Raw genomic sequence first — 57,215 nt, forward strand, 5'->3', positions numbered from 1 at the left:
AAACCAATCAAGCCAAAAAAAATCTCATCACAGATTGCCGACCAGATTCGCTCCTCGATCCTGGCCGGCGAATTCGCCCCAGGCCAAAAGCTTCCCCCCGAGCGAGAGCTGGCCGAACTGTTCGGCGTGTCACGTCCGTCGGTGCGGGAAGCACTCAACATGCTGGCGGCAGCCGGCTTCGTAGAGTCGTATCAGGGGGGAGGGACCATCGTCAAGTCGCTCGTCGAGTCCTCGTCGGGCACGCCTCTTTCTGAGCTTATCCGGGTGGAGCGCGAACGAGCTCTCGACGTTATCGAGGTCAGGAAAGGAATGGAGGCATGGACTGCCTTCTATGCCGCGCAACGGGCACTCCCCGAGGATATCCGTAAGCTTGCGGCGATTGTCGACGGGATGGCCCAAAACCTCACGGGTCTGAAATCTTCTGAAGACCTGGATGCCAACTTCCACATCGTCGTCGCCCGCGCCACCCACAACGTTGTCTGGTTCCATCTGATGCAAACGATCTTCGATGCAATGAAGGAGTTTCAAAGGGGGGTATGGCGAGCTGTCTACCTGACCGACGAGGACCATCGCACGCTCTATGGTCACCACAAGGCTATCTTCGAAGCGATTCGGGATCGTGACCCCGCTGCCTCCCGTGAAGCGATGCTGACCCACCTCACGTTTGCCGAAGCCAAAAGCAATACGTACGTCAACCAAGCCCGGCAAAGCGCCTAGCTGCTCAATCAAGCAACTCCGGCAAGACAGCCGACCATCCCAAGACTGACACATACATACTTACCTATTTATACGCCACTCATTGTTTTCCTCACCAACAAAGCAAAAAAGCCCTTTCCGGAAGGAAAGGGCTTTTTAAATTATTTGGTGCCGAAGGCGAGACTCGAACTCGCACGAGCTATTGCCCGCCACCCCCTCAAGATGGTGTGTCTACCAATTCCACCACTTCGGCAAGGAAGAACTTTCTATCATTTTGCCCCGCCAATGTCAATACTTTTATTTGGCAGGAGCGGCAGGAGCGGGTGCTCCCTGTACAGGGGTCGACTGAACGGGCGGGGCCATCGGACGGGGCTGGGTCGGTTGAGCCGGCGCAGCCGGTTTGGCGGGTACTTTCGAGGACATGATCGAGGAGGTCCCCGGTTGTCCGGAGAGATAAGCCAGGACAAGAGAGGTCAGCATAAAGATAGTTGCCGCCCCCGTCGTTAGCTTACTGAGAAACGTGGTCCCACCAGTGGCACCAAATACCGACTGGCTGCCGCCAGCACCGAAGGACGCTCCCATTTCCGCCCCCTTGCCCGACTGCAGCAGCACGATGGCAATCAAGGCAACGGAAACGATGATATGAAGGATGGTAAGCAAGATAGTCATAATCGGTTAACTCCACACTATTAATAACTTGTGAAAGCTATCACATCACCCCTAAAAAGCCAAGGGCAAAATTAGATGTCATAATTGGCAATGGCAGCAAAAGAATCCGCCTGCAGACTGGCACCACCGACCAAAGCCCCGTCGATGTCTTTCTGAGCCATCAGTCCTTTGATGTTTTCCGGCTTGACACTCCCGCCATAAAGGATACGCACCATATCGGCTGGACCGTTGCCGAAAAGCCCGGCAATTTCCGAGCGAATGAATGCATGGGCCTCCTGGGCCTGCTCGTTGCTGGCCGTCTTGCCGGTCCCGATCGCCCAGACCGGTTCATACGCAATGATGATTTTCTCAAGCTCGGTCGTCGTCAAGCCGGCAGTCCCACCGCTAAGCTGGGTCCGCAAAACCTCGAAGGTCCGGCCGGCTTCACGTTCGGCGAGCGTCTCCCCGATACAGAAGAGAACCACCAGACCAGCGGCAACGGCTGCCTTGATTTTGCAGTTTACCGCCTGGTCCGTTTCGCCGAAATACTGCCGACGTTCGGAATGTCCCACGATCACGTGACTGCAGCCGACATCGACCAGCATGCCGGGCGAAACTTCACCGGTAAAGGCGCCTTCTTCCTGCCAGTAACAATCCTGCGCCGCAAGATGGATAGCCGATCCCGAGAGTGCCTGCTTTGCCGCACTGAGTACAGTGAAAACGGGCGCGATAATGATATCGACTTGCCGATTATTCTTCACAAGCGGGACCAGCTTGTTGACGAGGTCCGCTGTCTCTGCGGTCTTCTTGAAGAGCTTCCAATTCCCAGCAATAACAGGCTTTCTCATGAATCCTCCCGATAAAAGGATAAATCGGTCGGACGGTCGGCCCCCTTCGCGGAGCCGACCGCCTTATCAATGGCCGTTTTCCTCAAGAACCTTGATGCCCGGCAACTTCTTCCCTTCAAGAAGCTCCAGGAATGCGCCACCGCCGGTGGAGATATAGCTGATTTTCGCATACTCCCCGGCACGGTGGACTGCGACATCCGTATCACCACCGCCGACAATGGTCAGGGCATAGGAGTTTGCCACAGCCGCCACCATGGCGAACGTGCCGCGGGAAAAGGCGTCCATTTCGAAAACCCCCATCGGGCCGTTCCAGATGATGGTCTTGGCATTCTGCAGCGCTTCAGTAAAGAGAGTTACCGTAGCCGGACCGATATCCAACGCCATCCACTCATCAGGGATTTCCTGAATTGTCGTGACTTTGGTTTCCGCCTCCGGGTTGAAGCGGTCGGCAGCAACACAATCGATCGGCAGGTAAAACTTGATCCCTTTTTCCCGGGCTTTGTTGTATGTTGACAAAGCCGTATCGAGGAGGTGTTCCTCAACAAGGGATTTCCCCACGTTATAGCCGAGCGCCTTGAGAAAGGTAAACGCCATCCCACCACCGATAATGATCTTGTCGACCTTATTGACGAGACTTTCCAAGACTTCCAGCTTTCCGGAAACCTTAGCCCCGCCGAGAATCGCCACCAGCGGACGAATCGGCTTCTCCATTGCCTTTTCGAAATAATTCATTTCGTTTTTCATCAGAAAACCGGCGGCAACAATCGGCAGATACTGGGCGATAGCCTCTACCGAGGCATGAGCCCGGTGGGACACGGCAAAGGCGTCATTGACATAAATATCGCAGCCATTGGCAAGTGCTTTCGCAAAATCAGCGTCGTTCTTTTCTTCCCCTTCATAGAACCGGACGTTTTCAAGCATGATGATATCGCCAGGTTTCATGGCATTGATCATCTGCTGGACTTCGTCGCCGATGCAATCGGGGGCCAGGAGAACCTCCTTGCCGAGGAGACGGGACAGGCGCTTGGCCGCCGGAGCCATCGAGTATTTCGGCTTCCGTTCACCCTTCGGGCGCCCGAGATGGGACGCAAGTATCACTTTCGCATTGGCATCGAGGGCATAGTTGATAGTCGGCAGTACCGCCCGAATGCGGGTATCCTCAGTAATATTCTGGTGTTCGTCGAGGGGAACGTTGAAATCCACTCGCAAGAAAATCTTTTTCCCCGCAAGATCGCTTATTTCATCAATATAGCGAATAGCCATGATGACCTCCCTGGAATGACAATGTACCGATACGGAAAAACGGACAAAAAAAAGGGGGGGGGAAGAGATTCCCCCCCGGCGTGATTGGGTTTATTTGCCGACCAGCTTGATCAGATCGACAACGCGGTGCGAGAAGCCGGTTTCGTTATCATACCAAGACAGCACTTTGACCATATTGCCGTCGATCACCTTGGTGCTCAGTGCATCAACGATCGAAGAGAGGGGATTGCCGTTGAAGTCGATCGAAACCAGCGGCTCTTCGGAGAAGCCGAGAACACCTTTAAGAGCGCCCTTGGCGGCTTTCTTGAGCGCAGCATTCACCTTCTCGGCATCGGTTTTTTTGGCCACGGTAGCGACGAGATCGACAACCGAGACATTCGGGGTCGGCACGCGAATCGCCATACCGTCGAGTTTCCCCTTCAGAGCCGGCAGAACCAGCGAAACGGCCTTGGCAGCCCCAGTGGTGGTGGGAATCATCGACAGGGCGGCAGCCCTGGCCCGGCGGAGGTCCTTATGGGGAAGATCGAGAATCTGCTGGTCGTTGGTATAGGAATGAACGGTCGTGACAAGGCCCTTTTCAATCCCAAAGGCTTCATGCAGCACCTTGGCTACCGGGGCCAGACAGTTGGTGGTGCAGGAGGCGTTCGAAATGATATTGTGCTTCTTGGGATCATATTCGCCATGGTTGACCCCCATGACAATAGTAATATCCTCGTTGGTAGCTGGCGCGGAAATAATTACCTTTTTCGCCCCGGCCTTGAGGTGAAGCTCAGCCTTTTCCCGGGCGGTAAACAAACCGGTCGACTCGAGCACGATGTCGATCTTCTCTTTCTTCCAGGGGAGTTGCTCAGGGTTTCTCTCGGCAAGGATCTTGATTGCCTTGCCATTAACGATGATCTCGCCATTGCCGGCCTCAACCTTGCCAGGAAAAGCACCGTGTATCGAATCGTACTTCAGCAAGTGCGCCAAGGTCTTCGCGTCGGTGAGATCGTTAATGGCAACAAACTCAATCCCCTTTTCCTTCACCGCAGCACGCAGCACGGAACGGCCGATCCTGCCGAAACCATTGATTGCAACCCTTAGAGCCATTGAACCCCTCCTGTAAAGTGAGTATTAAGCTTCTCGAGCTTTTGTAAACCGCACAATAATATAAACTCATGATTCCATCGTCAACCTTTTTATCAGCGACGAGGCCACGGCACATAGCTCCGGCAGCGGTGTCTCCCCCCTGCGGATGAAATATATGGTGAGTATGCGCTTTGAGTTATGCTACTATGAGGAAAATCGCTTGCCCGTCTCGCCACTATCACATGAAAAATACTCTGGAAAACAGAATAATCTTCTTCGCCTTCATCATCCTCTTTCTGACGATCGCTGCCAACTCGGGGATGGATATCGCAGGTTTCAGAAGGGATTACATTCAGGCTCTCATACTGAGGTCGCAAAGCCTCGGCACTTCACTCCGCGGCAACATTGAAAAAGTTGTCGGCCTCGGCCTTGACATCCGCGATATCGAAGGGCTCACCGAACGGTGCCGGGAACTGGTTGAGTCGAGTCCGGAAATCGCCTATTGCGTTATCACTGACAGTGAAGGGAACATCCTCTTCCTCAACGACCCAAGTTTTCGAAGCCTGCGATTCGACATCATCAAAAAGGCTTATACGACCCGCCTCGACCAGAGTATCCACCTGATCGGCGAAAATGGCTCCTTCTATGACACCGTGACGCCTGTTCGCTCCTCCGACGGCAAACAAGTCGCCCTCGTTCATATCGGTTTTTCCGAAAGCGTAGTCTCGGAAAAGGTCAACCGGATTATTATCCGCTCGTTCTTCGTCTTGATCGTCTTCTTCCTGATCTCATTTTCACTGGTAGTGATCTTTATCAAAAAATTTATCGTCCAGCCGATCTTCGCACTGCTGGACGGCGTCAAGAAAATTTCGGAAGGCAATCTGGACTACCGGATCAAAGAACTCCCCGTTTATGAATTCAACGAATTGTCCAGAAACGTCAATGTCATGTCCGAGGCCCTGCGTAACCGTGAAGAGGAGATCCGGAGAAATTATCAGGAGCTGGAAAATATCCACAACGACCTGCACGCCTCCTATCTCAAGCTGGAGAACCTGAGTCTTGAGCTGGAAAAGTCGGAGGAGCTTTATAAATCGCTACTTGAAGACGCCAGCGATGCCATCGTTGTCATCGACGAAAATGAAATCGTCAAGATGATCAACAAGATGGCTGAAACGTTTTTCGGCCTCGACTCCGACGAAATTGTCGGAATATCGCTGGGGCGCATGCTGCAGGAAGTGAATGCCAAGAATGCCCCGATTGTCTACAACTTCTTCCAGGAAGCGGGAAAGGGAAAGCGAACCGCGGAAGAAATCAGGTTCAGCAGGGGAGAAGAGGAGCAGGTCGTCGGCCTGATCCATGCTAACATCGTTACCATCGGCACTGAAAAATTGATTCAGGCCATCATCCGCGACGTTACCCGCGAACGCGAAATCCTGTTCAATCTTGAGAAGAGTGCGACCGACCTGGCCCGGCTCAACAAAATGAAGGACTCGTTTCTTGGTATCGCTTCCCACGAATTGAAGACCCCCTTGACCGTAATCATGGGATATTCCGAACTGATCCTTTCCGACATGCAGGAGAAGATCGACAGCAACTTCCTCGACATGGTCCAGAATATCGCCAACGCCGCAGCCCGGCTCGACAACATCGTCAAAGACATGGTGGACATCTCGATGATCGACGAGAAGCGGCTCCAGCTCAAACTTGACGAAATCAGTGTCAACCGGCTGATCGAGGAGTCAATCAGCGAGCTCCGTTTCTTTATTTCCATGCGGAAACAACAGCTGATTCTGGAGTTCGACGAATCGATCCCGAGCATCAAAGGTGACAATCTCCGCCTGATGCAGCTGTTATCAAACGTGATCGGCAACGCGATTAAATTCACCCCGGATGGTGGCCGGATCATCATTTCGACCCGGGCCAAATACCTCCTCCGCTCGAAACAGACCTCCACGCCGGACATCTCGCTGCCGGTAGTCAATATCGGCAAGGAACAGCATCTCTATGTCGAAGTCACCATTGCCGACACCGGGATCGGTATCGACATCGACGATCAGCTCCGGATCTTCGACAAATTCTATGAGGTCGGCAACATCGAGGAACACAGCAGCGGCAAGGTTGCATTCAAATCCCGGGGGGCCGGGCTCGGCCTGTCGATAGCCAAAGGGATCGTGGAAATGCACGGCGGTGAAATCTGGGTGGAATCGCCCGGCTATAATCCCGACCAGTTCCCCGGCTCCACCTTCCACATTGTCCTGCCTCTCAATCCCATAACCGGCGATGGGACCATCGATTACCTGAATTTGCTCAAGTAGCCGCCCCATTCATTAACCAATCCTCCCATGATTAACCTTGAATCTCACCGGGCTTTCCTGTATAAAAACAAGGTTAATCTCTTGCCCATGCACCCCTGTGCCGAATGTGTTTTTTCCCCGGAGGAACTGTGAGGGTCTGCCAGCTCGCCAGCGGCAGCAAAGGTAATTCTTTGTTCGTTGAAACCGGCGAAAGCACGGTCCTCATCGACGCCGGGCTCTCCGCACGGGAAATTGAGCGACGGCTGGCTTTTCTCGGGAAAAGGCCACAGGACCTCGACGCACTGTTTGTCAGCCATGAACATACTGATCATATCCGTGGGGTGAGGGTTCTCAGCTGCCGGCACCGGATTCCGGTATTCGTCAGCTATCCAACGTGCCGTGAAGCTGGAACGGCCCTGCAGGGGGTACCGGTAACCGAATTCGAGTCGGGTTATTCGTTTGCCTTCAGGGATCTGCTCGTCGACCCGTTTCCTATCACCCACGATGCATGCGATCCCGTCGGATTCACGATCGAGAGCAGGGAAGGGAAGGTGGGGATAGCCACCGACCTCGGTACGGCGACGCGTCTGGTTGCCGATAAACTCAAGAGCTGCCGGATTCTGGTACTGGAATCGAATCACGACGAAGAAATGCTCCTGAATGGCCCCTATCCGTGGCACCTCAAGCAACGCATCAAATCCCGCCATGGGCATCTGTCCAACACGGACGCGGCAGCACTGCTGGCAGAACTGCTTCATTCAGGACTGGAAGGGCTGTTTCTGGCCCACCTTTCCGAAGTTAACAATGATCCGAGGCTTGCCAAGGCAGTTGCAGAAGACCTCCTGAACGGGCAGAATGTCTGTTCACCCTCCCTGGTCATCGGCGACCAGTACAGGGCAAGCGAAGTGATCGAATTGGTTCCGTAAGCAGTGGCGCCGAAACGTCGATATCGCCACCGCGCGACATATAACAATTACTCCAACAGAACGAGTTGCGGAAGGGAGAACAGTCAGTGATTGAGCGTTACAGCCGTCCCGAAATGACCCGGATATGGGAACCCGAAAACCGTTATCAGAAATGGCTCGACATCGAGATTTATGCCTGCGAGGCCCATGCCGAACTGGGCGCCGTCCCTCCCGAGGCGGTAGAGCGAATCAAGGCCAAAGCCCGGTTCGACGTCGCCCGGATCGACGAGATCGAGAAGACAGTCAAGCACGACGTCATAGCCTTTCTCACCTCCGTTGCCGACTACATTGGCGATGATTCCCGCTTCGTCCATCTTGGCCTCACTTCGTCCGACGTGCTCGACACATCCTTTGCCATGCTACTGGCCGAGGCGAGCGATATCCTGATTGACGATATCAAGCGGCTGATGGAAGTTATCAAGCGCCGCGCCTACGAACACAAAGACACCCCGATGATGGGACGCTCCCATGGAATCCACGCCGAACCGGTTACCTTCGGCATCAAAATGGCACTCTGGTACGACGAGATGCGCCGCAACCTTCGCCGGATGGAGGCTGCGCGGGAGACCATCGCCTACGGCAAGATTTCCGGTGCCGTCGGCACGTTTGCCAATATCGATCCGCGCGTCGAAGAGTATGTCTGCCGGCAGGCCGGGCTCAAGCCCGCACCCTGTTCGACACAGGTTATCCAGCGCGACCGGCACGCCGAATTTTTCGCCACACTGGCGATTATCGCCTCCTCTATCGAAAAATTCGCCGTGGAAATCCGCCACCTGCAACGGACCGAAGTTCTTGAAGCCGAGGAGTTCTTCAGCAAAGGGCAGAAGGGATCGTCGGCAATGCCGCACAAGCGGAACCCGGTGCTTTCGGAGAATCTCTCCGGGCTGGCCCGACTGATCCGCGGCTATGCGGTTTCCGCCATGGAAAACGTCCCCCTCTGGCACGAGCGGGACATTTCGCACTCGTCGGTGGAGCGGGTCATTGGTCCGGATGGCACCATTGTGCTCGACTTCATGCTTAACCGGGCCATCGGCCTGATCGACAATTTGGTCGTCTATCCGGAAAATATGATGCGAAACCTCAACCTGATGCGCGGCCTGATCTTCTCCCAGCGAGTCCTGCTGAAACTGGCCAATGCCGGTGCTTCGCGGGAAAAAGCCTACGCACTGGTGCAACGGAACGCCATGAAGGTCTGGGAAGAGGGGAAGGATTTTCAAACCGAGTTGCTCAATGACGCCGAAGTCTGCAGTTTCCTCCCCCAGGACGAAATTCGGGAAGCATTCGACCTCAACTACCACCTGAAACACGTCGACACGATCTTCACGAGGGTTTTCGGTGGCTAACATCATCAACTTCCTGAGCCTTGAGGCGTCGGACAATTTCCTGCTTTTCTGGCTCAAGGAAATCCTGATCGCGGTCGCTATTTTTGCGCTTTTCTGGGTCAGCTCGTTATTGATCAGGCTCTTCCTGACCAAGTGGGCGCCCCGTCTGACCTCTTTTACCAGCACCGATCTGGACGATCGCATCCTGCAGCGGATCACCCCGCCAGTCTGTCTGCTGGTGGTCCTGGCTGGGCTCTACTACGCGGTCAAATCGCTCCCCTTCCCGGAAAAGACCCACGTTGCCGCCGCCGGCACGGTTTTCATCCTCAATATCATCGTTCTGACCAATATTTCCTGGCGGGTCATCGACGAAGTCTTGTCATGGTATGGCAACCGGTTGGCCGAACGGCACGGCGTTGGTGTCGACCGACAGGTCATCCCGCCGCTGGAAAAACTGATCACCATATTCCTCATCGGCATTGCGCTGATGATCACCCTCAAGCACTTTAATTACGACATTCTCTCGGTGGTTACCGCCCTCGGCATCGGTTCTCTCGCCATTGGTATGGCGGCCAAGGATACCCTGGCAAACATGATCTCCGGGTTCACCCTGATGGTTGATCGGCCGTTCCGGATCGGAGACCGCATCAAACTTGCCTCGGGACAGTGGGGCGACGTCTCGGATATCGGCCTGCGCACCACCAAGATCAAGACCGTCGACAACACGGTGCTGATCATCCCGAACTCGGAACTGTGCAACACCACCCTGATCAATCTGGCATTCCCCGACCCGCGTGGCAAAGGGAGGGTCAACGTCGGCGTTGGCTATGAGAGCAACGTCGAGCAGGTAAAGAACATCCTTATTGAAGTAGCCCTTGCCGTTCCGGAAGTTTTGCCGGAACCGGCTCCCGATGCCTATTTCATCTCCTTCGGCGACAGCGCGCTGGATATGTCGCTCTTTTTCTGGGTCGAAGACTATACCCGGATTTTTGCCGTCACCGACATGATCAACGAGCAGATTATCAAGCGGTTCCGACAAGAAGGGATCAATATCCCCTATCCGATGCGGACAGTACTACTGGAAAAGGAACAGTAATGGCGAGACGAATTGAAGTAGCCCTCAAAGACGGCGTGCGGGATGCTCGCGGCGAACGGATCAAGGGAGAAGTCGAGCATTTTCTCCATCTTGCCGTGGCCGGGGTGAAAACTATCGACGTTTACACGGTGGACGCCCTGTTGGACGACAACGAACTGCGCAAGGCGGCGGCCGAGCCTTTTTGCGATCCGGTCATCCAGAACTGGAGCATCGACCGGCCCCAGGCCGCCGGATTCGATTTTCTCGTCGAAGTGGGCTTTCGCCCCGGAGTGACCGACAATATCGGCCGGACTGCCCGGGAGGCAATCGAATATATTACCGGCCGGCCGTTCCGGGATGGTGAAGGGGTCTATACATCTGTCCAGTATCTGCTGACCGGAAAGCTGACCCGTGAGGATGTTGAGCGGATTGCCCGCGATCTGCTCTGCAACACGCTCATTCAACGGTACCAGATCCTCGATGCCGGAGAATTCGCCGCCAAAGGCGGCGTACCTGTCACCGTTCCCAAGGTTACCGGCGAGACCCGGGGTCGGGTGCGGGAGATCAACCTGGAGATTTCCGACGAGGAACTGCTGCAAATCAGCAAAGAGGGGGTGCTGGCCCTCACTTTGGAAGAGATGAAAGTGATCCAGGCCCATTTCCGCGACCCGGCGGTCGTCGCCGCCCGGCAGCAGATCGGCCTGTCAAGCAAACCGACCGATGCCGAACTCGAAGCCATCGCCCAAACCTGGTCGGAACACTGCAAACACAAGATATTTTCCGGCAACGTCGAATATGTCGATGAGCAGGGTAATCGTGAACAGATCAAATCCCTCTTCAAGTCCTATATCCAGCGAACGACAGCGACGGTCCGCGAGCAGTTGGGGGGGCGGGACTTCTGCCTGTCGGTCTTCAAGGACAACGCCGGGGTGATTAAATTCAACGACGACTGGTCACTGGTCTTCAAGGTTGAAACCCACAACTCACCATCGGCCCTCGACCCGTACGGCGGAGCGCTCACCGGCATCGTCGGCGTCAACCGCGATCCGTTCGGTACCGGCAAGGGAGCCCAGCTCATCTTCAATACCGACGTGTTCTGCTTTGCCGATCCCTTCTACGCCAAGCCGCTCCCGACCAGGCTTCTCCATCCGCGCCGCATCTTCGAAGGAGTAGTGGAAGGGGTCGAGCACGGCGGCAATAAGAGCGGCATTCCGACGGTTAACGGCTCGATCGTTTTCGATGACCGCTTTGCCGGCAAGCCGCTGGTCTTCTGCGGTACTGCCGGGATCATGCCGGCGACGATCAACGGCGCCCCCTCCCACGAGAAGCATATCAACCCGGGGGACCTGATCGTCATGACCGGCGGTCGGATCGGCAAGGACGGCATCCATGGGGCCACCTTCTCTTCGGAAGAACTGAACGAGAATTCCCCAGTTACCGCCGTCCAGATCGGCGACCCGATCACCCAGAAGCGGATGACCGACTTCCTTCTCCGTGCTCGGGACCGCGGACTCTATAACTTCATCACTGATAACGGGGCAGGGGGACTCTCCTCGTCAGTGGGCGAAATGGCCACTGAGTGCGGCGGCTGCCGGATGGACCTGGCCCGGGCGCCGCTGAAATACCCCGGCCTCGATCCCTGGGAGATCCTCATTTCCGAGGCCCAGGAGCGGATGAGCCTGGCCGTGCCGCCGCAACACATCGATGAATTCCTGATCATGGCGAAGCGTTTCGGCGTCGAGGCAACGGTGCTCGGCGAATTCACCGACAGTGGCATTTTCCATATCGTCTACGACGAGCGGACCATTGCCTACCTGCCGATTGACTTCCTCCATGAAGGGCTACCGCCAATGGAACTGCGCGGGGTCTGGGAAGTTCGCCGGCACGCGGAACCGCAACCGGAGGTCAAGGCGGATTACACCGGCGAATTGAAATCGCTCCTCGGTTCGCTCAATATCTGCTCTAAAGAGTCGGTGGTCCGCCGTTACGACCACGAGGTGCAGGGGGGAAGCGTGGTCAAGCCGTTTACCGGCATCGCCAACGACGGCCCCTCCGACGCCGCCGTGGTCCGGCCGGTGCTCGACTCTTTCGAAGCAGTGGTGGTTGCCCATGGGATCTGTCCCCGCTACAGTGACATCGACACCTACCACATGACTGCCAACGCCATCGACGAAGGGTTGCGCAACTATGTCGCGGTCGGCGGCTCGCTGGAGCTGGTGGCCGGACTGGACAACTTCTGCTGGTGCGATCCGGTCAAATCGGACAAGACCCCCGATGGCGAATACAAGATGGCCCAGCTGGTCCGCTCCAACAAGGCGCTTTACGATTACTGCACCGCCTTCGGCATCCCGCTCATCTCCGGCAAGGATTCGATGAAAAATGATTTCTATGACGGCGCCGTGAAGATTTCCATTCCGCCGAGCCTGCTCTTCTCGGTGATCGGCAAGATCGAGGATGCGCGCAAGGCGGTCACCATGGATGCGAAACGCCCCGGGGACATCGTCTATCTGCTCGGCAAGACCGCCAACGAACTCGGCGGTTCCGAATACTACGCCCTGAAGGGCTTCATCGGTAACAAGGTCCCGCAGGTGCATGCCGCCAAGGCGCTCCAGCGCTATCGGGCTCTCCACCAAGCGATTACGGCCGGGGTGGTCGCCTCCTGCCATGATCTCTCCGACGGCGGTCTGGCGGTGGCTGCGGCAGAAAAGGCCTTTGCGGGAGGGTACGGGATTTCCCTCGACCTTACCAGGGTTCTCAAGGCGGGCAACCCGGCGGAGATGACCGACGAGGTCCTGCTGTTCGCCGAATCTGCTTCCCGCCATCTGGTGACGGTACATCCGGAGCAGCGCGAAGCATTCGAGGCGATCATGAGCGGCAACTGCTTCGCATCGGTCGGAGTGGTGACCGCCGAGCCGGCGCTCAGCGTTACCGGTCTCGGCGGCGAAGTCGTTCTCAAAGGGAGCATCGACGAATTCAAGGAAGCGTGGCAGAGCCCGCTGAGGGAGTTGTAGCATATGAAACAGGCTCGAGCGATTGTCATTACCGGCAACGGCACCAACTGCGAGCGGGAGGCGGCGCACGCCTGCCGGCTCGGCGGTTTCGACGAAGCCGTCATCGCCCATATCTCCGACCTGTTGACCGGGAATATCCGGCTCGACGATTTTCACTTTCTCAACTTGACGGGCGGCTTCCTCGACGGTGACGACCTGGGAAGCGCCAAGGCCCAGGCCAACCGGCTGAAGTACGCGAGAATCGAGGGGGCGACCGAACATCTCATCGACCAGCTCAGCCGGTTCATCGCCGACGGCAAGCTGATTCTCGGCGTCTGCAACGGTTTCCAGCTGATGGTCAAGATGGGGCTGTTGCCGGCGCTCGATGAATCGTACCTCGAACAGTCGGTTACGCTGACGTTCAACGATTGCGGTCGATTTCAGGATCGCTGGGTCTATCTCAAGGTCGATCCGGCCTCGCCATCGCTGTTCACCAAAGGGGTAGAGAAAGGTCTTTATCTGCCGATCCGCCACGGCGAAGGAAAGCTACTCGCCGATTCACCGGCAACGCTGGCAGCCATCGAAGAACGGCACCTGGCGGTATTCAAATACGCCACCGCCGACTACGCCGCCGCGAGCATGGAATTTCCCCTTAATCCCAACGGCTCGGTTCACGCCATCGCCGCCCTCTGCAACGATAACGGCCGGTTGATGGGAATGATGCCCCATCCCGAAGCGTTCGTTCACCGCACCAACCATCCGCGTTGGACCCGTGAAGAGTTGCCCGAAGAAGGGGATGGCCTGATCCTGTTCAAGAATGCCGCTACATACGTGAAAGAGAAGCTGCTGTAACCCCTCGATCGGCCGTTACCGCGGTCGCCAAACGCATGATCGGAGAGATGATGAAGTTTTACAGACCTACGGAAGAGTGCGGTATTTTCGGCATATTCGGCCACCCGGAAGCAGCCAATCTGACCTATCTCGGGCTCTATGCCCTCCAGCACCGCGGGCAGGAGAGCTGCGGCATCGTCTCCTCGGACGGGCGAAGCCTCTCCGCCCACAAGAGCATGGGGCTGGTGGCCGACGTCTTCGGTAACCAGGAGATCTTTCGCTCCCTGCCGGGGCCGGCGGCCATCGGCCATGTCCGGTACTCGACCACCGGTGATTCGGTCTACAAGAACGTTCAGCCGATCATGGTCGACTATTCACGCGGCTCCATTGCTGTCGCTCACAACGGCAACCTGGTCAATGCCCAGATCATCAAGGACGAATTGGAAGCCTGGGGATCGATCTTCCAGACCACCATGGATACGGAGATCATCATCCATCTGCTGGCCACCTCGAAACAGAATTCGCTGGAGGACCGGATTGTCGACGCATTGAGCCGGGTCAAGGGGGCCTACTGTCTGTTGTTCCTGACCGAAACCCGTATGGTGGCGGCCCGCGATCCCCATGGCTTCCGGCCGCTCTGCCTCGGCAAGCTCGGCGACAGCTGGGTCGTCGCCTCGGAAAGCTGTGCTCTCGATCTGATCGAAGCCGAATTCATCCGCGAGATCGAACCAGGCGAGATCGTCGTGATCGACAAGAATGGCCTGACATCCCTCTCGCCGCTGAAAAAAGTTGAACCCGCCCCCTGCATTTTCGAATTCGTTTACTTTGCCCGGCCCGACTCATACATTTTCGGCCAGAACGTCTATGAAGTCCGCAAGGAGTTCGGCCGGCAGCTGGCACGGGAACATCACGTCGAGGCCGACATCGTGATCCCGGTGCCCGATTCAGGGGTCCCCGCCGCCCTCGGCTATGCCCAGGAAGCCGGGCTCCCCTTCGAACTGGGGCTGATCCGCAACCATTACGTCGGCCGGACCTTCATTGAGCCGCAGCAGTCGATCCGTCACTTCGGGGTCAAGATCAAGCTCAATCCGGTACGGGACATCCTGAAAGACAAGCGGGTGGTCGTCATCGACGACTCGATCGTCCGTGGCACCACGTCGCGCAAGATCGTCAAGATGGTCCGCAACGCCGGAGCGAAGGAAGTGCACGTCCGCATCTCTTCGCCACCGACCAGTTATCCATGCTATTACGGCATCGACACCCCCACCCGCAAAGAGCTGATCTCATCCTCCCATACCATTGAGGAAATTCGCAAATACATCACCGCCGACTCCCTCGGTTATCTCTCGGAAGAGGGACTGCTGCAATCCGTCGGTACAGGGAGCACCCCTTACTGCAAGGCGTGCTTCTCCGGCAGTTACCCGATCAAATTTCCCAAGCTGGCGGCAGCGCCCCAGCTCGACCTTTTTTGACAAGGAGCACCACAAACAATGACCGACAAACAGCGCCTGAAACAGATCATTCTGGATCTCTCCTACGAAAAGCGGAAAGTAACCCTGGCCTCGGGCCGGGAGAGCGATTTCTACTTCGACGGCAAGCAGACCACCCTCCATCCCGAGGGGGGGTATCTGACCGGCAAGCTCTTTTTCGAAGCGATCAAGGATGTGGAAAACGTCGAAGGGGTAGGGGGGTTGACGCTCGGCGCCGACCCGATTGCCACGGCGACTTCCGTCGTCAGTTTCCTCGAAAAGCAGCCGATCCCCGCCTTCATCATCCGCAAGGAGCCGAAAGGGCACGGGACCGGGGCCTGGCTTGAGGGGCGGAAGAACCTGAAACCAGGTTCACGGGTGGTGATCGTCGAAGACGTGGTAACGACCGGCGGCTCATCGATCAAGGCGGTCCGGCGGGCCGAGGAAGAAGGGCTCAAAGTTCTCGGCATCGTCACTCTTGTCGACCGCGAAGAAGGGGGTCGGGAGAATATCGAGCAGGAAGGATACTGGCTGAAAGCAATCTTCACCAAAGCGGAAATCGTCGGCTGAACAACGGCTGTTCCCAGCCGATTATCCAGTCCAGACGGCAAACCATGGAAAGGCGATGAGCAACTCTTCGCCTTTCTTTTATTTCCCATGAACGAACTATTTCAACAATACCGGGCGCTGCTGGCCCGTGTGGACACCTGGTTCAGCCGTTCGGCAGCGACTGTCGGCAGCAGCGTCCACTGTACAGCCGGTTGTTCCGACTGCTGCCGGGGACTTTTCGACATCACCCTGCTCGACGCGGCCTATCTGAATTACGGTTTCCGAACTACCGTTGCCAAGCCGCTCCGGGAGAAGGTCCTAGCCCGCTGTCGCCGGCGGCTCCGGCAGCTCAGGTCGCGGTGGCCCGAATTCGGGCGACCTTTTGTCCTCAACTACCGGCCGGAAAATGACTGGGAGCAGCTGATGCCGGACGATGACGAATCCCCGTGCGTGCTGCTTGGCGACGATGGCAGATGCCTGGTTTACGATCACCGCCCGCTCACCTGCCGGCTCCATGGGCTACCGCTCATTGCCCTGACGGGAGAAGTACTGCATGACGAGTGGTGCACGCTCAACTTCGTCGGGCAGAACCCGCTGGCGATGCCGCAACTCAGGGAAGACTTTCCTGCATTCTTTTATGAAGAGGGCCGCCTTGGGCGTAGCTTTTCCGCCCAATTGACCGGCACCACATTCGACGAACTCGACACTTTCATCCCGACAGCCCTGCTCATCGATTTTGTGCGCTTCGACTGGCGCACGTGGCGGGAGACCTACCGAGCATATCATGAATGAAGCCACTGAACGGCATGACAACGAAATTCGGCACGGGGTCTTGCTGGGGATTCTCGCCTATACGGTATGGGGATTCTTTCCGGCCTATTTCAAGATGCTTACCGGCATTCCGCCGCTGGAGGTGGTCTGCCACCGGATCGTCTGGTCGCTGGTTTTCCTGGTGGTGATCGTCAGCGGTCGCCGGCGCTGGCACGAGGTCCGGCAGGCGTTTTCCTCCCGCAAAACTGTCCTGACCCTCACCGGCACGACTATTCTGATCGCCACCAACTGGCTGGTGTTCATCTTCGCCGTCGAACGCGGTGAAGTGCTCCAGTCGAGCCTCGGTTATTTCATCACACCGCTGGTGAGCGTCCTGCTCGGCTACCTGTTTCTGCATGAACGACTCCGCCCCCTACAGCTGGTGAGCCTCATGTTTGCCGCTATTGGCGTTCTCGCCGCGGCAATTCATTACGGCGGACTCCCCTGGATCGCCCTGATCCTGGCGTTTACCTTCGGGCTCTACGGTTTGTTGCGCAAAACCGCGGCCGTCACGGCGATCACCGGTCTGACGGTGGAAACGATTCTCGCCGGACTGCCGGCACTCCTTTATCTTCTGTCGACCAGTGCCGCCGGAACAGGGGCGTTTCTCACCGGCTCGACCACCCGCAACCTGCTGCTGCCGCTTTCCGGCGTTGTTACCGCCATCCCCCTCATCTGGTTCGCGGCCGCCGCCCGCCGGCTTCGACTTGCCACCATCGGTTTCCTGCAGTACATCACCCCCAGCCTGCATTTTCTTCTGGCGGTACTGGCCTATGGCGAGGAGTTTTCGTCGACTAACGTCCTCAGTTTTCTGGCCATCTGGTGCGGTCTTGCCCTCTTTTCCTACGACGCTGTTCGTAGAAGCCGCTGATTCGGCACCGCTTTCCGTAGTCGGCTGTTCACCTGGATACAAGGAAGATTCTGGTATAATGGTATCAAGGTCGGCAGCTTTCGTGAACGGAGGTGCCATAATGAAAAACATCTGGGAAGAGCGGGAAAAGGTGCTGGAAAACGAATTCATCCATCGGCGGGAGCGGGAACTGATCGAAAAGATGAAAAGCACCGACCGGCAACGGCTTGTGCGGGAAATATGCCGCGACCATTGTCCCAAGTGCGGCGAAATGATTCAGGCGATAACCTTCCGTGGCGTTCCTCTCGACAAATGCCCTCATTGCGGCGGGATCTGGCTAGGGCCGAACGATCTGAAAATCCTTGCCGCCAAGGATCATCGCAGCTGGTTCGAAAAATGGTTCAAGGCAGAGAATGAGTCGGATAACGTGGCATAGGATAGTGGAGAAGGCGAGGGGGCTTTGCGCTGCAGCGGAAAAGGCCCCGGCAAATCATGGCAAACGAAAACAGCCGGCGCGCTTTGAGCAACGCCGGCTGTTTTCGTTATTTCCGGTGGCAAAGGCCGCACCTGGTTGGCCCAGTGCCGCGAATCTCGTGACATCCCTTGCACGTCTTGTGGGCGTATTCCTTGCCGAAGTTGGCGATCTTGCCGGGCGCCTTGTTGTGGCAGTTTCGGCAATCGGTCAGCATCTCGGTATGCCTTTTGTGATTGAAGATGACGTTGCCGTTCTTGGCGGGAAAGACGATCATGTCGGCCGCTCCGGCAAAGGAGGCCCAGCTCACCACGGCGAGCAGAATGGAAAAGAATCGAATCATGGTGGCTCCCTTTTCCTTGTGTTCTGCGAAAGTGGTCCGCTGCCCGAAACGGGCAAACGGGATCAGCGGGAAGAATCAGGCGCGGGAAGGATCTCGACACGTCTTCCCGAGATGTTGAGCCGCCTTTCGGCAAAAAGCTTGACGGCTTCCGGATAGATGCGATGCTCCTCAACCTGGATCCGTTTTGACAGGGACTCCTCGGAATCCTCGGCAAATACCGGCACCGGCGCCTGGATAATGATTGGCCCGGTATCGGTTCCCTCATCAACGAAATGTACCGTACAGCCGGAAACTTTAACGCCGTAGTCGAGCGCCTGCCGCTGGGCGTAAAGGCCCGGGAAAGCAGGCAGCAGCGCGGGGTGGATATTCATGACGGCAGCGGAGAAGGCGGCCAGGAGAACGGGGGTGATAATCCGCATGAAACCGGCCAGGACCACGAGTTCGACGCCATAATCGCGGAGGATGCCGACCAGCGCCTCGTCATAGGCTTCGCGGCCGGCATAGGACTTATGATCGAGGACAACAGCGGGGATGCCGTGGCGCCGGGCGCGTTCCAGGGCAAAAGCATCCGCCTTGTTGCTGATGACACAGACGACCGCTCCCCGCAGATAGCCATCTTCGATCCGATCGATGATGGCCTGCAGATTCGAGCCATTGCCTGATACGAGTACGCCGATTTTCAGTAAGTCAGCCATGGCGATTCCAGTTTCGGTGCATTTCGCGACGTCAGACCAGCTCAACGGATTCGGAACCGACCTCACACTTGGCAATTTCGCCGATGATGAATGCCTCTTCGTGAAGGCCGGACAGCCTGATCAGGATTTCATCCGCCTCTTTTTCCGGAACGGCCAGGACCATGCCAATGCCGCAATTGAATGTCCGGTACATTTCGGTATCAGCGATGGCGCCCGCCTCCTGAAGGGTGCGGAAAACCGGGGGCACCGTCCAGCTGTCGCGCCTGATAACCGCCTTGCACCCTTTGGGCAGGATACGCGGGACGTTTTCCAACAGCCCGCCGCCGGTAATATGGGCAATGCCGTTGACCCGGAAATCCCGCAGCAGATTCAGGACGGTTCGCACATAAATCTTGGTGGGGACAAGCAGTTCCTCCGCCACGGTCCGGCCGGTGCCGGGGAGTTGGTCATCAATGCCCAGGCCCATCGCATCGAAAATGATCTTCCGCGCCAGCGAATAGCCGTTGCTGTGCAGCCCGCTGGAGGCGATACCGATCAGCGTGTTGCCGACCGTGATCGACGAACCGTCGATAATGGCATCCCGCTCGACGACGCCGACCGTGAAGCCGGCCAGATCGTATTTCCCCGGCTCGTAAAAACCCGGCATTTCGGCGGTTTCGCCGCCGATCAGGGCACAACCGGCCTGGATGCACCCTTCGGAGATCCCTTTGACGATGGCCGCCCCTTGCTCCGGCTCAAGTTTGCCGGTCGCAAAATAGTCGAGGAAGAACAGCGGCTCCGCCCCCTGAACGACGATATCGTTGACGCACATGGCGACCAGGTCGATCCCGATGGTATCGTGGCGATTCGCCAGCATCGCAACCTTCAGCTTGGTGCCCACACCATCGGTCCCGGAGACGAGGACCGGATTCTTGTATTTGTTGGTATTCAGGGAAAAAAGCCCGCCGAAGCCCCCGATATCGGAAATGACCTCGGGACGCGAAGTCGCCTTGACAAACGGCTTGATCATCCGGACAAACGTATTGCCGGCATCGATATCGACACCGGCATCTTTATAGGTAATTCCTTTTTCGCTCAAAGCCAGTCCTCCCGTGAATGAGGGAAAAAATTTAAACTATACGCCGGTAAAAGTCAAACCGAATCTGGGCGGCGCAATGGCCGAAAAAACAGTTTACAACGGGAATTCCATTGCATATCATGCGGCAGGAAATGGGTGCATATACTCGCGTCAGTATCTCCCCGATGAGCTACCAGGATCTCGACGAGGTCATTGCCATCGAAGCGGAGTCGTTCTCCCGTCCCTGGAACAGGGATCATTTCGCCGCCGAACTGCAATCCCCCCATTCGTTCCCTCTCGCTGCCCGTAACGCCGATGGCCGGATCGCCGGTTACATCTGTCCGATGCTGGTACATGACGAAGGGGAAATCCTCGATGTTGCCGTCGCCCCCGGCTATCGTGGTCAGGGGATTGGCCGGCAGTTGCTGCAGCGGGCGCTGGGCGACCTGCGACAGCGGGGTGCGGCGGTGGTAATGCTCGAAGTACGGATTTCCAATATGCCGGCCATCGAGTTGTATCGGCGAGCAGGTTTCAGTGAATCGGGCAGCCGCAAACGCTACTATGAAAATGGCGAAGATGCGCTCCTTATGACCTACCACTTCGAATAAAGCGAGGAACATGTCGATGCAGTTTAAAGCGATGATCATCTCCAATCGGGAGGTTTCACCGGGCTACTTCAGGATGCGAATGACCGCCCCCCCCGAAATGAAGGATGCCCGTCCCGGCCAGTTCGTCATGGTGCGGGTCCGGAATGCGATCGATCCGCTGTTGCGCCGGCCTTTCGGCATCTTCGACATCGGCATCAACGAAGCGGAGTATCCGGGGCAGGGGCCGCAGGTCTACCTGGAGATTCTTTACAAAGTGGTCGGGAAGGGGACGGAGACCCTTTCGACCTATCACCATGGCGACCATCTCGACATCCTCGCCCCGCTCGGTACCGGCTTTGCCGCGGACACCCCCGACGAAGAGAAAATTCTCGTCGGCGGCGGGATCGGCCTGGCACCCCTCTACTACCTGGCACGAAAGCTGGTCGACAAGCACCGCGTCCGGTTGTTCATCGGTGGGAGGAACCGTGATGATATCCTCTGCGTCACCGAGTTCGAACGGCTTGGCGTCGAGACCTACGTTGCCACCGACGACGGCACTCTCGGCGATCGGGGCTTCGTCACGGAAGTCATGGAGCGGCACCTGCTGGCCGAACAACGGGCCAAGACCATCTTCGCCTGTGGGCCGATGCCGATGCTCAAGGCGGTGGCGGAAATCTCCCGCCGCACCGGCACGCCATGCCAGGTCTCGCTGGAGGCGTACATGGCCTGCGGAATGGGCGCCTGCCTCGGTTGCGTCGTCAAAGGGAAGGAGCATGCCGAGGACTCGCCCGATTACCGCTGCGTCTGCAAGGATGGCCCAGTCTTCGATTTTTCCCAGCTGTTGTGGATATAGACCAGCCCCTGTTGAGCGACAGATTCATTCAAGGAGCACACATGCGGAAACCCGATCTCTCCGTTGAAATAGCCGGCATCACCCTGCGCAACCCGATCATGACCGCCTCGGGGACCTTTGGCTACGGCGAAGAGTTTGCCGAGTACGTCGATCTGGAAAAGATCGGCGCCATGATCACCAAAGGGCTGTCTCTCAAACCAAAGGCAGGGAATCCGACCCCGCGGATTGTTGAAACCACCGGCGGGATGCTCAATGCCATCGGCCTGCAAAACGTCGGCATCGACGCTTTTATCGAGAAGAAGCTACCGTTCCTCCGAACCGTCGCGACGCCGGTGATCGTCAATTTTTTCGGCAATACCCTGGAAGAGTACGCCGAGCTGGCAGAGCGGCTCGACAAGCTTCCCGAAGTGGCCGCCCTTGAAATCAACATCTCCTGTCCGAACGTCAAGCACGGCGGGATCGTCTTCGGGACCGAACCGAAGGCTGCCTATTCGGTGGTGAAAGCAGTGCGCGATGCCACCATCAAACCGGTGATCGTCAAGCTGTCGCCGAACGTCACCGATATCGTCGAAATGGCGTGGGCCTGCGCCGACGCCGAGGCGGACGCCCTGTCGCTGATCAACACCCTCACCGGAATGGCCATTGATCTGGCGAGCCGCCGGCCGGTGCTCGCCAATGTTACGGGGGGACTTTCGGGGCCGGCGGTCAAGCCGGTGGCCCTGCGGATGGTCTGGCAGGTGGCCAGGGCAGTGAAAATTCCAGTGATCGGCATCGGCGGCATCATGACCGGGACCGACGCCCTGGAATTCATGCTGGCAGGAGCAACGGCAGTCCAGGTGGGAACGGCCAATTTCCTCAATCCGTCGGCTGCCCAGCGGATCGCCGAGGAGATGGAACAGTACCTGATCAACCACGGGATTGACGACGTCAAGGAGTTGATCGGCGCACTCCAAGTCTGAGATCGACTGGAATAACTGGCGATAGGAAAGGCGGGAGAGCGATCCCCGCCTTTCTCAGTTTGCACACGAGGTAACGGTTCGATGGAATTATGGCAACGACAGCTTGGCGTCTGCATAACCTCTCCGGAGGAGATCGGGGCCCGTTTCGGTATTGACGCGGCACCGCTCATCCCCGTTGCCCGGCGGTATCCGCTCCAAATCACCACCCACTACCTGAGCCTGATCGAGCAGCCGGGCGACCCCCTCTGGCGGCAATGCATCCCCGATCCGCGTGAACTGATGGACGATCAGCAGCCGGATCCGCTCAACGAAGAGGAACTGAGCCCCGTGCCGGGACTGATCCACCGTTATCCGGACCGGGTAGTCTGGCTGGTTTCGAACCACTGTGCGATGTATTGCCGTTTCTGCATGCGGAAGCGCCAGGTTGGCTGCCCGACGCAGGGAGGTGGAGGCAGCGGCGCCATCGACGATGCTATCCATTACATCGCCCAAACCGGGGCAATTCGCGATGTGATCCTCTCCGGCGGCGATCCGCTGCTGCTGGACGACGACGTATTGGGCGAGATTCTCGGCCGGCTCAAGGCAATCCCCCATGTCGAAATGATCAGAATCGGCACCCGGGTGCCGGTGACGCTGCCGGAGCGGGTCACCACCCGACTCTGCCGGTTGCTAAAGCGTTTTCACCCCCTTTACGTCAACACCCATTTCAACCACCCGCGGGAGATCGCCCCGCTCTCCGTCCGGGCGTGTGCCCGGCTGGCCGACGCCGGCATCCCTCTCGGCAACCAGACGGTTCTCCTCCGCGGGATCAACGACGATCCGGCCGTCATGAAGCTGCTCATGCAGCGGCTGCTGGCGATCAGGGTCCGCCCTTACTATATCCACCAGATGGATCTGGTGCAGGGGACTGGGCATTTCCGGACGCCGGTCGGCAAAGGACTGGAAATCATGGCTGCCTTGCGCGGCCATACCTCGGGACTGGCAACCCCTTACTACGTGATCGACTCACCGGGTGGAAAAGGGAAGGTGCCGCTGCTTCCCGACTGCGCCGAACGGCACGGCAGAATGTGGCTGCTGAGGAATTTCCGTGGCGAAAGCATCGAATACGCGGAGTGTGATCTTTCCTGACCGGGTCCAGCCGGCCAATGCACACATAACAGGGGAGGCGGCCGTTCAGGTGCCTCCTCTTTCTGTTTTGAAAAGGATCGCACCGATTATGACTAACGGCCTGCTTTACCGCTAAGCCGTTCCAGAATGGCAACGATTTCCTCGGGCGAGTCAGCAACGGTGACGCCGTCAAGTTCGGCGGCACTAGGCAGCTCTGGGGTCGTGCAAATGATCGGCATGGCCGCGCCGGCGGCACCGAGGAGTCCGGAAAGCCAGACCGTATCCGTCCACGAGTGTCCCGGACCGATCACCAGGGCGGAGAAGCTTTCCGCCGTATCGAGTCGTTTGACTACCCAGTCGGCCGCTTCGAATAGTGTCTGGACCACCGTTACCCGATAACCGGCAAGTTCGAGCACGAACCCGAGGCTTTTCCCCCAGCTCGCATCACCTGCGACCAACAACAGTTGCCGCGAAGCGTCTCCCTGTTTGAAACTCTTCCTCATGGCTCGTTCCTCTGCTCAAACGACGGCACCCGGAACAGAATGCCCGTTCCGGGTGCCATACGCACAGCGGCTGACGCTGGAGATCTTCCCCTAAAACGCCAGGCGGGAAATCAGGTAAGCCATCACCGTCGAGACCCCGACGCCAATCAGTCCGGGGATCATGAAGCTATGATTAAGCAGATATTTACCGATCCGCGTCGTGCCGGTCCGGTCCATGTTGATGGCCGCAAGGTCGCTGGGATAGAAGCAGAAGAAGAAGTAGGCGTAGCTGGCCGGCATCAGTCCGAGAAGCAGTGGAATCGGCAACCCCAGGGCAAGACCAAATGGCAGCATGATGGTGAGCGTTGCCGCCTGACTCTTGACGAAGGCGGAAACGCAGAACATGGCAATGGCAAAGGTCCAGGGCGCCAGCTTGACCATCTCGCCGATCTTGGCGATCAGGAAGCTCTTATTGGCACTGACGAACGTATCGCTCATCCAGGCGATGCCGAAAATAGAAACCACCGCGATCATGCCGGCGATAAAGACGCTGGAATGGGCGATGTCTTTCGCCTTGATATTGCTGGCGAACATGATGAAGGCGCCAAATGCGAGCATGACGATCTGCACGACGGTGGTCATCGGCACCGGCTTGCCATTGACCATCGGCAGGAGAGACGGGACCATGGCCAGGAGAATGATCGTCAGTACGCCGGCAAAGAACAGCACTACTGAGAACTTGGCAGTCGTGGAAATCTTGGTGTCCAGCGTGGTCACGGTAGCATCAAGCGACTGGCGGAATTCGGGGTCTTTCAGCCGATCCTGATATTCGGGGTCTTTATCCAGGTCCTTGCCACGGTTGAAACTCCAGATAGCCGCCACCAGCAGGCCGATCACTCCGGACGGCAACGTTATCTTGATGATGTCGAACAGACCTACCGGATAGCCGCTCTTGGAGGCAACAGCCAGAAAGGTGGTAACTGCCGCTGCCACCGGACTGGCGGTGATCCCCATTTGCGACGCCACGCTCGAAATCGCCATCGGTCGCTCGGGACGGATATTGGTCCGCAACGCCACGTCGGCAATGACCGGCAACAGGGCATAGACCGCATGGCCGGTGCCGACGCAGACCGTCAGGAAAAACGTCGACAACGGCGCCAGGATCGTGACGTACTTGGGATGGGCGCGCAGCAGGCGTTCGGTGAGCTGGACCAGATAGTCGAGACCTCCTGCCACCTGGAGGGTCGCCGAAGCAGTGACCACTGCCAGGATGATCAACATGACGGCAATAGGCGGCTCGGAAGGGGCCGCCCGGAAGCCGAGCACCAGGATTGCCACACCCATGCCGCCGATGAGGCCGAGCGATACGCCTCCCCTGCGGACGCCGAGAAGGATTGCCCCGAGTACCAGGACAAACTGGATCCAAAACATTACCATACCTACCTCCAGGGTTCGCGGACCTGCTCCGGCCCACTTTCTTTACAGCAACTTACCCTGGTAAGAGCAAGGCGGATACCAAGATCGCCATCACTCTATAACTATCCGATAATACATGTTAATTTCCCTAAAACGGCTTGCCCGGGCTGTGTGAAGGGGTATAACCGGAGGTTATTGCTCAGGAGGGTATTAGACACTAAACATAGCAATATCAGAGCATTACAGAGTGATAACGGAAGTTATAACTATAACTCCGGTTATGGGGGTTATTTGCGGATCATCTTGAGACGCTTTGAAAGCGCCGGCTGGGAGATGCCGAGTAGGCGGGCAGCCAGCGTCTGATTGCCATTGGCCCTGGTGAGCGCCTCGCCGACGAGCAGTTCGGCGGCATCAGCGAAGGTGGGAAGTTTATCGAAACAGGCAAAGGGATTCCGGTCGGTGCCGGCAGCAGTCGCCCCCCCCGCCGGTGTGGTACCGATGGCGGCGATAAACGATTCCATGGAAAGCATCCGGCCTCGATGGAGACTCACGGCATCGAAAATCATCGCCTTCAGTTCACGAACATTGCCGGGAAAATGGTAGGTCGCGAGCAGTTGGGCCAGCTCACGGGGTGCCGTCGGCCGACTCTTGCCAAGACTGCGGGCCGCTTCGCCAAGGAAATGCTCAAGCAACAGTGGGATATCACATTTCCGGTCCCGCAACGGCGGCACGTGTACCCTGTGGGTGCGCAGCCGGTAATACAGATCCCGCCGGAAGGTGCCGGCAGCTTCAGCGGCGGCCAGATCGCGATGGGTGGCAACGATTATCCGTGCTTTGAGCCGTTTCGGTTGATCACTGCCGAGGGGAAAGTACTCGCCTTCCTGCAGGAGCCGGAGGAGCTTGACCTGAGAAGGGATACTGAGATCGCCGATTTCGTCGAGAAACAGGGTCCCACCGGCCGCTTCCTCCACCATGCCGCGCCGGCTTGAATCGGCGCCGGTAAACGCGCCGCGCAGGTGACCGAAGAGGGTGTCGGCAAAAACGGTATCGTCAAGGCCGGCCACGTTGACCGACACCAGTTCTCCCCGGCAGCCGCTCAAAAGGTGGGCGGCCCGGGCAAGCAGTTCCTTGCCGACGCCACTTTCTCCGGTGATCAGTAACGGCTGCGGGCTTTTTGCCACTGCCTCCACGTAGGCGAAAATGGCGAACATGGCCCGGTCGGCCGTGATGATCGGGCTGAACGCTTCGGGATGGGCCAATCCTCCGGAAACGAGTCGCGTCGACATCTCCCGGTTTTCTCGCTGCAACTCGAGCATCCGAATCGCCCGCAGGACCCCGCCGACAATTCGTTCCTCTTCATCGGTCTTGACAAAGTATTCGTAAGCCCCGAGTTTCATGCAGCTGACGGCGGTTTCGACCTGGTTCAGCCCACTGACGACGACGACGACCGTTTCGGGATGACGTTCGGCAATCTGTTTGAGCAGTTCCTCTCCCGAAAGATAGGGCATGGTCAGGTCGAGCAGCACCAGACCGATGCCTCCGTCGGCAAGAATCGCCATGACTTCGCGACTGTCCTGACAAAGCCGGAGGTTGGTAACGCCAAGCCGCGACTCAAGGGTCAGAGCCATTGAACGAAGCCAGGCCGGTTCATCATCCACCAGCAACAGACCGAAACCGGGATAGAGCGTGCTGATCATACGGCGTTTCCCTCCATTATCACCGGGAGAGTGAGGGTGACCACCGTGCCTTTGCCTGGCTGGGACTCGAACACAAGAGATCCGCCGTGCTCCTTGACGATGCCGGCAGAGACCGACAAGCCCAGGCCGGTGCCGCCACTGTCCCGTTTGGTGGTAAAGAACGGATCGGTCAGCCGGGACAGATGCTCCGGGGCAATGCCGACTCCTTCGTCCCTAACCCGGAAGATTGCCGTCCCGGAGTCCGGGGCGAAAGTAGTGCTGACAACAATCCTCCGCTCGCGATCCGGCAGCGCTTGACAGGCATTGATGATCAGGTTGACGATCACCTGTTCGATCCGTTGGGCATTACCGACTATTGACGGCAGGCTTTCCGCATATTCGGCAGTGAAATGAGCCGTAGCCTTGCGAATGGACGGCTCAACAAGCCGAATCGCTGTCCGGACGATGTCGTTCAATTCGAGCCGTTCCTTGCCGGTGGCATCATCGCGACGGGCGAAATCCTTCAGGTCGCTGACGATACGCTTGATCCTTTTCGCCCCTTCCTGCATTTCGTCGAGAATTTTCGGGATTTCGTCCCGCATGCGCGAATAGGAAATCCCGCCGAGCATGAAATCGCCTTCTTCTCGGAAACGCTCCTCAAGAATCGGCACGGCGTCGGCGTAGGCGCTTCTGAGAATTGGAATGTCGAGCAGAATGAGCCCGTTGGGATTGTTGATCTCGTGGGCAACGCCGGACACTAGGATACCGAGCGCCGCCATCTTGTCGGCCTGAAGCAGCTGCTGCTGGTTGAGCTGCAGTTCGTCGACCGCTTTGGCCAGCGATTCGGTGCGTTGTGCCACCTGTCGTTGGAGAGAGCGGGACCAGAAAACGGTGCTGCCGAGGACCAGCAACAGCGGCACGACCACGATCGCCCCATACTTCAGGAGCATTTTCCAGGGGAATTTTTGCGGTTCGAGCACCCCGAGCCATTTGTTGTGAATCGCGTCAAACTGGCCGGTTTTCTTGAGAATAGCCAGCCCTTCACTGAAACGGGCGAGAAGTTCGGCATTTCCCTTTCTGACGGCATATCCGTAACGTTGGATTGCCACGTTGTTCAACACCGGTACGAGGTTGGACAACCGGTTTTCTCGAATGATATAGGTGGCGGGGAGGATCGCCACCACCGCGTAATCATCCTGGCCGGAGGCAAGGAGTCGCAACGCATCGGCCGGCGTATCGGTAAGGACCAGATTCCGGGCAAAACCATGCGCCGCCAGATATTCGTTCATGATCCCGGAACGATGAACAATCACTTTTTTGCCACGCAATTGTTCGAGAGAGGAAATTGGCGGAGAATCACGGCGGCCGAACAGCGCATGGCTGACAATGGAATGGGGGGGAGAGAAATCGACCCACTTGGCACGGTCCGCCGAATATGACATCCCCTCAAGAATATCCACCTTGCCGGCCTTGAGTGCATCCAGCATTTCCGACCAGCCGCCGAGACGAAACTCCACCTTCATCCCCATTACTTCGGCAATGGCCTTGGTCAGGTCGACGTTGAAACCGGCCGGATGGCCGTATTTATCGATGAACTCGTAGGGAGGATAGTCGCGGTCTCCGCCGACAATGATCACCCCCGCACCGGGAGCGGCAAAGACCGGCCCGGGAGAGGCGCTCCACAACACCAACAGCGTGGCTATGGCTGCGACAACCGGCAGCGCAATGCCGAGGGAGATTCGCCGCCACCGGGAATCACCTCGCACCCTGTCAGCCCATCCCGCTGAGGACCGTTGCATTGTCCCACCCCTCGGAACCACAGTTCACGTTACCGGAATACATCATACCACAACCGGGGAGCTCCCCGGATGAAAACAGGCAGTGCTTACAACTCCTCCGGCGGGAAGGCGACCACGTCGTCGATCGACTCGGCGTCGCAAAACAGCATGACAAGCCGGTCAATGCCAAGGGCAATACCGGCGGCGGGCGGCATAGAGGCAAGTTCGGCAAGGAATGGTTCGGGCAGCGGCAACGGCAGCCGGCCTTGAGCGGCACGGTAGTCGCGTTCGGCGACAAAGCGCCGCCGCTGCTCAAGCGGATCGGTTAATTCGCTGAAGGCATTGGCTAGCTCGACGCCGCCAAGATAAAGCTCGAAGCGTTCGGCAGTATCCGGCTCATCAGCCTTGAGCCGGGACAATGCTCCACGGCAAGCCGGGTAATCGTAAATGAAGGTCGGCGTTCCCCAACCGAGCTGCGGTTCAATCTTTTCAACCATCAATTCATCAAACAGGTCCAACCGCAGTGCCTCATCGGCGCTCATACCGCAATACCGTTGGAATGCTGCGCGCACCGACAGCCGCTCCCAGGGGGGAGCGAGTTCGAAGATACGACCCCGGAACGCAACAGCCGTCGCCCCGGTCATGGCTCTCGCCAGTGTAACGAGCAGCCCCTCGCAGTCGATCATCAAGTCGCGGTAATCGCTCTGCGCCCGATACCACTCTAGCATGGTAAATTCGGGGAGATGCTGCCCCCCGCGCTCCCCATCGCGCCAACAATGGCAGATTTGAAACAGCCGCTCATAACCGGCAGCAAGCAACCGCTTCATGCAGAGCTCGGGCGAAGTCTGGAGAAACCAGGAGAGGGAGGGGATTGGTTCGATATGGGACTCAGGGGCGGGAGCGGGAATGCGAAGGGGGGTCTCGACTTCGAGATACCCCCCGGCAATGAAAAACTGTCTGATTTCCTGGACAAGACGCGCCCTGGCCCGGAGCATCGGCTGCTTCCGCGCCAGGCGCCAGTTGGCAAGCATTCTTTTACCCTTTGACCCGTGTGGAATATTCACCGCTTCTGGTATCGACGACAATCAGTTCGCCTTCCTCGATAAACGGGGGAACGCGAAGCGTGTACCCGGTTTCCAGCACCGCCGGCTTCGAATCGCTGCCTGATGTATCACCTTTGACCCAGGGATCGGTCTGTACGACGCGCAGGTTGACAAAATTGGGGAGCGTCACCCCGATAGCTTTCTCACCGTAAAGCAGAATGTCCACCGGCAGGTTGTCGATCATGAAGTTCTTGGCGTCGCCGACCGAGTCTTCGCTCATCTGCACCTGTTCGTAGGTCTGATTGTCCATAAAGGTGTAATGAGTGTCTTCCTTGTAAAGGTACTGCATCTGCCGCTCTTCCAGCTGGGCAGGCTCGAAGCTCTCGCCGGAGCGGTAGGTGCGATCAAGAGTCGTACCGTTGATCATGTTGCGCAGCTTGGTGCGATAAAGAGCCTGACCTTTGCCCGGCTTGGAAAACTCGAAGGCGATGACGATGTATGGATCGCCATCGAGAGTTACCTTGAGCCCCTTCTTCAGATCTGCAACAGTGTACATAGAATTTCCCTCTTCAAGTTGATGTTTTAGGTAGAAACAATGCTGTTCTACAAAGTATATCTGCCACCCCAGGGCAAGGGATGTCCGATCGATCACGGAAACTACATTACCGCAGGTAGAAGGTGGAGGTGGATAAAATGACAATTTCCCGTAGAATTAACGTAAGGAATTCAGGACAAGCACAAAGAACGACCCGCCTCCAATGCCTGGTGCACGGCGTAACCGGGTCCCCCATCGTTGCTCGGCCGCTCGCTTGCCAAAAAGCGTGGGACTTTTCGGCAGGGCAGGCTATTTGGCACGATAGGTAATCCGGCCGCGGGTCAGGTCGTAGGGAGAAAGCTCAACGGTCACTTTGTCACCCGGCAGGATCTTGATGAAATATTTCCGCATTTTCCCGGAGATATGGGCCAGAACGATATGATCGTTCTCCAGCTTGACCCGGAACATGGCATTTGGCAGGGGTTCCACAACCGTACCTTCGACTTCGATAGCCTCTTCTTTGCTCATTGTACTCCTCGTAGGGGCCGGATGCCCGAATGGTCGATATTCAAACTTTCCTACTGTAACTGTAATAGCGAGGAAATGCAAGATTTTTAGCTTATAGAGACAACCGGGATCTTTTGCCGCTCAAGGCGGGAGGACCGGTTTCCTGAATTTGGCGCGAATGAAAGGACCGACAGTGACCAGAGATCGCATTATCATCATGGGAGCGGCTGGCCGGGATTTTCACAACTTCAACATGGTATTTCGCGGGAATTCCACCTGCCAGGTTGTCGCCTTTACCGCCGACCAGATTCCCTATATCGCCAATCGTGTCTATCCACCCTCACTGGCAGGAGAGCCCTATGCCGAAGGAATTCCCATTTTCGATGAAGCAATGCTTGAGGAATTGATTCACAACCTACAGGCAAATAAAGTTGTTTTTGCTTATAGTGATATTTCGTATTCCGAACTGATGCATAAGGCATCGCGCGTACTGGCGACCGGAGCGGATTTCGTGCTCATCGGCCCGGAAGCAACCATGCTTCGGAGCATCAAACCGGTCATCTCCGTATGTGCAGTACGAACCGGCTGCGGCAAGAGCCAGGTAACCCGGTACCTCGGTTCTCTCCTGGCCCAGCAGGGGATCAGGGGCGTAGTGGTCCGCCACCCAATGCCGTATGGCGACCTTGCCGCTGCAGCGGTCGAACGGTTTGCCCGGAAGGAGGATCTGGCCATGCAGCACTGCACCATTGAGGAGCGGGAAGAATATGAACCGCTCATCGCTGCAGGGATGGTCGTCTATGCAGGAGTTGATTATGAAAGGATTCTCCGAGCGGCCGAAAGGGAGGGGGAGATCATCATCTGGGATGGTGGCAACAATGACTTTCCTTTTATCAGGCCCGATCTGGAAATCGTCCTGGTTGATCCGTTGCGCAGTGGTGACGAGACGGCCTACTATCCCGGAGAAGTGAATCTGCGGCGGGCTGAGATCGTTGTCATCAATAAGGTTGATGTCGCGCAAGAAGCCGAGATCGCCGCAGTGGAGAATGCAATCTTCCGGGTAAATCCCCAAGCAACCGTCATCAAGACCCTATCGCCGGTCACGCTGAGCGAACCGGCAGCTGTGCGAGGTAAAAAGGTTTTAGTCATCGAAGACGGCCCAACCGTAACCCATGGTGGTATGCCGTCAGGAGCAGGACTGGCTGCCGCCCGGGCGGCCGGTGCAGGAGAAATCGTCGACCCCAGGCCCTATGCCGTCGGCTCGATTGCCGGACTCTATACAACGTTCCCACACCTCGGCCCGGTCCTCCCTGCCATGGGCTACCGCCCAGAACAGATCGACGAACTGGCCCAGACCATTAGAGCCACCCCGTGCGATCTGGTTCTGACGGCAACCCCTATCGACTTGCCGCGCCTGATTTCCTTGCCAAAACCGGTAATGCACGTCACCTACAGAATCCAGGAAACGCCTGACGAACCCTTGCGGCGAGCAATCAGCAGTTTTCTCGCGAAGATCGGGAGCAACAGGCAATAATCGGCTTTACTTCACCGCTGAAGCATATTAATGTAGCGTGTTTTTCTAACTATTTGCTTGCAGGAATCAATGACTCAACTCATCCGGGAAATGACGCTAAAAAACGGTCTGACGGTGCGGTTCGCCAACGCGAGCAAACCGTATTTCGGGGATTACCATCACGTAAAGGTCGTAATATCCTGTGAGGTACCCTTGTCGGCCCACTATTTCGCGGACGAGAACGAATTTAGCGATGCCTGCCGATTGCTCGGCAAGTTGCCCGTTTACCAGCGAACAGTTGAAAAAATGGGGGTCCCGAGCACTGAAGTCGTAGCCGTCCTTGAGCGCCTGATCGCCGCATTTGCCGCCAACTCGTTCCCTTACTTGGCTTCTCCCGTCTTCCCGCATCGTTTTGTCCACGCCGAACTGGCACAGGCACGCAAAAAGTCCTCCTTCCATTACGGCGCTCGTCATTGACCCCCATGAATGATCCGCTCGTCAGAATTGAATCTCTCGCATACGGGGCAGCCGGATTCGGCCGACTGGACGGCAAGGCGTGCTTCGTCCCGTTCACTGCTCCCGGCGATCTTGTCCGCATCAAAGTTGAGCAGACAAAACCATCCTACCTGAACGGAACGATGCTGGAATTGCTCGAAGCATCCCCTCTGCGGATTCCGCCACCGTGTCCCATCTTCGGCCAGTGCGGCGGCTGTACATGGCAACATCTCGACTATGACGCCCAGCTAACCGCCAAGAGGGCAATCTGTACCGAAACACTCTGGCGATTCGGGCGGGTCGAGCCGGAACTGATCAGACCGGTGCTCGCCGGAGCCCCTTACGCTTACCGCTCCCGCGCACAGTTCAAGGTTCGCTGGAGTAACGGCAAACTCCATATCGGCTTCTATCGCCGCGGCAGCCACTTTGTCATCGACCTTCCTGGCACCTGCGCCATCTGCCGGCCGGCTGTCAACCAAACCATCACCGAACTTCGCACCCTCCTCAATAACGGTTTCCCGGAACCGGACAGGATTCCCCAGCTGGACGTGGCAGTTGGCGATAACGATCGGGCACTGGTCATCATCCACTATATCGGTAACGATCAGGAAAACGTCCGCCGTTTCTTTGCCGCACGACGGGGGGAGATTCCTTCGGTGGACGGTCTGCACCTGCAATGCGGCCGCAAGGAGTCCATCAGCACGGTCTGGGGTACAGAACTGGTCAGCTATCGGGTTCCGGCCGACCTCCTGCCCGGCAGTCCAGAGACGACACTCGTCGTTAGCAGGGGGGGGTTCTCGCAGGTCAACCATCACCAGAATCTTTGCCTCATCCAACAGGTCTACCAAATGGCCGAACTGGGACCTGCGCACCGCTTTCTGGACCTATTCTGCGGCAACGGCAACCTGACTCTGCCATTAGCACGCTACGGAGCGGGCGCTGTCGGCATCGAAGAATATGCTCCCTCACTCGATGATGCCCATCTAAGCGCCAGGGAAAACGGAATTGCCGGGGTCGAGTTCCGTGCCATCGACGCCGCTTCCGGCCTTCGTCGTCTGGTAGCGGACGGAGAGAACTTCCCGGTGGTTATCCTCGATCCACCGCGGACCGGAGCGCGGGAAACGATAGAGGCAATTGCGTCTCTTGCCCCGAAGCGAGTAGTTTACGTCTCATGCGATCCGACAACCCTCGGCCGTGATCTGGGGCTTTTTGCCAAGCACAATTACGCAGTTATCGCCTGCCAGCCGGTCGACATGTTTCCCCAGACATACCACATTGAAAACGTTACACTCCTTGAAAAATCCCCGTAACCCCGCTTGGTCCCATTGATACCGCAAATCCCATAAACGGAGGCCCACAATGTTTCTGAAAAAATTCTTCAGGAAAGACGCTGCTTCATGCGTGGAAAAAGGCGAAAAACTTCTTGCGGCGGGGCGCTATGCCGAAGCCCGCTCGATCTTCGAAGATGCACGGCAATGTATCGAAACCGATTCCCCGGGAAGTGTCGGCATGGCGACCCGCATTAAGGCCGGCATGGCAGAAGCAGGCAACCGGCTTGCCGAACTGAACCTTGATGAGGCAGATCACTGTCTGCGGATGGGAGAGACAATTAAGGCCGAAGAACACCTCAAATTGTCGCTTGAGCTGGCAGAAGACGTAACTATCCGGGAAAAGACGGAAAAAAAACTGTCCTTGGTGAGAACATCCTCAGATAAACCAGTCCACCACAAGACACTTTCCTCGTGCGGTAGTTGTGCCACATCGACGTGCCATTCCGACGAGACTACAGATAGTTACGCAGAAGCACTCCATGACGAAGACCGATTCGAATTACTAATCCAACCACTACCTGGTGATTTACCAGAACGATATTCAAATTTGGGAAAGGAATTTGCAAACGGTTATTTGGCTGCGAATGCGGGAAATGACGACCAAGCCCGTAAAATCTATGAAAGATTGCTGAAAGAAGGCGAGAACGACATCGTCCTTTATGAATTGGCAATCCTTCAGCATCGTCAAGGGGATGGAGCGGGATGCGAGTCTCTGCTTCGTCGCGCCATGGGGTGCAACGATGCCAACCCCCTTTGCCACTTGGGTCTGGTTCAGTTGCTGGTTGAGACGCGGCGTTTTACTGAAGCGATCGGGCTGCTCGAGCGGATGGTAGAACGGCAGATTCTTCCCGAGCAGGCACTCCTTTTTCAAGGCGACATTTATCAGGAACTCGGTGATTCAACCACCGCCCTGGATCGGTATGCGCAACTACTGCCAGGACCATATCAGCGGGATGCTGCAGAGCGGATAGTCCCGCTTCTCGAATCCGTGGGCCGCCCTGAAGAAGCAGCGTACATCGCCAAACAATATCTAAAAGGGTGCTGTTGACCTTTTTTGGCCGCACGCCGCCCCGATCAAGTTCAACCGGCAATCTGCGTGACATTTGCCGGATAATATCAAAGCGGAGGAAGTTGAATGAACAAGTCGGAACTGATCGAGAGACTGGCTGCGGAAAAAGGGCTGACCTACAAAAAGGCCGAGGAGATTGTCAATATCGTCTTTGATTCGATGACAGCGGCAATGGTCCGTGAAGAACGGATCGAAATCCGCGGCTTCGGCAGCTTTGTCGTCAAGGATTACAAGGCCTATACCGGCAGGAACCCCAAAACCGGCGAACCAATCAAGGTTAAACCGAAGAAACTCCCATTCTTCAAGGTTGGCAAGGAACTTAAGGAACGAGTCGACGGACAAGCCTGAATCATACGTATGGACATGCCATGCAGAATCCGGCTTGCAGAGGAGCCTGGGGTGGGAACACTTCCTGCATGAATTTGCTGTAATGAGCACTTTTTATTGATATGTGCGTCAATTTATTTTTGAAGCCCGGATGAATCCTGCATGGTGAGACTTCGTATCGTTCTCATAATCTATATACTTTCCTTTGCCGCTACGGTTCAGGCAAATCCAACAATGAGCGGCGAAACGGGTCTCATCACCATCCCATCGGCCGACACCCTTGATGCCGGGAATATCTGTGTTGGTGGCTGGGTGATGAATAGCGCCACCGGCCGTGACAATTCTCTGACCGTTCCAGTTGGCTTGACACTCGGCATTGGCACATTCTGGGAGTTATACGGCAACTACCCCAACCTGTTGTTCAATGGCGACGAAGAGAAGACCGGTAGAGGATATGCCGAACTGGGGACCAAACTCCGGATTGTCGGCAAGAGAAGCTCGGTTTTCAAGATAGCCGCCGACCTCTTTGTCCAGCGACAAATCTCCAATAACACGAACATTGACGGGACGACAAGCGGTGGCGGCAGAGTGATCGCCTCCTATGCCACAGAAACCGTCGGAGTCCATGCCTATTCGGGATACCGACTCAACGGCTCACCGCAGGGTATCAACTACGACAACGAAATATTGTATGGTCTGGGGATCGAATACGCACCGGCAATGCGAATGAGGCTCACCGCCGAGTTCACTGGCAACACCAGTCGTGACCCTGCCCAAGACGACCCACGTGAAGGGCTGGTCGGTTTCCAGTACTACCTTTCTCCCCATCTCACGTTGAACCTTGCCGGAGGCTTTGGCCTGTCGAACGGCAGCCCCGACTGGCGAGGCATCGTCGGCTTTACTGCTTGCCAGGGGGTAGGTAGCTATGTCAAGCCGGTGCAACGTCTCGGCAAAGGCCTCGACAATGAAAGCGAAGAGAAGAAAAACGAGCCGAAAAAAATCAGGAAGATCATTCCGATCTCCCCACTGATTTCCCTGTCCCTCGCACCGCAGCAACCGTCCAACAAACTGGAAGTTCCTCTCGGTACAGACAACAAGGAAGAAATCATCATCAAACCGTATGGCCAGGTGACTATTCCCGCACAACCCGCCGTGGCAACGGTGACCGCCCCAGTAACCCATGAAGAGGTGCCGTTGGCACAACAGGGCGAAGAGGTGAAGCTCGGCTCACATGTCAGCGGCGGATCAGAAACGCCTGCACTCGAATATACTCTGAACCGTCTTGCAGGGGTAACACCTCTCTACAGTGTCGACGTCAATGGGCAGAACATCCGGGTAGCTTCCTCGAACGAGGAACATTTACCTGAAGCGATGACCGTCTACCGCAAGTTCCGTTTTCCGGACGTTACCTTTGATTTTGACCAATGGAGCTTGTCGGAAGAGGGGCGGAAATCGTTGGCAGAGGTGGCAGAGTTGATCCGCAACGACAAGAAGTGGGTCTATCTGCGGGTTGACGGACATACCGACAATATCGGTTCATCGAGCTACAACATGGATCTATCCCTCAAGCGGGCAATATCCGTTGCCAGCTATCTTATTGCCCGGGAAGGTATCGATCCGAGTCGGGTTTTCATCAAGGGGCTGGGTAAATCAAAGCCGCTTGCCGACAACGCCACAGCCGAGGGGAGAAAGCTCAACCGTCGCTGTGAAATTCTCTTTCTAGTGCCGAGGACAGACTGATGCGAGCCCACCTGTCTTCACTCTGGTTTGTGGCGATAACCATATGTACCGTGCCGTTCGGTTACGCCCAGGACGGAAGAGATCCGACCCCGGACGAAACGATTGTCGGGACCATGTCGCTCTATAGCAAAACCATCTGCCTGGATAACCGTACCCGCAACGAGCTCGACCGCCTCGCGCCACAACTGGCCGCAATAAAGCCGGGAACCATTATAAAGATAGAAGGGTCCTCTTCGTTTGGGGCAACCCGGGAAGAACAGGTAAGGAACTCATTCTATCTCGCCCTGCAGGCTCAGCGGTATCTCCGCACCAAACACGCCTTGAAGGCCGAGCTGCTGTATCTGGCCGCGGCGCCGACGCAGCGGCCGGCGAAGGGCAACACTATTCGGATCGTCAAGTATCCCGATAATTTCCGCGCTCTTCACCTGTCGACCGAACGAAGCGAAAAATAAGACAGATACCGCTTGACGGCGCCCTGACTTTGTAACGTATAATCGCCACAACACAGGTTTATGGTGCTTTGATCAATGACTTTCCCCAGGGGGATCTAACGATGAAAAACTTCTTTTTCTCGATAATGCTGGTCGTCCTGTTTACCGCCGGCTGCACCTTGAAAGTCATTCCCCAGCCAGTCCCCCAGGGGGTGATCGATCCGGCCGACAATTCGCAGACGATATCCAAAGGGGGGATATCCGTCCGCGTAGCCAACGCCGACCCCCAAATTATCTCTTATAACCTCGAAGGGACTGTCAGTGCTTTCTCAGTGGCGATCCAGAACAAGACCGACCGGGAAATTTCATTCGACAACTCTTCATTTCTCCTTTTGGACGACCAGGGCCGACAGTACCAACAGTTGACGCCCGAGAAGGTAAAGGAATACATCACCAAAGACTCCTATTATCTGCTCCCGTATCCTTACGTCGGGTTCTATTACCTTGAAGATTACGAAAAGGTCTCCTCTTACACCGCTACCGATTCGCAACTGCCGTACTACTTTGAAGTATATCCGCAAGACATCTTTACCAAGGCCCTTGATGCCCGATCCATCATCCCCGGGGCGACAGCCGTTGGCTTGGTATATTTCAGGGTTGATCTTCCCGGAATAAAAGAGGTAAAGTTCCTCGTCTATGAAAAAGGGACCAGCAAATCGGCAGCGGCCGACTTTGCCTTCCCTTTCATCATTAAAAAATAGACGCGGGGAGCTTTACAATCCATGCCTCTGCAGTACATCCTCGAGGCGCTTGGCGGGCTGGGGCTGTTCATTCTTGGCATGAAAACGATGTCGGAGGGGCTGCAAAAGCTCGCCGGCGATCGTTTTCGCCGTCTACTCGAGCGCGTTGCCGGCAATCGGCTGACTGCCGCACTTCTGGGGACGACCCTCTCTTCTCTGCTTCAATCAAGCAGCGCTGCCGGGATCATTACCATCAGCTTCGTCAATGCCGGTCTCGTCTCACTCTACCAGGCCCTCGGTATTCTGCTTGGGACCGGCATCGGCACGACTCTCGCCGTCCAGTTCATCGCCTTTAAAATCACCTCTCTAGCCCTGCCGGCAATCTTTCTCGGCGTTGCCCTCAAATATTTCGGCCGCCGCCGGCGCTGGGTAAACGCCGGCGAACTCCTGCTCGGCGCCGGTCTGCTGTTTCTTGGCCTGCGGGTAATGGAATCAAACCTTCTCCCCCTGCAGCAAAGCTCTGTTATTTTCAATAGCGATACGTATTTCATCTCAAAACGGCTCACCGCCGTATTGTTGGGGGCATTTCTCACCTTCCTCGTCCAGTCGAGCAGCGCCGCCATCGGCATCGTTATGGCGCTGGTTGGCAGCGGGCTGGTATCGTTTGATAGCGGCGCGGCGATGGTCATCGGCGAGGTGCTTGGCACTTCGTGTATCACGGCGATTGCCTCGATTGGCGGCACCCTGGAAGCGAAAAGAACCGTTCTCTTCTATTTCCTGATCAACCTTTTCGCCGTTTCAGCGGTAATGCTCTTTTTCCCGTCCTACCTCAAACTGGTCGAAACGATTTCGCCGGCCGACATCGCATCACCATCAGCAGTATCGCGTGTTCTGGCCAACGCCCATACTTTGTTTAACACCCTCAATGCCTGCATATTCCTGCCATTGATCGGTTTTTTCGCCCGCTCCGCACCGGCCATCCTCCCGGGGCGGGAACAATCGACGAGCGTCGAACGGAGATCAGTCTTTATCGACAGCAGGGTGCTCAACACTCCGCCCATCGCTATTATGCAGGCTCGCAACGAATTGCGACGGATGGGGGAAATCACCCGCGCCATGTACAGCGAACTGGTCGAGCAGTTTTTCCGTTTCGACGCCCGGCGATCAACCGGTATCGCCCAGAAAGAAGCGACTATCGACATATTGCAGCGGGATATTTCCGATTTTCTGGTCAGCCTTTCCCGCCGGACACTTTCGACCAAAGACACCCTGGGAATCCCCGTCATGCTCCAGACGGTGAGCGATCTGGAGCATATCGGCGATCAGAGCGAGGCTATCCTGAGCTATCTGCGGCGCAAGAAGGAAGAAAAGCTGCTGTTTTCTGGTACGGCCATGTCTGATATCCGGTCCCTGGCGCGCAAGGTTGAGGATTTCGTGCGACTGGCAACTGAATCCCTCGACAGCCTGACCGACATGCCGCTGACCGATTCCCGTGAATTGCACGACGAAATCGTCGCGATGGGTGAAACGATGCAAAACGCCCATATCCAACGTCTGGCAAGCGGCAAGTGCAACGTCCGGGCAGGCATCATCTATTCCGACATGATCATGGCCTTTACCAAGATTGCCGATTCCTGCTACAACATCATCGAAACAACCAAGGAGTTTGCCTGATGCCCGCACCATTTGCCGCCATCGATCTCGGTACCAACACCGCCCGGTTATTGATCGGCACAACCGATGGAAAAACCGTGGTTCATCTTGCTCTTGAGCGGCGCATCACTCGGCTCGGCGGAGGATTCACCAGGGACGCCGGAATATCGCCTGCCGCCTGGCAACGATCGCTGGCGGCCCTGAGCGATTTTGCCGCGGCCATGAAGCGGGCAGGGGTCACCCGATTGCGGGCGGTAGCGACCAGTGCCGTACGTGATGCGGTCAACGGTGAAGATTTTCGTAACGACGTGCGGAACAAGACCGGCATAACTCTGGAGATTATCGATGGGAGGGAAGAAGGGTTACTGACTCTCAACGGGGTTCTTTCCGGCCTTGAACCAGTGGCCCCTCGGGTCTTTGTTTTCGACGTCGGGGGAGGGAGTACCGAATATACCTTGGCGGAAGGGGTAACACCGCTGTTCACGGCAAGCCTACCCCTCGGCGTAGTCAGACTCACCGAAGGTAAACATGCCGATCCCGACGCCATGGTCGGTAAGATTGAGCGAGAACTGTCCGCTCTGCAGGAGCGATTATCGAAAGACGGGTTTCGCGCCAGCCGGGCAGGAACGACCCTGGTCGGCACGGCTGGCACGGCAACAACGCTGGCGGCCATCAGTCGGAAATTGCCAGTCTACGACCATCGTCTCGTCAACAATACCGTGCTCTCCCAACGAGAAATAGCGGCAATTTATGATATGTTGCTCCCACTCTCCCCTGAAGAACGGCTCAAGGTCCCGGGCATGGAGAAGGGGAGGGAGGACCTGATCATCGCCGGAACCCTTTTGACCTTGAAAACTATGGAGATTTTTGCTTTTGACCAGTTGACCGTCAGTGATTTCGGGCTGCTCGAAGGCGTTTTGTTATCAATGGCGGAATGACTGACAGCTGAGAAGGATGAAAAGAAATCCTTTGCATCATCCCCACAATGATCAGTTGCCAGGCCCGCTGAATGTCTTGATATACATGGCCAGTGACTTCATGTCGATCGATTCGGGGTCCAGCGGCTCGCCCTTCAAAGACCCCTTGATACATCGATTGATGATTGACACCAGCTTGGCGTCATCGTATGACGTGGCTGCCCATTCTAGTTTTTTCCCCCCCGGATGGCAGGTGGCACAGCTCTTTCCGTTGTTACCGAGCTTGGTATTCTCGAACAACGCCTTCCCTCGTTCCAAGGATGCTTCTTCAGCAACCGCGAACTGCGCGATGAGCAACGCTGCCACAACCGACCAGCAAAGCACACCTTTCATGAGTACCTCCCCGATGTAATTAGTTCCTGAAATGTTACTTGAGCACCGATCAATGTCAACTGGCAGTGCACGTAGTGGCCGAAGCAACGGCCTTGTCACTTTAAAAACACGTTCTATAAAGCAGTTGACTTGAAATGGCAGATTCTGTATATTCCTTTAACTTGTTAGGGGAGGCAAATCCCCTTATTTTTTTATCGGGATCAAGGTTATCATGAAGGAAATGCTCTCCGGCAACGAAGCTATCGCCCGCGGCGCCTACGAGGCTGGCATCAAGGTCGCCAGCGCCTATCCGGGAACCCCATCCACCGAAATCCTTGAAAATATCGTTCAGTACAAAGAGATCGACGCTTCTTGGGCGCCAAACGAGAAAGTCGCCCTCGAAGTGGGGATCGGCGCATCGTTCGGCGGCGCCCGGGCGCTGGTCGCCATGAAGCACGTCGGGGTAAACGTCGCGGCAGACCCGCTCTTCACCCTAGCCTATACCGGGGTGAAAGGGGGGCTGGTTTTCGTGACCGCCGACGACCCCGAACTCCACTCCTCGCAAAACGAGCAGGACAACCGGAATTATGCCCGTTTTGCCAAAGTGCCGATGCTGGAACCGGCCGATTCCCAGGAATGCAAGGATTTTACCCGCCTAGCGGTGGAAATATCTGAGCAATTCGACACCCCGGTAATGCTTCGGACGACCACCCGCATTTCCCACAGCAAGTCGGTAGTAACGCTCGGTGAGCCGGCTGGCGGGCTTCCCGCGCCAGCTCTGGAGCGCAATCCCGCCAAGTACGTGATGCTGCCGGGCAACGCCCGGATCAGACACCGCTTTGTCGAGGAACGAACCGACCGCCTTGCCGATTTTGGCGAGACCTTGGCGATTAACCGCGTGGAGATGCGCAGCACCGAGATCGGGGTTATTACCGTCGGCGTCGCTTACCAGTATGTTCGTGAAGTGCTCCCCGAGGCCTCGGTACTGAAACTCGGCATGGTCTGGCCGTTGCCCGCGGGATTGATTCGCCGGTTTGCCGCCCAGGTTGACAAACTGTATGTGGTAGAAGAGCTCGACCCGTTCATTGAGGACCAAGTCAAAGCAATGGGAATCCCGGCCATCGGCAAGGAGATCATTCCGATCTGCGGAGAGCTTACCCCAGCCATCCTCCGGACCGCCTTCAATCTCCCCCAGACGGCCACAACGGAACCGGAGCGACTTCCGGGCCGCCCCCCCAACATGTGCCCCGGCTGCCCCCATCGCGGCGTTTTTTATACCCTCAACAGCCTCAAGGCTTACGTGACGGGTGACATCGGCTGTTACACCCTCGGCTTCATGCCGCCGCTGTCGGCCATGGACACCTGTGTTTGCATGGGGGCCAGCATCGGTAACGCCACCGGCATCACCAAAGTGGTTTCGCCGGAAGAACGGCAAAAGGTCGTGGCGGTCATCGGCGACTCGACGTTCCTTCATTCCGGAATCACCGGCCTGCTCGACATGGTTTACAACAAGGCGCCCGCGACGGTGGTCATTCTCGACAATCGCATCACCGCCATGACCGGCCGGCAGGAAAATCCGGCATCGGGGTACACCCTGATGGGCGAAGAGACGTTTCAGGTCGATCTTGCCCAGCTCTGCAATACTCTTGGTGTGCAGCACGTCCGGACGGTCGATCCGTATGATCTTGCCGACACCAAGCGGGTCCTCCAGGAAGAGATGGCCCGGCCGGAGCCGTCCGTGGTCATCACCCAGCGGCCATGCGTACTGATCAAACGGGAAGGGGCATTCGAACGCGGAGAATCCCAGGCCGTTGATTTCGAAATCTGCAGCGGTTGCAAAGCCTGCCTCAAGCTCGGTTGTCCGGCCATTATCTGGCAACCGAGCGAAGGAGAGCGCGGCAAAGCGATGATCGATCCCCTGCTCTGCACCGGCTGCGAGGTCTGTGCGCAATTGTGCAAATTCTCTGCAATCAAGGCACTACGATGACTACGACTACCGTTACGAATATTCTCCTGGTCGGTGTCGGCGGGCAGGGGACCCTCCTGGCTGCCGAGGTGATGTCCGAAGCGCTGATGGCTGCGGGCTACGACGTCAAAAAGAGTGAAATCCATGGGATGTCCCAGCGGGGCGGCAGTGTGGTTTCCCATGTCCGGTTCGGCCAGGTTGTCCATTCGCCGATCATCTGCGAGGGGGATGCCGACATTATCTTCGGCTTCGAACTGCTTGAAGCATACCGTTGTCTGTCGTTTCTGAAACCGAACGGAACAGTGATCGCCAACGACCTGCGCATCCCGCCACCTTCAGTACTGCTTGGCAAAGAACCGTATCCGGGAGGTCTGGCCGAACGGATCAAGGCAAGCGGCGCGGAACTGATCCTGGTTGACGGGTTGAAACTGGCGACGGAAGCCGGCAACCCCAAAGCGGCCAACACGGTTCTGCTCGGAGCCCTCTCGCAGCGACTCGACATCGACGAGCGATACTGGCAGGCTGCCTTGGAAAAGATGGTCCCGGCAAAGGCGCTGGCGGTCAACCAGAAGGCGTTCCAGTTCGGCAGGGCTATCTGAGATGGACGACCGAATCCCCCCCTGCAACTGACATAGCTCATTCCCATTGTACGGAGAGGCTACCCATGATGTTCAATGAAGAATTCGAATCCCTCCCTCGACCGGCTTTGGAAGCACTCCAGCTCAAGCGCCTCCAGGCAACCGTTGCCAGAGTTCACGCTTCGGTGCCCTTTTACCGGCAAGCCCTGGCAAAGGCCGGCATCGGCCCGACCGATATCAAATCCCTCGCTGACCTCGCTCGACTCCCTTTCACGCTCAAACAAGACATGCGGGACAGTTATCCCTACGGGCTCTTCGCCACCCCGCTCGATGACATCGTCCGTATCCACGCCTCCTCCGGCACGACCGGCAAGCCGACGGTTGTCGGTTACACCCGCAAGGACATCGATACCTGGTCGGAATTGATGGCCCGCTCGTTCGCCGCCGCCGGGGTCCACAGAGGGGATATTATCCATAACGCTTACGGTTACGGGCTGTTCACCGGCGGGCTCGGCGCCCATTACGGCGCCGAGCGCCTCGGGGCGTCGGTAATTCCGATGTCGGGAGGAAACACCAAGAAGCAGATCATGATCATGAAGGATTTCGGCTCCACCGTCCTGACCTGTACCCCTTCATATTCGCTCTTTATGGCGGAAGCCGCCCGGGAAGAAGGAATAGACTTCCGCGGACTGAAACTGCAGGTCGGCATTTTCGGCGCCGAACCCTGGTCGGAAGCGATGCGGGGAGAGATCGAAGAGAAGCTGAATCTCTGTGCCATCGACATCTACGGGTTGTCCGAAATCATGGGTCCCGGCGTCGCCATCGAATGCCGCGAAGCCAAGAAGGGGCTGCATATCTGGGAAGATCATTTCATTCCCGAAATTATCGATCCCGAATCGGGAGAGGTCCTGCCAGAGGGAGAAAAGGGCGAACTGGTGATCACCACCATCACCAAGGAAGGGATTCCGCTCATTCGCTATCGCACCCGCGACATCACCAGCATCACGTACGAACCGTGTGCCTGCGGGCGGACCCATGCCCGGATTGCCCGGATGACCGGCCGCAGCGACGACATGCTGATCGTCCGCGGCGTCAACGTCTTCCCGTCCCAGATCGAGTCAATCCTGATGGGGATCGAGGGGGTAGAGCCCCACTACCAGCTGATCGTCGAGCGAAAGGAAAACCTCGATACCCTGGAGGTCCAGGTAGAAGTCAACGAAGGGCTCTTTTCCGACGAAATCAAGCATCTGCAGGCGTTGGCACACCACATCGAAAAAGAGATCAAGGATCTGCTCGGCGTTACCTGCAAGGCGCGTCTCGTTGAACCACAGACCATCGCCCGCAGCGAAGGCAAAGCAAAGAGAGTTATCGACAACCGCCAGCTCGGTTGATAGGTCAGTTGCAGCGCATCAGCGCTATTCCCGGCAGTCTTGACGGAGGTTACCATGAAAGTTGAGCAGATATCCATTTTCATAGAGAACAAATCGGGGCGGCTGGCGGAAATCACCCGCATCCTCGGCGAGTCCGGCGTCAACATCCGCGCCCTCTCGCTGGCCGACACCTCAGACTTCGGCATCCTGCGGCTCATCGTCAATGATCGCGAGACGGCGAAACGGGTCCTGAAAGAAAAAGGCTTTACCGTCAGCAAGACCGAAGTGGTGGCCGTGGAAGTTCCCGACTGCCCCGGCGGTCTCGCCCAAATCCTCCAGACCCTGGACAAACAGGCAATCAACGTCGAATACATGTATGCCTTCGTCGAACGGTGCGGTGAAAATGCCGTGATCATCTTCCGCTTCGACGAGACCGACAAAGCGATTCAGACCTTGCTGGATAATGGCTTTAACGTATTGGCGGGCGAACGGCTCTACGCAATGTAAGAGCAAAGAGGGGAGGGAAGATGAGACGTTGGGCGACGCTGGCAGTATGCTGTACCGTTATGCTCCAATCCATTACCGCTCTGGCTGCCGCACCGATCAGAATCGGTGCCCTGTTTTCCGTCACCGGGCCGGCGTCGTTTCTTGGCGAACCGGAAAAGAACACCCTGGAGATGCTTGTCAAACAGGCAAACGCCAAGGGCGGGATCAATGGGCACAAGTTGGAACTGGTGGTCTATGACACTCAGGGCGACGTGACCAAGGCGGTGCAGCTTGCCAATAAACTGGTCAAAAACGATAAGGTAATGGCGATCATCGGCCCGAGCACCACCGGCGAAACCATGGCGGTGATCCCCGTGGCGGAGAGAGAGAAGATTCCCCTCATTTCCTGCGCAGCCGGGATAAAGATCACCGAGCCGGTAAAGAAGTGGGTTTTCAAGACGCCGGCGAACGACCATCTGGCGGCGGAAAAAATTCTCAACCACGCTGCCGGGATGAAATACCGGGCCATTGCCCTGCTCACCGTTTCCGACTCGTTCGGTTCCTCCGGACGGGAACAGTTGAAGGCCCTCGCCGGACGGAAAGGCTTCACTATCGTCGCCGACGAAGTCTATGGGCCGAAAGATTCCGACATGACCCCGCAGTTAACCAAAATCCGGGCAGCCAAACCCGATGCGATTATCTGCTGGGGGACCAACCCCGGTCCGGCGATCATCACCAGGAACGTCAAGCAGCTCGGGATCAAGGTTCCGCTTTACATGAGCCACGGCGTCGCCTCGAAAAAGTACATCGAACTGGCCGGCACCGACGCGGCCGAAGGGGTTATGCTGCCGGCGGGGAAGCTTGCCGTTTATGATCGCCTTTCGCGGAAGGATCCCCAGTATACGTTGCTCAAAGAGTACGACCAGGCCTATAAAAACGCCTTCGGCACCGAAGCGTCGACCTTCGGCGGTTATGCCTACGACGGCTTTCTCCTCTTAACGGGAGCCATTGGCAAAGGGCCGGCAACACCCGATCAGCTTCGCGAAGGGATCGAAAAAACGAAGAAACGCGTCAGCGTCTCCGGTATCTTCTCAATGTCGCCAGCGGATCATAACGGCCTTGACCTGAATGCCTTCGAAATGGTCCGGATCACCAAGGGCGATTGGGAACTGATCAAGTGAAAAGGGGAGGGAAACCATGTTGCAACGGACTTTGAGATTACTGACCGGCCTGGCCGCGCTGCTGCTGTTCGCCAGCACCGCCTGCGCCGCCGGCACACCGATCAGGATCGGCGGGCTGTTTGCCGTTACGGGACCGGCTTCATTCCTCGGCGAACCGGAACGCAACACGGCGCAGATGGTGGTAAACGAGATCAACGCGGCCGGCGGGATCAAGGGACGTAAGCTCGAACTGGTCGCCTATGATACTCAGGGCGACGCTACGAAAGCTGTCCAGGCAGTCAACAGGCTAATCAAGGAAGACAAGGTCTGCGCGATCATCGGGCCGAGCACCACCGGCGATACCATGGCCGTCATTCCCGTCGCCGAGCGGGCCAGGATTCCGCTGATTTCGATGGCCGCAGGGGTGAAAATCACCGAGCCGGTAAAAAAATGGGTGTTCAAGACCGCCCAGAACGATGGGCTGGCAGTGGAGAAAATCTTCGAATATCTGCAGAAAACCCACGTCCGCTCCGTCGCCATCCTTACCGTATCCGACTCCTTCGGCTCTTCGGGACGGGAACAACTCAAAAACCATGCAGCGAAATACGGCATTACGCTCGTTGTCGACGACACTTACGGCCCCAAAGATACCGATATGACCGCTCAACTGACCAAAATCCGCGGCAGCGGCGCCCAGGCGCTCATCTGCTGGGGGACCAACCCCGGTCCGGCGATCATTGCCCGAAACGCCAAGCAGTTGGGGTTGAAAATTCCCATTTTCATGAGCCATGGAGTCTCTTCCAAGAAATTCATCGATCTTGCCGGTGAGGCGGCCGAAGGAATCATCCTGCCGTCCGGGCGAGTCATCGTTGCCGATCTGCTGCCCAATTCCGACAGGCAGAAGAAATCGCTGCTGGCCTTCGTCAGGGATTACCAGAAGCACTATCGTACGGAAGGCGACCATTTCGGCGGTCACGCCTGGGATGCGATCATGCTGCTCAAAGGGGCCCTGGAACGGGGCGGCGACCAGCCGGCCGCTATCCGCGACCAGTTGGAGCGAACGAGAAATTTTGCCGGCATCGGTGGGATCTTCAATTTCTCCCCCCGCGACCATAGCGGCCTGACCAAGGATGCGTTTGTCCTGGTAGCTGTGAAAAAGCATGATTGGGTACTTGTAAAATAATTTTCAGCACGCAGGATAGTCACTACCTGAATGATTAATCACGGAGCGCAGGTTCTCGGGCCTGCGCTCCCGTCATCTCGACCGGATACCGTATACCAATGCACTTTTCGCAAGAGATTCTCCAGTACCTGCTGTCCGGCCTGGCGACCGGCGCCATTTACGCGCTGATCGGCATCGGCTTTGCCATCATCCATAATTCGACCGGTATCATCAACTTCGCCCAGGGCGAATTCGTCATGTTGGGCGGCATGTTCACCTTCTTTTTTCTGACGGCCCTGAAACTTCCCCTTATCCTGGCGATCATCCTGGCAATCGGCTGTGCGACCCTGGTCGGAATCACCTTCGAGCGGCTGGCTATCCACCCCCTGAGAAATGCCACCCCGATCAGCATGGTGATCATCACGATCGGCGGGAGTATCCTGATTCGCGGACTGGCCATGCTGCTCTGGGGAAAGGAAACGCACGCCGTCCCCGCCTTTTCGAGCAGCGAGCCGATCCATCTTGGTGAGGCAACCCTGTTGCCGCAACACTTCTGGATTTTTGCCCTCACCGCCCTCGCCATCCTCGGCAGCAAACTCTACTTCAACTACACCGTCAGCGGCAAGGCGATGCGGGCCTGTGCGTTCAACAGCCGGGCAGCGGGGTTGGTCGGCATCGACGTCAAAAGGATGATCCTGTTCTCCTTTGCCATCAGTTCGGCGATGGGGTCGATCGCAGGGATCATTATCGCCCCGCTGACCATGACCTCGTACGATGTGGGAATCATGCTCGGGCTGAAGGGATTCTGCGCCGCAATTATCGGCGGCATGAGCAGCGGCTTGGGCACCGTTTTCGGCGGCCTGATCCTCGGTATCCTGGAATCTCTGGGCGCCGGGCTGGTTTCCTCGGGCTACAAGGATGCCATTGCCTTCATAATCCTCCTGCTTCTCTTGCTGGTCAGACCCCAGGGGCTTTTCCGGAAAGGAGAAACCGAGCGCGTTTGACTCGGACCGCTATGATGACCCTCCAATCCCTTTTACGCCATCCGGCTGTACAATTTGTCGCCTTTGCACTCGCGATCCTGTGCCTGCCATCGCTGCTTGCCGGCGGCTACCTGCTCAACGTGTTCATATTCGTCGGCATTCATACCATGTTGGCCCTGGCGCTCAACCTGCTGCTCGGCTATGCCGGTCAGATATCACTCGGCCATGCGGCGTTCTTTGGGCTCGGTGCCTACGCTTCGGGCGTGCTGACTACCACCTACGGGTACAACCCATGGCTGATAATGCTGTTCGCCGCCGGCGCGGTCGGTCTGCTGGCGTTCGCCATCGGTTTTCCCATCCTGAACCTGAAGGGGCATTATCTGGCGATGGCCACGCTGGGTTTCGGGATCATCGTCTATATCGTCTTCAATGAAACGATCGATATCACCGGCGGGCCCTCGGGCTTTCCCGGCATCCCCAATTTCTCCTATGGTGAGTTCACGTTCGACAGCGACCTCAAGAACTATTACCTGATCTGGGGTTTCACCCTCGTAACCATGCTGTTGGCCCTGAACTTGGTCAATTCCCGGATCGGCCGTGCTCTCCGGGCTATCCACGACTCGGAAGTGGCCGCCCGGGTACTGGGCATCAACGTCCGCTTGATGAAAGTCCAGATTTTCGCTCTGTCGGCCATAATTTCCTCGATCGCCGGATCGCTGTACGCCCACACCATGACCTTCATTTCACCGGCTTCCTTCGGCTTCAATTTCTCGGTCGAACTGGTGACCATGGTGATAATCGGCGGTCTCGGCAGCATCTACGGCTCTTTCCTCGGCGCCGCACTCTTGACGCTGTTGCCGGAACTTTTGCGCACGTTCCAGGATTACGACATCATTGTCTACGGGCTGTTGCTCATCCTCATCACCATGTTCATGCCGGGGGGGCTCATCCGCGGAGTACCGGCAGGAGTAGGATTCCTGCTGGCAAAGGTAAGAAAGAACGCCAATGCTTGAAGTCCGAGGAATTACCCAGCAATTCGGCGGTGTTACCGCCTTGAGCGACGTTTCATTCGCCGTTCGCCAGGGGGAGGTCACCGGCATCATCGGCCCCAATGGCGCCGGCAAAACGACCCTCTTCAACGTCGTGACCGGTCTTTACACGCCAACCGCAGGAACGGTTCTCCTCGACGGTAGAAATGTAACCCGGCTGCCGCCGGAAAAACTGGCCCGCCGGGGGATGGTCCGCACCTTTCAGAACATTGAACTCTTCGCCAAGATGACGGTACTGGAAAATGTCATGGTCGGCCTGCACACCAAGAGCACCAGCGGCTTGCTGTCATGTTCGCTCCGCATGCCCTGGCAACGGGCCGAAGAACGACGGCTTCGCCAGGGAGCGCTGCAATGGCTTGAGTTTGCCGGCATTGCCGAGTTGGCCAACACGGAAGCGGGCGGGCTACCGTTCGGCAAGGGAAGGCTACTTGAAATTGCCCGCGCCATGGCACTTGAGCCCCGATTAATCTTGATGGATGAACCGGCTGCGGGACTCAACAGCCGGGAAACCATGGAGCTGGCCCGGCTCATCAAACGCATCCAGGAGACGGGTATTACAGTAGCTCTGGTGGAGCACGATATGGAGTTGGTCATGGATATCTGCGATGCCATTGTCGTACTCAACCTCGGCTCCAAACTGGCAGAGGGATCACCCCGGGAGATCCAGGAAAACCCGGAAGTGATCGCCGCCTATCTCGGCGAAGGATAGCAGCGTCACACGACGGATGGAAAGCAATGTTAAAGCTTAAGAATATCAACACATTTTACGGAAAAGTTCATGCATTGAAGAATGTTTCGCTGCACTTGGCGAAAGGGGAGATCGTCACCCTGATCGGCGCCAATGGAGCCGGCAAGACCACCATCCTCAATACAATCTCGGCGGTCACGCCGGCAGCCAGCGGCGAGATACTCTTCGCCGATGCGAACATCGCCGGAATGCCCCCCGACCGGGTGGTGCGAAACGGCATCTGCCAAGTTCCCGAAGGCCGCCAGGTATTCAAGCCGCTCTCGGTGGAAGATAATCTTGAACTCGGGGCCTACCTGCGCTACCGGAACAGGGAAGGGCGGAAGGAGATCGGCAAAGACCTTGACGATATCTACGTTCTCTTTCCCCGACTGCACGAACGACGTAAGCAGGCCGCCGGCACACTTTCCGGCGGCGAGCAGCAGATGCTCGCCATCGGTCGGGCGTTGATGGGCCGCCCGCAACTGCTGCTTCTCGATGAACCCTCAATGGGACTTGCCCCCCTGGTAGTCCAGGAAATTTTCCGGGTCATTGCAACGCTGCGCCAGGAGAAGGGGACGACAATCCTGCTGGTCGAACAGAACGCCAAAGCGGCACTGAAAATGGCAGATCGGGGATATGTCCTCGAAACTGGTAAAGTGATACTAGAAGGAATAGCTTCGGAGTTATTGGAAAACAAAGAAGTACAACGTGCTTATCTTGGGAAGGACAAGAAAGAAATCTGGGAGCGCTAAACGAGGTGCCTATGCAAATCTGGGAGCCGCATTTTGAGTGCATGCCGCGGGAAGAACTGGAACAACTGCAACTGGAACGACTGCAGGCGACCATCAACCGAGCGTACAAGAACGTCACCTGTTATCGAAACAAATTCAATGAGCTGGGAATCGTTCCGGAGGATATCCGTTCTCTCGATGATCTGGCCAAGCTTCCTTTCACCACCAAGGAAGACTTGCGGCTCAACTATCCCTACGGCATGTTTGCCGTCCCCCTGCGTGAAGTGGTCAGAATCCACTCTTCATCGGGGACAACCGGCAAGCCGACCGTGGTCGGCTACACCCGCAACGACATTAAAACCTGGTCGTCGTTAGTGGCCCGGTTTATGACCGCCGCCGGGGTAACCCATGACGACGTAGTGCAGATTGCCTTCGGTTACGGCTTGTTTACCGGCGCATTCGGGCTCCATTACGGCTCTGAACTGATCGGCGCATCGGTGATCCCAATGAGTTCCGGAAATACCGAGAAACAAATCATGATCATGCAGGACTACAAAAGCACTGCCTTGGTCAGCACGCCGAGTTACGCCATCACCCTTGCCGACCGGATGGAAAAAATGGGAATCGACCCCAAATCGCTCTCCCTCAAAGTCGGACTGTTCGGCGCCGAACCATGGTCAGAGGGAATGCGGCGGGAAATCGAAGAACGTCTCTACGTCAGAGCTACCGACAATTACGGCCTTTCCGAAGTGATCGGGCCAGGTGTAGCCGGCGAATGCGAACAGCGCTGCGGCATGCACCTCTTTGAAGATGCATTCTTCCCGGAAATCATCGACCCGGAAACCTGCGAGCCTTTACCGCCGGGGAGCGTCGGCGAACTGGTCATCACCACCTTGACCAAAGAGGCTTTCCCGATGATCCGTTATCGGACCAGAGATATCACCAGTCTCGATTATGCACCATGCGCCTGTGGACGAACCATGGTCCGAATGAAAAAGACCATGGGGCGGTCCGATGACATGCTGATCATCAAAGGAGTGAATGTCTTTCCATCACAGATCGAAGAAGTGCTGTTCGCCATCGAAGGGTGCGAACCGCATTATCAATTGGTTGTGGAACGTCAGGGGGCTACCGACGTACTCGAAGTGCGGATTGAAGTCACCGAAAATATTTTCTTCGATGAAATGAAACGGCAGCGCTCGTTTCTCGAAATGGTGGAGAAGAAGATCGATTCGGTGCTCGGTGTCGGCGTCACTGTCAAACTGGTCGAACCGAACACCATCCCGCGGCATGAAGGGAAAGCTCTCAGGGTAATCGACAACCGGAAGATTTGACTGGGGAAAACCTGCAGCTAACATCAGGGGGCACAGCTGAGTGCCCCCCGCTTTATCTCTCCATTACGTCCCATAAGATATATTATGTTAAGTTAAGTGCTGCCGCAGTCGATCGAGCTTGTCAAATTTGTCATAATCCTTAAAGACAAGGGTTTTGAGGAACCTGATGTCTCTCCGTGGTTCGCCTTCAAAACCACGTAGTGACATAAAGGCCCCACCATCGCGGACGGTAGGTATTACGAGTTCATTCAGTACGGCGCCATCGGCCAGGCCATCACCCCCCTCTGGGACGGCATGGACCTCGGGAAGCTCACAGATTGCCAGAACATCAGGTCCGCCATATTTCGAATACCCTATAGCGCGCATTTTATATTCTCCTTTCACGGCTACCCGTCCGAAGACATAATCGCTTAGAAGCGTTAACCAGGGCCCCTACTCCACTCGCTCAACAGTAACCTCGCCGTTGAGTTGAGAGAGCTTATCTACGCCGGCGTCAATCCGGCCGAGGATGATCAACCCACTGGCGTAACCAAAGTCCTTGTAAAAAATGGCCAGATTCCCCCACGGCGCATAGAGCGTGATATCCCCCACCGCTGGGTCGCTCCCCGGGGGCGCCCCTTGCGTTGACAACCTCCGGGGGAGATCACTGATTTTTTCCGTCCCGGCATAATCATAGAGAGTCACGGTTAGAGGCAGCAACGACATGAAATCGCGAGTGGTCGCATTGTCGTGCATCGTTGCGGTTAACACAGCGGTCTCGTTTGAAATTTTGATTTTCATGTTTTTGCTCTCCGCGGCCAATGCCGAGATGGTCAATCCGATGAATATGAAAAAGAGCGAAAGGATCGTTTTTTTCGTCGGGCGCCCTCCAATGCGTTGAACTATTTTGCCGTCCTATTGGCCAACAAATCCCTTAAGAATTTGCTGGCACTGTCGGCCTCCTTACTTCCGACTCTGGCTTTGATAACCGAAACAAAGGCTTTCATCTGCTCTTGCGTCAGTCCGGTGTTCATTGCAGCCCCCAGGTGGAAACTGAGCGGGCCCTCCAGCCCGGGCATGCTGGCCAGGGCGGCGATGGTCGCAAGTTCTCGTTCCTGAAAGGTCAATACATCGCGGACAAAGATATCCGCAAATAGATGCTCCTTCAGGAATCTGTCGATAACCGGTGAAAACTCTTGCCACCTGGCAGGTTGAGGAACCTTGTCCAGTCCTCCCAGTTGGGCACGAACCTTTGCCCCGTATTCATCCCGATTCAGGTCTGCGGGAATCGGACTAGCGTCCTTTCCCGTGACATCCTTGATCCCCTTTGTCTGTCGTTCATCCAGGACAGCCATAAAGGCGCCAAGGCCATTCAGGCTTCGTGGAAATCCGGCGTACGCATACATCTGCACCAGGATCTCTTTGATTTCGTTGACGGTCAGGCCGGCATCGAGTCCTTCGTTCAACGCTGTTTTTAGCCTGGGCATATCACCATTGGCAGTAAATGCTGCAATGGTAATGATGCTTTCCTGTTTTTGATTCAATACCCGATGCTTTTCCATAGCGACTCCATCCGATCCAAATGCCAAACCAGGTAGCAACAGCGATACGAGCAAAAGTGAAAAGCTGGCTATTTTCATGGCGGTCTCCTCACTTCCCTGAATACTGCTCATCGGTGACCTTTTCTTTCCAGATGACATTCTTACCGGCAAGATCACCGGTGATGACGAGGTGAGTCATGGGTGAGTCAGGCGTGGCGCCATGCCAATGATCGATGTTGGGCGGGCACCAGAGGGCATCCCCCGCCTTGATGGTAACGATCTTCCCGTCTCGCGTTCCGGTCAAGCCGACTCCGGACGTCACGACCATGTGTTGCCCCGCAGGATGGAGATGCCATGCGGTTCTGGCACCGGGCTGAAAGGTGACATAGGCCCCGGAGTAATGAGCGGTCTCGTTGGCGGGGAACAGCAGGTCGACCTGAACATCACCGGTAAACAGGTTGTCCGGACCCTTGAATGACTTTTGCGACCCGGCGGGGTACACTGCCTGAGCTGGGCGGTTCCTTTCGGCGGCAACCGCATGGCTTGAAGTGACTACCATTAAAAGAAACAGGCACAGTTTCGAAAAGGTTTTTGTGATTCTCATAGCGATTTCCACTTGGTTTGTTAATCGATTTCTCTGTTTTGTTCATAACCGTCGTTATGGTTTCAGCAGCGCCTTGATTGCCCTGCGCTCGTCCATCGCCCGGTAGCCTTCCGCCACCTGGTTGAGGGGCAAAACGAGGTCAAAGACCTTGCCAGGGTTGATCTCACCCCGCAAGACCAGATTGATCAGGTCGGGCAGATAGCGTCGCACCGGGGCCGGGCCGCCATGGAGGTGAACATGGGCATAAAACAGCTCTTCTCCCTTGAGTTCTACGCCGTGGGGGACGCCGACATAACCCACAAACCCACCCGGACGGGTTGAGCGAATCGCCTGCATCATGGATTCCTGGGTACCGACACATTCCAGTACCGAATCAGCACCGATGCCGCCGGTCAGTTCCTTGATGCGGGCCACGCCGTCATCACCGCGAGCGGTCACGATGTCCGTGGCACCGAACTCACGCGCAAGCTCCTGTCGCGACGGGTTGCGGCTCATGGCGATGATCCGCCCGGCACCCATCTGTTTGGCCGAGAGAATCCCACTCAGGCCAACCGCGCCATCGCCGACGACCACGACCGTATTTCCCGGTTTCACGTTGGCCGCGTCGGCGGCAAACCAGCCGGTGCCGAAGACATCGGAGGTGGTCAAGAGACTGGGGATCAGATCCTCCGGGGGAATCTCAGGGGTAGCCACCAAGGTGCCATCGGCAAGGGGAACACGCAGATATTCCGCCTGGGCATCGCCGACAAAGGTCGCATGCTGGCAGGAGCTATGGTAACCAAACTGGCAGTGGGGGCAGGTATTGTCCGAGGCAAAGAAGGAGCCGATGACGAACTGCCCGGGCTTGACGGTTTTGACCGCGCTGCCGACCTCTTCGACAACGCCGCAGTATTCATGCCCCATGGGTGTCGGCTCGATAACCTTCTGGATGCCTCGATAGGGCCAGAGGTCGGAGCCGCAGACGCAAGCAGCCGATATCTTTATAATGACATCCGTTGATTCGAGAATCTTGGGATCGTCACGCGTCTCAAAACGAATATCACGAGGACCGTAGAGGACTGTTCCTTTCATGGCGTATCTCCTTATTTGTTAACGAGCTACCATATAGCCGTCTGTTGAGTCACATCAAATATCCGGGCTTCCTGTAGAGCATTTTCTGTTTGTCGAGAATGTCCGGTTTGTAGACTTTTTCCTGCCAATTTTCCGGTGCTATTTCTTCGATGGCTACGGAAACCGACTCTTCTCCATTGCCCAGGATGCCGACGACATCCTTGACAATTTCCTCGGCAAGGCGAATCTTCTGCTGTTCCGACCTGCCTGGCCAAAGCTTGACGATCACGTGAGGCATGGTTATCTCCTTTGTCGCTCCTGATAGTGGGCCACAAGAGACGGTGGCCTTCTCACCAGCGGGAAGCAGGCTGAAGTTGTTGCTGGGATCGGTCATTGACGGTCATACTGCTCATCGCTCACCTTTTCCAGCCACTCGACCGCCTTGCCGTCAAGTTGTTCCTGAATGGCAATATGGGTCATGGCCGTAGTAGGTGATGCCCCGTGCCAATGTTTTTCACCTGCCGGGAACCAGACCACATCACCGGGATGGATCTCCTCGATTGGCCCACCTTCACGTTGCACACGTCCGCAACCGGCGGTGACGATCAGGGTTTGCCCCAAAGGATGGGTGTGCCATGCCGTGCGGGCACCAGGTTCGAACGTTACGCTGGCGCCTGTTGCGCGTGCCGGCGCTTCAGCCTGGCCGAACAGTGGGTCGATGC

59 protein-coding genes and 1 tRNA gene (2 of these 60 running past the window's edge) are annotated in these 57,215 nt (G+C 56.8%); 37 read left to right on the top strand and 23 right to left on the bottom strand.

Translation table 11 applies throughout. The annotated features are described in order from the left end of the window. A protein-coding gene (locus tag QMN23_RS10805; RefSeq protein ID WP_281999317.1) for a FadR/GntR family transcriptional regulator crosses the window boundary here: on the top strand, positions 1–717 show its 3' portion. The gene continues 9 nt to the left of window position 1, outside the view; only the last 717 of its 726 coding nucleotides appear in the window; its start codon lies beyond the left edge, outside the window; the stop codon is at positions 715–717. 145 nt (positions 718–862) lie between these two features. On the opposite strand, the gene QMN23_RS10810 is transcribed toward QMN23_RS10805, so the two are convergent. From QMN23_RS10810 to gap, 5 genes are all read right to left on the bottom strand, one after another. Then, positions 863–949 (bottom strand) — tRNA-Leu (locus QMN23_RS10810). Between the two features lie 44 nt (positions 950–993). Further along, complete coding sequence (gene secG, locus QMN23_RS10815) at positions 994–1,365, bottom strand: preprotein translocase subunit SecG (RefSeq protein WP_281999318.1); 372 nt, start codon at positions 1,363–1,365, stop codon at positions 994–996. Between the two features lie 71 nt (positions 1,366–1,436). Next, positions 1,437–2,192, bottom strand: a complete 756-nt coding sequence (gene tpiA / locus QMN23_RS10820) for a triose-phosphate isomerase (protein WP_281999319.1) — start codon at positions 2,190–2,192, stop codon at positions 1,437–1,439. 66 nt (positions 2,193–2,258) lie between these two features. After that, a complete protein-coding gene (gene pgk, locus QMN23_RS10825; protein WP_281999320.1) occupies positions 2,259–3,455 on the bottom strand; it encodes a phosphoglycerate kinase in 1,197 nt (398 codons plus the stop codon). A gap of 90 nt (positions 3,456–3,545) precedes the next feature. Continuing rightward, positions 3,546–4,544 carry a type I glyceraldehyde-3-phosphate dehydrogenase gene (gap, locus tag QMN23_RS10830; protein WP_281999321.1) on the bottom strand — a complete coding sequence of 333 codons (999 nt, stop codon included), beginning with the start codon at positions 4,542–4,544 and terminating at the stop codon, positions 3,546–3,548. 221 nt (positions 4,545–4,765) lie between these two features. Between gap and QMN23_RS10835 the strand changes: the two genes are divergently transcribed. The 11 genes from QMN23_RS10835 (at position 4,766) to QMN23_RS10885 (ending at position 18,114) form a co-directional block, all read left to right on the top strand. Then, complete coding sequence (locus QMN23_RS10835) at positions 4,766–6,838, top strand: ATP-binding protein (protein WP_281999322.1); 2,073 nt, start codon at positions 4,766–4,768, stop codon at positions 6,836–6,838. Positions 6,839–6,966: 128 nt separating this feature from the next. After that, positions 6,967–7,743, top strand: a complete 777-nt coding sequence (locus tag QMN23_RS10840; protein WP_281999323.1) for an MBL fold metallo-hydrolase — start codon at positions 6,967–6,969, stop codon at positions 7,741–7,743. Between the two features lie 86 nt (positions 7,744–7,829). After that, on the top strand, positions 7,830–9,125 hold the full coding sequence (purB, locus tag QMN23_RS10845; RefSeq protein ID WP_281999324.1) for an adenylosuccinate lyase: 1,296 nt from the start codon (positions 7,830–7,832) through the stop codon (positions 9,123–9,125). After that, entirely contained in the window at positions 9,118–10,200 is a 1,083-nt protein-coding gene (locus tag QMN23_RS10850) for a mechanosensitive ion channel family protein (RefSeq protein ID WP_281999325.1), read from the top strand. The genes purB and QMN23_RS10850 overlap by 8 nt, the downstream gene beginning before the upstream one ends. Further along, complete coding sequence (locus QMN23_RS10855) at positions 10,200–13,190, top strand: phosphoribosylformylglycinamidine synthase subunit PurS (RefSeq protein WP_281999326.1); 2,991 nt, start codon at positions 10,200–10,202, stop codon at positions 13,188–13,190. Before QMN23_RS10850 ends, QMN23_RS10855 begins: the two co-directional genes overlap by 1 nt. A gap of 3 nt (positions 13,191–13,193) precedes the next feature. Beyond that, a complete protein-coding gene (locus tag QMN23_RS10860) occupies positions 13,194–14,021 on the top strand; it encodes a phosphoribosylformylglycinamidine synthase subunit PurQ (protein ID WP_281999327.1) in 828 nt (275 codons plus the stop codon). A gap of 50 nt (positions 14,022–14,071) precedes the next feature. Continuing rightward, the gene (purF, locus tag QMN23_RS10865; protein ID WP_282003865.1) at positions 14,072–15,472 is read left to right on the top strand and encodes an amidophosphoribosyltransferase; all 1,401 of its coding nucleotides are present in this window, start codon (positions 14,072–14,074) and stop codon (positions 15,470–15,472) included. 18 nt (positions 15,473–15,490) lie between these two features. Further along, positions 15,491–16,039: an orotate phosphoribosyltransferase gene (gene pyrE / locus QMN23_RS10870; RefSeq protein WP_281999328.1), complete on the top strand. Its 549-nt coding sequence runs from the start codon at positions 15,491–15,493 to the stop codon at positions 16,037–16,039. An 87-nt stretch (positions 16,040–16,126) separates the two neighbouring features. Next, positions 16,127–16,810, top strand: a complete 684-nt coding sequence (locus QMN23_RS10875) for a YkgJ family cysteine cluster protein (protein WP_281999329.1) — start codon at positions 16,127–16,129, stop codon at positions 16,808–16,810. Then, entirely contained in the window at positions 16,803–17,699 is an 897-nt protein-coding gene (rarD, locus tag QMN23_RS10880; RefSeq protein ID WP_281999330.1) for an EamA family transporter RarD, read from the top strand. Before QMN23_RS10875 ends, rarD begins: the two co-directional genes overlap by 8 nt. Before the next feature lie 100 nt (positions 17,700–17,799). Beyond that, positions 17,800–18,114: a zf-TFIIB domain-containing protein gene (locus tag QMN23_RS10885; protein ID WP_281999331.1), complete on the top strand. Its 315-nt coding sequence runs from the start codon at positions 17,800–17,802 to the stop codon at positions 18,112–18,114. Positions 18,115–18,220: 106 nt separating this feature from the next. Here QMN23_RS10885 and QMN23_RS10890 read toward each other — a convergent pair whose 3' ends face one another. The 3 genes from QMN23_RS10890 to purM all read right to left on the bottom strand — a co-directional run bounded on the left by QMN23_RS10890 (position 18,221) and on the right by purM (position 20,266). Next, positions 18,221–18,493 (bottom strand): cytochrome c7, encoded by a 273-nt coding sequence (locus tag QMN23_RS10890; protein WP_281999332.1) that lies wholly within the window; start codon positions 18,491–18,493, stop codon positions 18,221–18,223. Between the two features lie 62 nt (positions 18,494–18,555). Further along, entirely contained in the window at positions 18,556–19,188 is a 633-nt protein-coding gene (gene purN, locus QMN23_RS10895) for a phosphoribosylglycinamide formyltransferase (RefSeq protein WP_281999333.1), read from the bottom strand. A 31-nt stretch (positions 19,189–19,219) separates the two neighbouring features. Beyond that, positions 19,220–20,266: a phosphoribosylformylglycinamidine cyclo-ligase gene (purM, locus tag QMN23_RS10900; protein WP_281999334.1), complete on the bottom strand. Its 1,047-nt coding sequence runs from the start codon at positions 20,264–20,266 to the stop codon at positions 19,220–19,222. A 164-nt stretch (positions 20,267–20,430) separates the two neighbouring features. On the opposite strand from purM, the gene rimI reads away from it, so the two are divergent. The 4 genes from rimI to QMN23_RS10920 all read left to right on the top strand — a co-directional run bounded on the left by rimI (position 20,431) and on the right by QMN23_RS10920 (position 23,772). Continuing rightward, positions 20,431–20,853 carry a ribosomal protein S18-alanine N-acetyltransferase gene (rimI, locus tag QMN23_RS10905; RefSeq protein WP_281999335.1) on the top strand — a complete coding sequence of 141 codons (423 nt, stop codon included), beginning with the start codon at positions 20,431–20,433 and terminating at the stop codon, positions 20,851–20,853. A gap of 16 nt (positions 20,854–20,869) precedes the next feature. Continuing rightward, the gene (locus QMN23_RS10910) at positions 20,870–21,685 is read left to right on the top strand and encodes a dihydroorotate dehydrogenase electron transfer subunit (RefSeq protein WP_281999336.1); all 816 of its coding nucleotides are present in this window, start codon (positions 20,870–20,872) and stop codon (positions 21,683–21,685) included. A gap of 41 nt (positions 21,686–21,726) precedes the next feature. Beyond that, positions 21,727–22,644 carry a dihydroorotate dehydrogenase gene (locus tag QMN23_RS10915; protein WP_281999337.1) on the top strand — a complete coding sequence of 306 codons (918 nt, stop codon included), beginning with the start codon at positions 21,727–21,729 and terminating at the stop codon, positions 22,642–22,644. A gap of 81 nt (positions 22,645–22,725) precedes the next feature. Beyond that, positions 22,726–23,772 carry a KamA family radical SAM protein gene (locus tag QMN23_RS10920; protein WP_281999338.1) on the top strand — a complete coding sequence of 349 codons (1,047 nt, stop codon included), beginning with the start codon at positions 22,726–22,728 and terminating at the stop codon, positions 23,770–23,772. A 92-nt stretch (positions 23,773–23,864) separates the two neighbouring features. Here the strand turns inward: QMN23_RS10920 and QMN23_RS10925 are convergent, their stop codons facing one another. The 7 genes from QMN23_RS10925 to infA all read right to left on the bottom strand — a co-directional run bounded on the left by QMN23_RS10925 (position 23,865) and on the right by infA (position 31,209). Then, positions 23,865–24,254, bottom strand: coding sequence for a response regulator (locus QMN23_RS10925; protein ID WP_281999339.1), 390 nt, complete (start codon positions 24,252–24,254; stop codon positions 23,865–23,867). A gap of 90 nt (positions 24,255–24,344) precedes the next feature. Then, a complete protein-coding gene (locus tag QMN23_RS10930) occupies positions 24,345–25,670 on the bottom strand; it encodes an anaerobic C4-dicarboxylate transporter (protein WP_281999340.1) in 1,326 nt (441 codons plus the stop codon). Positions 25,671–25,936: 266 nt separating this feature from the next. Next, positions 25,937–27,346 (bottom strand): sigma-54-dependent transcriptional regulator, encoded by a 1,410-nt coding sequence (locus tag QMN23_RS10935; protein WP_281999341.1) that lies wholly within the window; start codon positions 27,344–27,346, stop codon positions 25,937–25,939. Next, the gene (locus QMN23_RS10940; RefSeq protein ID WP_432613076.1) at positions 27,343–29,091 is read right to left on the bottom strand and encodes a transporter substrate-binding domain-containing protein; all 1,749 of its coding nucleotides are present in this window, start codon (positions 29,089–29,091) and stop codon (positions 27,343–27,345) included. Before QMN23_RS10940 ends, QMN23_RS10935 begins: the two co-directional genes overlap by 4 nt. Positions 29,092–29,210: 119 nt before the next feature. Beyond that, the gene (gene epmA, locus QMN23_RS10945) at positions 29,211–30,134 is read right to left on the bottom strand and encodes an EF-P lysine aminoacylase EpmA (RefSeq protein WP_281999342.1); all 924 of its coding nucleotides are present in this window, start codon (positions 30,132–30,134) and stop codon (positions 29,211–29,213) included. Positions 30,135–30,138: 4 nt separating this feature from the next. Further along, complete coding sequence (efp, locus tag QMN23_RS10950) at positions 30,139–30,702, bottom strand: elongation factor P (protein ID WP_281999343.1); 564 nt, start codon at positions 30,700–30,702, stop codon at positions 30,139–30,141. Positions 30,703–30,990: 288 nt separating this feature from the next. Then, positions 30,991–31,209, bottom strand: a complete 219-nt coding sequence (gene infA, locus QMN23_RS10955; protein ID WP_281999344.1) for a translation initiation factor IF-1 — start codon at positions 31,207–31,209, stop codon at positions 30,991–30,993. A gap of 157 nt (positions 31,210–31,366) precedes the next feature. Between infA and QMN23_RS10960 the strand changes: the two genes are divergently transcribed. The 10 genes from QMN23_RS10960 (at position 31,367) to QMN23_RS11005 (ending at position 41,422) form a co-directional block, all read left to right on the top strand. Next, entirely contained in the window at positions 31,367–32,719 is a 1,353-nt protein-coding gene (locus tag QMN23_RS10960; RefSeq protein WP_282003869.1) for a cyclic 2,3-diphosphoglycerate synthase, read from the top strand. Positions 32,720–32,788: 69 nt separating this feature from the next. Next, complete coding sequence (locus QMN23_RS10965; RefSeq protein ID WP_281999345.1) at positions 32,789–33,175, top strand: hypothetical protein; 387 nt, start codon at positions 32,789–32,791, stop codon at positions 33,173–33,175. Positions 33,176–33,180: 5 nt separating this feature from the next. Continuing rightward, on the top strand, positions 33,181–34,503 hold the full coding sequence (rlmD, locus tag QMN23_RS10970; RefSeq protein WP_281999346.1) for a 23S rRNA (uracil(1939)-C(5))-methyltransferase RlmD: 1,323 nt from the start codon (positions 33,181–33,183) through the stop codon (positions 34,501–34,503). A gap of 49 nt (positions 34,504–34,552) precedes the next feature. Continuing rightward, positions 34,553–35,572 (top strand): tetratricopeptide repeat protein, encoded by a 1,020-nt coding sequence (locus tag QMN23_RS10975; RefSeq protein ID WP_281999347.1) that lies wholly within the window; start codon positions 34,553–34,555, stop codon positions 35,570–35,572. Positions 35,573–35,659: 87 nt separating this feature from the next. After that, positions 35,660–35,941 (top strand): HU family DNA-binding protein, encoded by a 282-nt coding sequence (locus tag QMN23_RS10980; RefSeq protein WP_281999348.1) that lies wholly within the window; start codon positions 35,660–35,662, stop codon positions 35,939–35,941. A gap of 1,350 nt (positions 35,942–37,291) precedes the next feature. Then, positions 37,292–37,660 carry an OmpA family protein gene (locus tag QMN23_RS19700; RefSeq protein ID WP_432613105.1) on the top strand — a complete coding sequence of 123 codons (369 nt, stop codon included), beginning with the start codon at positions 37,292–37,294 and terminating at the stop codon, positions 37,658–37,660. Beyond that, positions 37,660–38,112, top strand: coding sequence for a hypothetical protein (locus tag QMN23_RS10990; protein ID WP_281999350.1), 453 nt, complete (start codon positions 37,660–37,662; stop codon positions 38,110–38,112). The genes QMN23_RS19700 and QMN23_RS10990 overlap by 1 nt, the downstream gene beginning before the upstream one ends. A gap of 101 nt (positions 38,113–38,213) precedes the next feature. Continuing rightward, positions 38,214–38,852: a hypothetical protein gene (locus QMN23_RS10995; RefSeq protein WP_281999351.1), complete on the top strand. Its 639-nt coding sequence runs from the start codon at positions 38,214–38,216 to the stop codon at positions 38,850–38,852. Positions 38,853–38,873: 21 nt separating this feature from the next. Beyond that, positions 38,874–40,505, top strand: coding sequence for a Na/Pi cotransporter family protein (locus QMN23_RS11000; protein WP_281999352.1), 1,632 nt, complete (start codon positions 38,874–38,876; stop codon positions 40,503–40,505). Then, positions 40,505–41,422 carry an exopolyphosphatase gene (locus QMN23_RS11005; protein ID WP_281999353.1) on the top strand — a complete coding sequence of 306 codons (918 nt, stop codon included), beginning with the start codon at positions 40,505–40,507 and terminating at the stop codon, positions 41,420–41,422. Before QMN23_RS11000 ends, QMN23_RS11005 begins: the two co-directional genes overlap by 1 nt. Before the next feature lie 51 nt (positions 41,423–41,473). On the opposite strand, the gene QMN23_RS11010 is transcribed toward QMN23_RS11005, so the two are convergent. Beyond that, positions 41,474–41,794 (bottom strand): cytochrome C, encoded by a 321-nt coding sequence (locus QMN23_RS11010; protein ID WP_281999354.1) that lies wholly within the window; start codon positions 41,792–41,794, stop codon positions 41,474–41,476. A gap of 211 nt (positions 41,795–42,005) precedes the next feature. Here QMN23_RS11010 and iorA point away from each other — a divergent pair, with 211 nt between their 5' ends. From iorA to QMN23_RS11065, 11 genes are all read left to right on the top strand, one after another. Beyond that, the gene (iorA, locus tag QMN23_RS11015) at positions 42,006–43,760 is read left to right on the top strand and encodes an indolepyruvate ferredoxin oxidoreductase subunit alpha (protein ID WP_281999355.1); all 1,755 of its coding nucleotides are present in this window, start codon (positions 42,006–42,008) and stop codon (positions 43,758–43,760) included. After that, positions 43,757–44,338 (top strand): indolepyruvate oxidoreductase subunit beta, encoded by a 582-nt coding sequence (locus tag QMN23_RS11020; protein ID WP_281999356.1) that lies wholly within the window; start codon positions 43,757–43,759, stop codon positions 44,336–44,338. The genes iorA and QMN23_RS11020 overlap by 4 nt, the downstream gene beginning before the upstream one ends. A 65-nt stretch (positions 44,339–44,403) precedes the next feature. After that, on the top strand, positions 44,404–45,708 hold the full coding sequence (locus QMN23_RS11025; protein WP_281999357.1) for a phenylacetate--CoA ligase: 1,305 nt from the start codon (positions 44,404–44,406) through the stop codon (positions 45,706–45,708). Positions 45,709–45,762: 54 nt separating this feature from the next. Next, entirely contained in the window at positions 45,763–46,194 is a 432-nt protein-coding gene (locus QMN23_RS11030; protein WP_281999358.1) for an ACT domain-containing protein, read from the top strand. Between the two features lie 20 nt (positions 46,195–46,214). Continuing rightward, entirely contained in the window at positions 46,215–47,354 is a 1,140-nt protein-coding gene (locus QMN23_RS11035; RefSeq protein WP_281999359.1) for an ABC transporter substrate-binding protein, read from the top strand. Between the two features lie 16 nt (positions 47,355–47,370). Then, positions 47,371–48,516 (top strand): ABC transporter substrate-binding protein, encoded by a 1,146-nt coding sequence (locus QMN23_RS11040; protein WP_281999360.1) that lies wholly within the window; start codon positions 47,371–47,373, stop codon positions 48,514–48,516. A 98-nt stretch (positions 48,517–48,614) separates the two neighbouring features. Further along, complete coding sequence (locus QMN23_RS11045; RefSeq protein WP_281999361.1) at positions 48,615–49,499, top strand: branched-chain amino acid ABC transporter permease; 885 nt, start codon at positions 48,615–48,617, stop codon at positions 49,497–49,499. Positions 49,500–49,510: 11 nt separating this feature from the next. Beyond that, positions 49,511–50,491, top strand: coding sequence for a branched-chain amino acid ABC transporter permease (locus QMN23_RS11050; protein WP_282003871.1), 981 nt, complete (start codon positions 49,511–49,513; stop codon positions 50,489–50,491). Next, positions 50,484–51,236, top strand: a complete 753-nt coding sequence (locus QMN23_RS11055; protein ID WP_281999362.1) for an ABC transporter ATP-binding protein — start codon at positions 50,484–50,486, stop codon at positions 51,234–51,236. The genes QMN23_RS11050 and QMN23_RS11055 overlap by 8 nt, the downstream gene beginning before the upstream one ends. Positions 51,237–51,262: 26 nt before the next feature. Beyond that, positions 51,263–52,006, top strand: coding sequence for an ABC transporter ATP-binding protein (locus QMN23_RS11060; protein WP_281999363.1), 744 nt, complete (start codon positions 51,263–51,265; stop codon positions 52,004–52,006). A gap of 11 nt (positions 52,007–52,017) precedes the next feature. After that, complete coding sequence (locus QMN23_RS11065; RefSeq protein WP_281999364.1) at positions 52,018–53,319, top strand: phenylacetate--CoA ligase family protein; 1,302 nt, start codon at positions 52,018–52,020, stop codon at positions 53,317–53,319. Positions 53,320–53,406: 87 nt separating this feature from the next. Here the strand turns inward: QMN23_RS11065 and QMN23_RS11070 are convergent, their stop codons facing one another. From QMN23_RS11070 to QMN23_RS11100, 7 genes are all read right to left on the bottom strand, one after another. Beyond that, positions 53,407–53,685: a hypothetical protein gene (locus QMN23_RS11070; protein WP_281999365.1), complete on the bottom strand. Its 279-nt coding sequence runs from the start codon at positions 53,683–53,685 to the stop codon at positions 53,407–53,409. 66 nt (positions 53,686–53,751) lie between these two features. Next, on the bottom strand, positions 53,752–54,099 hold the full coding sequence (locus tag QMN23_RS11075) for a cyclophilin-like fold protein (RefSeq protein ID WP_281999366.1): 348 nt from the start codon (positions 54,097–54,099) through the stop codon (positions 53,752–53,754). 101 nt (positions 54,100–54,200) lie between these two features. Further along, positions 54,201–54,938 carry a carboxymuconolactone decarboxylase family protein gene (locus QMN23_RS11080; protein WP_281999367.1) on the bottom strand — a complete coding sequence of 246 codons (738 nt, stop codon included), beginning with the start codon at positions 54,936–54,938 and terminating at the stop codon, positions 54,201–54,203. 10 nt (positions 54,939–54,948) lie between these two features. Continuing rightward, complete coding sequence (locus QMN23_RS11085) at positions 54,949–55,443, bottom strand: (R)-mandelonitrile lyase (protein WP_281999368.1); 495 nt, start codon at positions 55,441–55,443, stop codon at positions 54,949–54,951. A 54-nt stretch (positions 55,444–55,497) separates the two neighbouring features. Next, a complete protein-coding gene (locus tag QMN23_RS11090; RefSeq protein ID WP_281999369.1) occupies positions 55,498–56,514 on the bottom strand; it encodes a zinc-dependent alcohol dehydrogenase family protein in 1,017 nt (338 codons plus the stop codon). Between the two features lie 49 nt (positions 56,515–56,563). Beyond that, positions 56,564–56,887, bottom strand: a complete 324-nt coding sequence (locus QMN23_RS11095) for a tautomerase family protein (RefSeq protein ID WP_281999370.1) — start codon at positions 56,885–56,887, stop codon at positions 56,564–56,566. Continuing rightward, positions 56,884–57,215, bottom strand: partial view of a (R)-mandelonitrile lyase gene (locus QMN23_RS11100; RefSeq protein WP_281999371.1) — the 3' portion only. It continues 70 nt past the right edge of the window; only the last 332 of its 402 coding nucleotides appear in the window; the start codon falls outside the window, past its right edge; its stop codon occupies positions 56,884–56,886. The genes QMN23_RS11095 and QMN23_RS11100 overlap by 4 nt, the downstream gene beginning before the upstream one ends.

The organism is Geotalea uraniireducens, from assembly GCF_027943965.1.
Lineage (GTDB): Bacteria > Desulfobacterota > Desulfuromonadia > Geobacterales > Geobacteraceae > Geobacter > Geobacter uraniireducens.

Coding starts and splice junctions, on each gene's coding strand:
- secG (WP_281999318.1), bottom strand. CDS start 1,365: ATGACTATCTTGCTTACCATCCTTCATATCATCGTTTCCGTTGCCTTG.
- tpiA (WP_281999319.1), bottom strand. CDS start 2,192: ATGAGAAAGCCTGTTATTGCTGGGAATTGGAAGCTCTTCAAGAAGACC.
- pgk (WP_281999320.1), bottom strand. CDS start 3,455: ATGGCTATTCGCTATATTGATGAAATAAGCGATCTTGCGGGGAAAAAG.
- gap (WP_281999321.1), bottom strand. CDS start 4,544: ATGGCTCTAAGGGTTGCAATCAATGGTTTCGGCAGGATCGGCCGTTCC.
- QMN23_RS10835 (WP_281999322.1), top strand. CDS start 4,766: ATGAAAAATACTCTGGAAAACAGAATAATCTTCTTCGCCTTCATCATC.
- QMN23_RS10855 (WP_281999326.1), top strand. CDS start 10,200: ATGGCGAGACGAATTGAAGTAGCCCTCAAAGACGGCGTGCGGGATGCT.
- QMN23_RS10860 (WP_281999327.1), top strand. CDS start 13,194: ATGAAACAGGCTCGAGCGATTGTCATTACCGGCAACGGCACCAACTGC.
- purF (WP_282003865.1), top strand. CDS start 14,072: ATGAAGTTTTACAGACCTACGGAAGAGTGCGGTATTTTCGGCATATTC.
- pyrE (WP_281999328.1), top strand. CDS start 15,491: ATGACCGACAAACAGCGCCTGAAACAGATCATTCTGGATCTCTCCTAC.
- QMN23_RS10875 (WP_281999329.1), top strand. CDS start 16,127: ATGAACGAACTATTTCAACAATACCGGGCGCTGCTGGCCCGTGTGGAC.
- rarD (WP_281999330.1), top strand. CDS start 16,803: ATGAATGAAGCCACTGAACGGCATGACAACGAAATTCGGCACGGGGTC.
- QMN23_RS10885 (WP_281999331.1), top strand. CDS start 17,800: ATGAAAAACATCTGGGAAGAGCGGGAAAAGGTGCTGGAAAACGAATTC.
- QMN23_RS10890 (WP_281999332.1), bottom strand. CDS start 18,493: ATGATTCGATTCTTTTCCATTCTGCTCGCCGTGGTGAGCTGGGCCTCC.
- purN (WP_281999333.1), bottom strand. CDS start 19,188: ATGGCTGACTTACTGAAAATCGGCGTACTCGTATCAGGCAATGGCTCG.
- rimI (WP_281999335.1), top strand. CDS start 20,431: ATGAGCTACCAGGATCTCGACGAGGTCATTGCCATCGAAGCGGAGTCG.
- QMN23_RS10910 (WP_281999336.1), top strand. CDS start 20,870: ATGCAGTTTAAAGCGATGATCATCTCCAATCGGGAGGTTTCACCGGGC.
- QMN23_RS10915 (WP_281999337.1), top strand. CDS start 21,727: ATGCGGAAACCCGATCTCTCCGTTGAAATAGCCGGCATCACCCTGCGC.
- QMN23_RS10920 (WP_281999338.1), top strand. CDS start 22,726: ATGGAATTATGGCAACGACAGCTTGGCGTCTGCATAACCTCTCCGGAG.
- QMN23_RS10925 (WP_281999339.1), bottom strand. CDS start 24,254: ATGAGGAAGAGTTTCAAACAGGGAGACGCTTCGCGGCAACTGTTGTTG.
- QMN23_RS10930 (WP_281999340.1), bottom strand. CDS start 25,670: ATGGTAATGTTTTGGATCCAGTTTGTCCTGGTACTCGGGGCAATCCTT.
- QMN23_RS10935 (WP_281999341.1), bottom strand. CDS start 27,346: ATGATCAGCACGCTCTATCCCGGTTTCGGTCTGTTGCTGGTGGATGAT.
- epmA (WP_281999342.1), bottom strand. CDS start 30,134: ATGCTTGCCAACTGGCGCCTGGCGCGGAAGCAGCCGATGCTCCGGGCC.
- efp (WP_281999343.1), bottom strand. CDS start 30,702: ATGTACACTGTTGCAGATCTGAAGAAGGGGCTCAAGGTAACTCTCGAT.
- infA (WP_281999344.1), bottom strand. CDS start 31,209: ATGAGCAAAGAAGAGGCTATCGAAGTCGAAGGTACGGTTGTGGAACCC.
- QMN23_RS10960 (WP_282003869.1), top strand. CDS start 31,367: ATGAAAGGACCGACAGTGACCAGAGATCGCATTATCATCATGGGAGCG.
- QMN23_RS10965 (WP_281999345.1), top strand. CDS start 32,789: ATGACTCAACTCATCCGGGAAATGACGCTAAAAAACGGTCTGACGGTG.
- rlmD (WP_281999346.1), top strand. CDS start 33,181: ATGAATGATCCGCTCGTCAGAATTGAATCTCTCGCATACGGGGCAGCC.
- QMN23_RS10975 (WP_281999347.1), top strand. CDS start 34,553: ATGTTTCTGAAAAAATTCTTCAGGAAAGACGCTGCTTCATGCGTGGAA.
- QMN23_RS10980 (WP_281999348.1), top strand. CDS start 35,660: ATGAACAAGTCGGAACTGATCGAGAGACTGGCTGCGGAAAAAGGGCTG.
- QMN23_RS19700 (WP_432613105.1), top strand. CDS start 37,292: ATGACCGTCTACCGCAAGTTCCGTTTTCCGGACGTTACCTTTGATTTT.
- QMN23_RS10990 (WP_281999350.1), top strand. CDS start 37,660: ATGCGAGCCCACCTGTCTTCACTCTGGTTTGTGGCGATAACCATATGT.
- QMN23_RS10995 (WP_281999351.1), top strand. CDS start 38,214: ATGAAAAACTTCTTTTTCTCGATAATGCTGGTCGTCCTGTTTACCGCC.
- QMN23_RS11000 (WP_281999352.1), top strand. CDS start 38,874: ATGCCTCTGCAGTACATCCTCGAGGCGCTTGGCGGGCTGGGGCTGTTC.
- QMN23_RS11005 (WP_281999353.1), top strand. CDS start 40,505: ATGCCCGCACCATTTGCCGCCATCGATCTCGGTACCAACACCGCCCGG.
- QMN23_RS11010 (WP_281999354.1), bottom strand. CDS start 41,794: ATGAAAGGTGTGCTTTGCTGGTCGGTTGTGGCAGCGTTGCTCATCGCG.
- iorA (WP_281999355.1), top strand. CDS start 42,006: ATGAAGGAAATGCTCTCCGGCAACGAAGCTATCGCCCGCGGCGCCTAC.
- QMN23_RS11020 (WP_281999356.1), top strand. CDS start 43,757: ATGACTACGACTACCGTTACGAATATTCTCCTGGTCGGTGTCGGCGGG.
- QMN23_RS11025 (WP_281999357.1), top strand. CDS start 44,404: ATGATGTTCAATGAAGAATTCGAATCCCTCCCTCGACCGGCTTTGGAA.
- QMN23_RS11030 (WP_281999358.1), top strand. CDS start 45,763: ATGAAAGTTGAGCAGATATCCATTTTCATAGAGAACAAATCGGGGCGG.
- QMN23_RS11035 (WP_281999359.1), top strand. CDS start 46,215: ATGAGACGTTGGGCGACGCTGGCAGTATGCTGTACCGTTATGCTCCAA.
- QMN23_RS11040 (WP_281999360.1), top strand. CDS start 47,371: ATGTTGCAACGGACTTTGAGATTACTGACCGGCCTGGCCGCGCTGCTG.
- QMN23_RS11045 (WP_281999361.1), top strand. CDS start 48,615: ATGCACTTTTCGCAAGAGATTCTCCAGTACCTGCTGTCCGGCCTGGCG.
- QMN23_RS11050 (WP_282003871.1), top strand. CDS start 49,511: ATGATGACCCTCCAATCCCTTTTACGCCATCCGGCTGTACAATTTGTC.
- QMN23_RS11055 (WP_281999362.1), top strand. CDS start 50,484: ATGCTTGAAGTCCGAGGAATTACCCAGCAATTCGGCGGTGTTACCGCC.
- QMN23_RS11060 (WP_281999363.1), top strand. CDS start 51,263: ATGTTAAAGCTTAAGAATATCAACACATTTTACGGAAAAGTTCATGCA.
- QMN23_RS11065 (WP_281999364.1), top strand. CDS start 52,018: ATGCAAATCTGGGAGCCGCATTTTGAGTGCATGCCGCGGGAAGAACTG.
- QMN23_RS11070 (WP_281999365.1), bottom strand. CDS start 53,685: ATGCGCGCTATAGGGTATTCGAAATATGGCGGACCTGATGTTCTGGCA.
- QMN23_RS11075 (WP_281999366.1), bottom strand. CDS start 54,099: ATGAAAATCAAAATTTCAAACGAGACCGCTGTGTTAACCGCAACGATG.
- QMN23_RS11080 (WP_281999367.1), bottom strand. CDS start 54,938: ATGAAAATAGCCAGCTTTTCACTTTTGCTCGTATCGCTGTTGCTACCT.
- QMN23_RS11085 (WP_281999368.1), bottom strand. CDS start 55,443: ATGAGAATCACAAAAACCTTTTCGAAACTGTGCCTGTTTCTTTTAATG.
- QMN23_RS11090 (WP_281999369.1), bottom strand. CDS start 56,514: ATGAAAGGAACAGTCCTCTACGGTCCTCGTGATATTCGTTTTGAGACG.
- QMN23_RS11095 (WP_281999370.1), bottom strand. CDS start 56,887: ATGACCGATCCCAGCAACAACTTCAGCCTGCTTCCCGCTGGTGAGAAG.